Source organism: Streptococcus sp. HMSC067A03 (assembly GCF_001814295.1).
GTDB classification, from domain to species: domain Bacteria; phylum Bacillota; class Bacilli; order Lactobacillales; family Streptococcaceae; genus Streptococcus; species Streptococcus constellatus.
Map to the genome: position 1 here is coordinate 1 of NZ_KV815682.1, position 44,946 is coordinate 44,946.

Genomic DNA, 44,946 nt, shown 5'->3' on the forward strand with positions numbered 1-44,946 from the left:
GTTGTTCTACTTCAGATAGCTCCTCCAGACCTTTACCGTAGGAATCTTGCTTACCAACAGGTGGATGGAAACGGTGGAGCTCTTCGTTCTTATGCCATCTCATCCATGTATAAATCTGACCATCATTCAATCCCAACGTCTTCTTAATGACCTTGTTAGACTTACCTGCCTTCTTCATTTCGATACAGGCTAACTTAGTTTCCACTGAATAGGTTTTTTTGAGCATAATAAAACACTCCTGTTTCTAGTTTCCTAGATTTCAACAGAAGTGGTTTTCTTATGTCTCATTTTATGGAGCTAGTACCATATATCTAAGTTTTTTTTATATGTTTTTTATCAATCATGGTATTCGCCGCGATCCCATTTGGCATTTTCTTCGTCAAAGATATGATTATTTTTTGCAATTTCAGGGTTTACTTCAATGACCTTGTCAATTTTTTCAATTAATTTTTGATTAGTTTTTGTTGGTTCGTATTTGGTTTCTAGAAAGACATCAACAATGTTGTTAATGAGATTTTGTCCCAGAATGCGTCCGCCGAAAGCAATGATATTGGCATTAAGCTCTTTTTTGGCATATCGTGCTGTTAAGACATCTCCAACGAGGGCAACACGTGTACCAGGAACTTTGTCGGCAGAAGCAGAAATTCCGACACCGGTTCCACAAAGAGCAATTCCAAGATCGGCATTTCCGGAAACGACATTTTCTGCGATTAGGCGACCAAAGATGGGATAATGAGTACGGTGAAAGTCATAGGTACCGACATCAATGACTTCATGTCCAAGCTCTTTTAGGTGTTCAGAGATTTTCATTTTTGTATCTGTGACAATGTGATCACAACCAAGTGCAATTTTCATAGCATTTCCCTCCTAGCACAATTTATTTAACATATCAATCCGTACTTGGTGACGACCCGCATCATAATCTGCAGTTAAATACGCATCCACGCAGGCATTGGCTAATTCTTCACCAAGAATTGCAGATCCGAGAGTGATGATACGAGTAGAATTGTGACGAATTGTCATCATGGCCGAATGTTCATCTGAAACAGCAGCACAGATAATACCTCTATGCTTATTTGCGACCATGTAAGAGCCGACAGCAAAACGGTCAAACAAAATACCACGAGTAGTATCATCTTTTCGTAATTCTTCTACAAGGGCAACTGTTGAATCTATAAAATCAACAGCCCCTTCTTGCTCATTAAGGTCTTTTATCTCATAACCGAGCTGAAGCAAATGAGTTTTCACTTTATTTTTTAACTCAAAACCATCAAGGTCTGTCCCTAGTATAACTTTCATGTTTATACCTCCTTTTTTATTTTACAACAATATTATAACGTTCAAAACAAACAATGTCAAATATAAAACAACAAAACAAAACACAATAAACTATTGACAACGCTTTCAAATAATTATATAATGATTTTGTAAACAAAATAGAACAAACAAACAGAAGGAGAAGATAAGATGGGACTTAATCATTTTTTTGATAAAGATTTAGTCTTTTGTCTGCAAGCTGACAATAAAGAGCATCTTTTTAGCCAAGTTGCGGATCTTCTTGAAAAAAGGAAGATTGTGACCTCTTCTTATAAAAAGGCTTTGATTGAGCGAGAAAAGTCATTTCCGACAGGACTTGACATGGAATTTTTGGGAAAAGGTTTACCTAATGTAGCTATTCCACATACGGATATAGCACACAATTTGGCAGAAAAAGTAGTAGTGGTACGATTAGAACAATCAGTCATCTTTCATAATATGATTGCTCCTACAAAAGAAGTGGAGGTTTCGCTCTTATTCTTTATTATCAATAATTCTAATGCGAGCCAGACCAATATTTTAGCGCAGCTAATGGATTTCTTTACAGCAGATGGAAAATTGTATGCGCTATCACAATTAAACAATTCTGAAAAAATATTTCATTATTTATCAGAAACAATCAAGGATTAAACTATTAAAAATAAAAAACGGAGGATTTTAAAATGATTAAAATTTTAGCAGCCTGTGGAGCGGGGGTAAATTCTAGCCATCAAATCAAGAGTGCTCTTGAAGAAGAACTTTCTAATCGTGGTTATGATGTCCAATGTGATGCTGTCATGGTCAAAGATGTCAATGAAGACTTGATAAAAGGTTATGATATTTTCACGCCGATAGCAGCGACAGATTTAGGCTTTGAACCAGGAATTCCTGTTATTGAAGCAGGGCCTATCTTGTTTCGGATTCCAGCTATGAGCGCGCCTGTCTATGACAATATTGAGGCAACTATCAAAGAGCATGGTTTGCACTAAATTCTTTAATAGAGCTTAATAAAATAAAAAATACAATTCAATAAAATATGATCGGGAGGATTTATTTATGAATGTCATTATTGACTTAGCTAATAAATTTTTTAAACCCATACTAGATATGGGTGCACCAATTATTATGCTGATTGTTTTGACTGCTTTGGCTTTGCTTTTTGGAGTAAAATTTTCAAAAGCACTTGAAGGCGGTATTAAATTGGCTATTGCTCTTACTGGTATTGGAGCCATCATCGGAATGTTGAACGGTGCTTTCTCTGCTTCATTGACAAAATTTGTTGAAAATACAGGGATTAAATTGAACATTACAGATGTTGGATGGGCGCCTTTGGCAACGATTACTTGGGGTTCGGCTTGGACACTTTATTTCTTGCTCATCATGCTCATTGTAAATGTAGTTATGTTAGTTACCAAGAAAACAAATACTCTAGATGTTGATATTTTTGACATTTGGCATTTGTCAATTACTGGTCTGTTGATTAAATGGTATGCTGATAATAACGGTGTGAGTCAGGGTGTTTCTCTCTTTGTTGCCACCTTAGCGGTTGTGCTAGTCGGAGTGATGAAAATCATCAATTCAGACTTGATGAAACCAACTTTTGACGACTTGCTCAATGCACCAAGTTCTTCGCCGATGACTTCAACTCACATGAATTATATGATGAATCCAGTTATTATGGTGTTGGATAAAATTTTTGATAAATTTTTTCCATGGCTTGATAAATATGACTTTGACGCTGCAAAGCTCAATAAGAAAATCGGTTTCTGGGGTTCTAAATTTTTCATCGGTTTTATTCTCGGTATTGTTATTGGAGTGATGGGAACACCGCATCCAGTTGCAGGTGTAGAAGAAGCTAAATCATGGGAATTGGTTATCAAAAGTTGGTTATCGCTTGGTTTGACTGCTGGTGTCTGCTTGGAATTGTTCTCATTGATTGGTTCTTGGTTTATCGCAGCCGTAGAACCACTGTCGCAAGGTATTACAAATGTTGCAACGAAACGTTTGCAGGGTCGTAAATTCAACATTGGTCTTGACTGGCCATTTATCGCTGGTCGCGCTGAAATTTGGGCATGTGCTAATGTACTGGCTCCAATCATGCTCGTTGAAGCTATTCTTTTATCAAAAGTTGGAAATGGAATTTTACCGTTGGCAGGAATTATCGCTATGGGAGTCACACCAGCCCTTCTGGTTGTCACACGCGGTAAATTGATTCGGATGATTGTTTTTGGAACCTTACTGCTTCCATTGTTCCTTCTTTCAGGAACCCTTATTGCACCATTTGTTACTGATTTAGCGAAAGGTGTAGATGCGTTCCCTAAAGGTGTAGCAAGCACACAATTAATTACTCACTCTACTCTTGAAGGACCGATTGAAAAACTATTCGGCTGGACAATTGGAAATGCGACAACAGGTGATGTTAAAGCGATTATTGGAGTGCTTCTTTTCTTAGCATTCTATATCGGAATTTTTGCTTGGTATAGAAAGCAAATGATTAAGCGAAATGAAGAATACGCTGCAAATGCAAAATAAAATAACAATAAGCTAGGCTATTCCTTTTGAAATAGTCTGGCTTTTACGTGAAAAAGAAAGGAAAAAAGATGCTTCATTTGGTTTGTCCCAATCCAGCTTTGGATCGGACTGTTTTACTTAGCCATTTTAAAGAAAATGTGGTCAATCGACCAATTCAAGTGCACGAAAATGCTGGCGGAAAAAGTTTTAATGTTGCTTATGTTTTGAATTGCGAGAAAGGCGAAGAGCAAGTGAATTTTTGTATTCACACAATGCTAGGCGGCAAAATGGGGGAATATCTTCAGCAACTAAATAAAGAAAATCAAATTCCATTAGTTGTGACAGAAGTTGATAAGAATACACGTACGTGCACGATTATGGTTGATACAGAATCAGGAAAAAACTACCTTGTGTACGAAGCAGGATTTGAGCTGAGTGAGGAATTGTTAGAACATTTTACGACAAGGCTTCTAAGCCACGTTCAATCTGGTGATAGTGTTGTTTTTTCTGGTTCTTTGATGAAAGGGATGCCGGATGATTATATCGCGCAAATTGGTCGTCTTTTGCCAGAAGATGTGAATTTAGTAGTAGATACTAGTGGTGCAGCTTTGGAAGCAGCTCTTCCAGCTAAGCCTAAAGTTGTAAAAATTAACGATGAAGAATTAGCAGAATTAACAGGGCGATCAGTTGAATCGGCAGAAGAAGCAGTGAATCTTCTCAAAGAATACGCTGAAATTCCATATTTCATTGTAACAATGGGAGAAAAGGGAGTTGTTGCGCGTTTGCAAGATGATATTTTTCAGCTCACTTTTCCAAAAATTCAAGTTAAAAATCCAATTGCTTCAGGTGATTTCTTCTTAGGTAGTCTCTGTTATTCATTAGAAAATAAAGGATTAGTTGATAGAGAAGCCGTTATTCGTGCCTGTGCTTATGCGACAGCTAACTGTTTGCAATGGACTCCCAAAGTAGAGCTAGAAGATGTGAAAAGGATTATTCAGGAAATGAAACTAACAAGTTTGTAAATTTTTAGGGAACTATATAGCACTTTACCCTAATCACAATATATAGTATCTTAAAATAAGATTTTTGTAAATTTGACAACTATACTTTGTAGTTGTGTAAACAGGTATATAATCCCCTTAATTTAAATGGAGCAGGAGAAAAAGGAATGTCTATTTATGCATTAAAAGGTATTTGCGAGTATAAATTTGATGTGGATATTCCAAGAACAGATTGGGATTGGCTAATTTACCCTAAAGGTCTTTATGATATGATTATGCGTATTGTTAAAGATTATCCAATTATAAGAAAATTTACATTACAGAAAATGGTTTAGGCTATAAAGATGAGTTTGTAGATAATATGGTTTATGATGATGCTCGGATTGACTATGTTAAGAAACATTTGGAAGTTTTAGCTGATGCTATTGCGGACGGCGTCAATGTAAAAGGCTACTTCTTATGGTTGCTGATGGATGTATTTTCTCGGTCCAACGGTTATGAAAAACGCTACGATCTTTTCTATGTTGACTTTGAAACTCAAGAGCGTTATCCTAAAAAGAGTGCTTGCTGGTGCAAAAAAATAGTGCAAACACGAGAAATTCGTTAACTAAGTTGTTTTTATATTGAGTGACAGTTCAATAGAGCTGTCACTTTTCTATTGTCCTGCTTTGAAAGTATGATTTATGTAAAGATTTTCTAAAATCTGTATGATATTTTTTAAAAGTATTGACTCATAGAATCTTCTCTTTATATAATGAAGTTAATTTTGTTTTTATAAGGAGGTCGTATGACTTTATCAGGACTCATTGTTTTAGCTGTATTTGTATTTCGATTGGTATTTTTGAAAATATCTATTAAAAATGAGAAAGCGATACTAGCAAATGGCGGTCAAGAATTTGGGGTACAAAATACCAAGTACATCACTATTCTTCATATTTTATTTTATCTTTCTTGCTTTGTTGAAGCCACAATACGTCAGGTTCGTTTTGATGCGCTCAGTAGCGTGGGGCTAGGACTATTAGTATTTTCCATGTTCATGCTTTATGTTGTGACACAGCTCTTAGGTGACATTTGGACTGTAAAATTGATGCTGGTTAAGAATCATAAATTTGTTGATCATTGGCTTTTCCGCTATGTCAAACATCCAAATTATTTCTTGAATATCATTCCAGAGTTGATTGGTTTAGCACTGCTTTGCCATGCGCTTCTTTCATTTTGTGTCTTGTTTCCTTTTTATGCTTTTGTTTTATATAATCGTATCAAGGAAGAAGAGAAACTTCTTCAAGAAGTCATTATTCCAAATGGGATTGCACAGAAGTGAACTTTTTCAAATATGGAATAAAAGAGTTCAAAATTAAACATTATTATCATTTTGTATAATTTTTTAAAAACAAAGTAAGAAATTGAGCTTTACATTGACAAAAGAGACAGAGGTGACATTGGGAGTGACTGTGAAAGCAAATAAAGGTTCTTGGGGGACGATTGACGATTTGCTTTTAACCAAAGAAGATGTGGATAAAACAGATTTGGCAACAGCAATTTCTGCTGCAAAAGAAAAATTGACAAAAGGTACACATTATACAAAAGATTCGCTTACTAAATTGAAAGTTCAAGTAGAAGAGGTGCAGGCTGTTTTACAAAAAAATGATACAACACAAGCAGAAGTTAATGCAGAAAGCGAAGCTTTACAGACTGCCATTCAAGCACTTGTACCACTAGAAAACCAGTCTTCTTCTACTGTTCAGCATGAAGATGGTAAAAAAATAAAGGAAAATTCTGATAACAAAGAACAAAAAGGAGGAAACTCTCATGCTGGATTGACAGATTCTGATTTGTCTAATAAAAACGAAGAGACCTCTCAAATAACTAAAACCAAAGAAACTTTGCCTACTACAAGCTACGAAAAATTAGCTAAATCCAATGAACTATTACCAAGTACCGTTACTAGCATGTCATATCTAGCTGGTATTGGCGTTGTTTTTCTAAGTGTATTTGTTGCTGTTCTCTCTAAGCAAAGTATTAAGTAAATCATTGCAAAAAAGTAGAAAGCAATAAAACTTTCTACTTTTTCTTATCTGCAATATATTCTAATTTTTGTTGTCGTGTTTTTCTTTTAAAGAGGGCCTCGGCTGACATGGCAGAAGGTTTATCAGGAAATTCTTCTTGGTACAAAAGCGTAACGGGTAATCGTGCACGGGTATATTTGGCGCCTTTTCCAGCATTATGTGTGTCTACTCGTTTTTTGACATCGGTCGTATACCCTGTGTAAAGAGAGCCATCGGAACATTCCAGAACGTACATATAGGCTTTAATTTCCATAGTAAATCTCATGAATTTCTGGAGTGTAGCTGCCATCTTCATTATGAATGAAAAGCGGTGGCAGGATTTTTAGTCCGTCGCGAGAGCCGTCTTTGATAGCTTCAATGAGAAGCATATTGGCTTTTCGATTTGCCTTTGGGTAAACAAACTGAATACGTTTCGGAGCTAAATTGTGAGCTGTCATGGTCTCAATAATATCAAGGAAGCGTTCAGGACGATGGACCATTGTTAAACGTCCGTTTGATTTTAAAACCCGTTGAGAAATTTGACAGATTTCTTCCAAATTTGTCGCAATTTCATGACGTGCAAGCAAATAATGTCGGCTTGCATTGAGATTAGAATGTTCATCTACTTTAAAATAAGGCGGATTGCAGAGGATCATGTCTACTTTGCTACCACTGATATATCTGGTGAGATATTTCAAATCATCTTGAATGACCTGCATTTGGCTGGTTAGATTATTTAGCTCAATAGAGCGCTGGGCCATATCTGCGAGACGTTCTTGAATCTCAACAGCAATGATTTGGGCTTGCGTGCGCGTGCTTGCAAAAAGTCCAACAGCACCATTTCCGGCACAGAGATCCACAATAAGACCACGCTTAGGTAAGTTTGGAAAGCGGGAGAGGAGCACGCTATCTACTGAATAGCTAAAGACCTCTCGATTTTGGATAATTTTGACGTCAGTAGAAAAGAGCTGATTGATTCGCTCACCGTCTTTTAAAAGAATTTCTGCCATATACCCTTATTATATCATGATGTAGAGGAAAAGAAGCAATAAAAAAAAGCAGTAAGACAAAAATGTACGGTTTTTCTTACTGCTATAGGTTAAATTTTACAAATTCTGTTCCCGTTCATTCTGTCTGTGTGTCACAACAATAAAAGTAATTGTAAAGAGGAGCATCAGAATGAAATAGATTGGCAAACTGTTGCTGGTTAAGGTAGTGATTTCAATGTACTTTTGCAGGATAATGGCTGTTCCGAAGAAGCCAATGAGCGACCAGAGGATAAGTAGAATCCGCCAGAGATTGAGCGGAAGGCAGGCTCGGACAACAGATAGAAATCCGATAGAGCCTAATAAATAATAAAGCAAAGTTGAGATTTCTAGTTGTGACCAACTATGCAATCCACCGAAAATACTGACAAATAAAACGCTAAAGACGACCATTAGCCCGCTAGGTAGCGCCTTGAAAATTGCTTTTTTAAGGAAATCTTGTTCAACAGGTTTGATATTCCGCTCAAAGGTGAGGACAAAGGGCGGCAAACCTTCAACAAATTGGTCGATCAAGGTGATTTGAATGGGGATAAATGGAAAGACTAAGAGCCATTCTGCTCGACCCAGTAAGATACTGGAAATACAAATGATTGTCAAAATGAACGAATAAGTTGTTTTAATGAGGAAAATTGGTGCAATGCGGGCGATATTATTAACGACGCGGCGTCCTTCAAAGAGAATTTCAGGTACATCGTTAAAATCAGAATTAAGCAACACCAGATTGGCAACTTGTCGTGTTGCAGGATCCCCTTCAGCCATGGCAATGGAGCAGTCTGCTTCCCGTAAGGCTAGAATATCATTGACTCCGTCACCAGTCATTGCTGTGGTATGCCCTGCTTTTTTCAGGGTTTGAATGATAAGTTTCTTTTGATGAGGAGAAACGCGGCCAAAGATAGCTGTCTTTTCTGTCAACTCAATCAATTCTTGATCCGTTACTTTTGAACAGTCAACATAACTTTGGTAATTTGAAAAACCAGCTTTTGCAGCAATGTTTGATACAGTAATTGGATTGTCACCTGAGATGATTTTTAAGCCCACTTCTTGTGAGCGTAAGTATTCCAAAGTATCAGCTGCTCCGTCACGAATCGGATCTGTGATTTCTAAAATGGCAATGGGTTGAATGCTACTTGGTAAGTGAATGTGTTTATGGTCAATGCGTTCAGGACTAATAGCTAAAGCGAGCACACGCGAACCACGCTTTTGAGCTTCCTGTGCTAGCTCAATTTCTTCATGAAAGAGCATTTCAGGCGCACCGAGAAAGACAGTACCTAAGTTCGACATTTCCATGGCCCCCCATTTACGATCACTAGAAAATGGGATAATGTTGCTAGTTTGGTAATTTGACAATTTTGTAAATTGTTTGCGGATAGCTTGTGCAGTAGGATTATTGTCGTCACTTGCCGCAATATAAGCACTAAGAATATCAGCAATTGCTTGTTCTGAAAAATCTTGTGTGAGCGGGGTGACTCTTTCAACATGCATTTTACCTTGGGTAATCGTACCTGTTTTATCGAGACAGAGCATATCAACACGAGCAAGTGTCTCGACTGAGTACATTTCCTGTACAAGGACTTTTCGTAAACCCAGCTTGATGACAGCTGTTAAAAGAGAAGTAATCGTTAAAAGAGCAATTCCTTTTGGTAGCATTCCTAGAAGAGCCGTTGAGGTATTGACAACTGAGTCTTTGACAGGTAAATGTTTTACCAAGAGAGCTTCTAGAAAGAGCGCAATTCCGAAAGGGATAATGATTTTTCCTGTAAAACCTGCAATCTTGTCCATGGATTTCATAATACGAGAATTGATTGGTTTGACAGTCTTAGCCTCTAGCATCAGTTTAGAAGCATAGTTATCAGATCCAACATGGGTGATTTCAGCTACTACATGACCACTGACAAGAAAGCTTCCTGAGAGAAGCTGATCTCCAATTTCCTTTTGTACAAGGTCACTTTCTCCTGTTAACATAGCTTCGTTGACTTCTGCAAAACCATCTAAAACAGTTGCGTCACTTGGAATTTGTTCCCCTGCAGTTAAGCGAATGACATCATTTAGAACCAAATTTTCTGGATCAATAGGGGTGGTTTGCCCATCACGGATAACGTTAATTTTTTCTTTATTTAGGAGATTGAGCTTATCGACCATGTGCTTAGCGCGCAATTCGGTGACAATTCCAGAAAAAGCATTAAAACAGATAACAGCGAAGAAAACTAAGTTGCTCCATGCTTGAACAGAAACGATAGCGACAGCGATTGCAAAATTTAACGCATTAAATAGCGTAAAAACATTACGCTTGATGATTTGCCAAGTGCTGATACTTGTATTGACTGTAAAATCATTAGTGAGTCCTTGTGTAATTTTTTCTTGGACTTGCTGGTGGGTTAATCCCGTAAATTCTTTCGTGTTCATGAGGATAATCATACCATTTTTTTAGTAAAATTTCTAATAGAATCCATTCGGCTGCGACACTTTTATGACGAAAAAAGTTTGCGAGCAAGAATTGGATAAGGTATAATGGAAGAAATAAGAAGGGAGAGCCGATGTTTTATAGATATTTGAGAAGATTGGTGATGTTGATTTTATGGGCTTTAAATGGCAATGTACACTACCACCATTTGGAGAATATTCCAGATCAAGAGGAAAATTATATCTTAGTTGCTCCGCACCGTACATGGTGGGATCCAGTCTATATGGCTTTCGCTACAAGACCCAAGCAATTTATTTTTATGGCAAAAAAAGAATTATTCACGAATCGCGTTTTTGGTTGGTGGATTCGGATGTGTGGTGCTTTTCCGATTGACCGTGAAAATCCTGGAGCATCCGCTATCAAATACCCTGTAAAAATGCTGAAATCAAGCAATCGCTCGTTGATTATGTTTCCAAGTGGAAGTCGGCATTCGACAGATGTTAAGGGCGGTGTAGCCCTGATTGCGAAAATGGCAAAGGTACGGATTCTTCCAGTCGTTTATGTTGGTCCAATGCATTTGAAAGGATTGGCAAAAGGTGAACGTGTAGACATGGATTTTGGACATCCGATTGATATTTCAGACATCAAAAAGATGAATGATGAAGGCGTGGAAGAAGTAGCACGTCGCATTCAGGCAGCATTTGATCGTTTAGATGCAGAAGTAGCAGCTCTTGAAGTCAAAAAAAGTCCGAATATATTATTGCTGTTGCCACGTTTGATTGCCCTCTTACTATCCCTTGTTGTTGGCTTGTTGACATTTGTTTTTAGTTTTATCGCAAGCTTTGTTTGGGATCCTGAAAAGCATAGAAAATAAAATCTCTTATAAAGGATGATAACTATACGCCTATCTGGATAGCAGCAATCATACAGAATGAAATGGAATTTGTATATCTGGCAAAGCAAGTGTAGCAAACATTTGATCTATGTTTCTAAAAGGAGCCTCTATGAAAATAGCAGTTTTACTGTATCCAGCGTGCTCATTGCAGGAAATCACAACTTTGACATCCATTCTTTGTCTTTCTTTTGGGCAGTCTTTGGACTATCTTGCTTCAGAAAAGAAAATTTATACAAGTGAAGAAGGATTACAAGTTATTCCGGATTTTACTTTTAAAGAAGTTCAAGGTGTAGTGTATGATTGTATCATATTGCCAGGTACACAGGAGCCTTTTGTTAGTCTCTATGATTCTAGACTCATCTCTTTTTTGAAAAATGTAGATATCAAGCGAACAATAGTAGCTGCTATTTCTTCGTCACCTATGTTTTTGGGAAAAGCTGGTTTATTGAGAAATCGATATTATACAGGCGGTTTATATATGGAGTTGGTAGACTATTTTTCTTTTTTGGAAAAAGAAAGTATGCTCCATCAGCCAGTTGTAAAAGATAAGAATGTTATCACAGCTATTGGATTTGCCTATACAACATTTTCTCAGACTGTTTTGGATACTTTGGGATTAGAATTACCGAGCGATTTCTTTTTGAGAAAAAATTTCTATAGCCCAGAGGAGTTAATTTATCATTTAGAAGCAAGTGATTACCAAAAAATACTGCAAAAAATCTCACAATATGAACAATGTACCCAGGAATGATTTCCTGGGTATTTATTGTAAATGTTAGGACAAAAAGAATAATTAATACATAAATTATACATGAAAGCGCTTGCTAAAATAGATTTAAAATAGTATACTAAATTTAAGGTATACGGTTTTAAAAAGGTGATAAGAGTGTGTATCGCTCTTATTTATAAAAAGTTGATGTATTCAACATGCAATGATAAAAGGAGAAATATATGAAAAAATTTATTTTTCGTTTAACAATTTTGTTATCTGCTCTCTTTCTCTTTCCTTTCCAAGCAGTTGAAGCTTGTACAGGTTTTATTGTTGGGAAGAACTTGACAGCAGATGGTTCGACTTTGTATGGTCGTACAGAGGATTTGGAGCCTCATCATAATAAAGTTTATAAAGTCCATCCAGCTAAGGACAATAAAGCAGGTGCAAAACTGATTGATGAAGCCAATGGTTTTGAATGGCAGTTACCTGCTCGGAGTTATAAATACACTTCGGTTTCAGACGTTACGCCAAAAGAAGGTATTTTTGACGAAGTAGGCTTCAATGAACATGGAGTATCTATATCAGCCACTGTTTCTGCAAAAGCAAATAAAGCTATTCAAAAAGTTGATCCTTATGTAAAAAAAGGTTTAGCAGAATCTATTATGACTACAGTCGTTTTACCACATGTAAAAACGGCTCGTGAAGGTGTGGAACTCATCGCGGAGATTGTCAAAAAGCAGGGTGCTGCTGAAGGCAATATTGTGACAATTGCGGATAAGACGGGTGTTTGGTACATGGAAATCCTCTCTGGCCACCAATATGTTGCCATTAAGTATCCCGATGATAAATATAGTGTTTTCCCTAATACTTTCTTCTTAGGAAGTGTTGATTTTAATGACAAGAAAAATGTCATTGCTTCAGAAAATGTGGAAAAAGTAGCGCGTGATGCTCATTCTTATAAAGAAATCAATGGCAAATTTCATATCTCCCAATCTTATAATCCACCAATGTCAGAGGCAGATCGTTCGCGTGCTTGGGCAGGTATTAAGGCTTTAAATCCAGATGCACCAATCAATTATGATGATAAATATTTTGATTTGTTGCAATCTAGTAATAAAAAAATTAGCGTTGCAGATGTGATGCGGATGCAGCGGAATCGTTTTGAAGGAACACAATTCAAACCACTAGACCAAATGGAATTAGATGGTAAAGGGATTCCGCAACGTGGAAAAGTAGATCCAGTCTATAAATATCCGCTTGGCAATCCAAACGTAATGGAAGCACACATTTTCCAATTGAAAGATAATATCCCTGCCAGCATGGGTGGTGGTACGATGTGGCTTTCCGTTGGGAGTCCTCGTTTCGCTCCATACCTACCATATTATGGAAATATTACCAATACGTATTCAGCTTACCAAGTTGATACAACGAAGTACGACAAAAATTCGTGGTATTGGGTTGCATCTCACATTTACGATATGGCGGCCAAACACCAAAAATTATTTGGCAATAGTGTACAGGAAAAATGGAAAGCTTTAGAAGCACAATGGATTGAAGAACAAGCTAAGGCTGACGAACAATACGCAGCTGCAGGCGGAGCTTCGTCAGAAGAAGTGACTGCAGCTAGTATGGCACGTGCGGAAAAAGTCTTTAAAGAGATGAAAGCTCTAGAAGCTGAAATGGAAGAAAAGATCAAAAATGAGCAAACACCGCCAAGTTCTAGCACAGAACCATCTTCAAGTACAAGTGAGTCATCTTCAACTTCGTCTACATCTCAATCTTCGTCAAGTACAAACGAAACTTCTACATCTAGTTCATCAGATGTTGAAAAACCAAAACCAAACGAAACTTCTGATACCTTAGTGGATACAGCTACAGGTGTTCGTTTGCAAAATGCAGATTTAGTAAAGGCTAATCTCAAATTAGCAGTTAAAAAGACAATTGAAGAAAATGCAGATAGCTATGATATTACTTTGACCAATCCAAAAGGTGAAGCAGTGTCACAAGTTAGCTCCACATTAGTGACAGTACCAGTGAAACAAGGTGCTACGGTGGAATCTGTTTATGCTATGAAAGATGGTAAACAAGCAGAAAAATTTGACTTTGTTCTCAATAAAGATAAAACGATTAGCTTTAAAACAACTCACTTCTCTACTTACAAAATAAATTATAAAGTTGTAAAAGAAGCGCCAAAGCAAAACAAACGTGGTTTTCTTCCATCAACTGGTGAAAAAGTGACTTTCCTTGGTTTAGTAGGGATCGTTATTTTAGGAATTGTGATCTTTATCTTAGCAAAACGTTCAAAAAAGAATAATGAATAGTTGAAGCAAGAAAGTCAATATCATCTTGAAGAATTCCTTCAAAGTTGGATACAAACTAACTTTGGGGGATTTTTATATGGATTGGATAGCTGTATACTATAAATTGAAAATGATAATATTTATTTTGATAATAATAATTGTCAAAATGACAAATATATGTTGTAATAAAATTGTGAAAGGAGAATATGGTATGAAGTTGAGAAATCGGCTCAAGGAACTTCGAGCAAGAGATAGGCTCAATCAAACAGAACTAGCCAGAAAAGCAGGAATTTCTCGACAAACCGTCAGTTTAATCGAACGGGGAGAGTATGCTCCATCTGTTATTATTGCCTTAAAGATTGCTCATATTTTTGGAGAAAACGTAGAAAATGTATTTTATCTAGAGGAGAATAGTAATGAAAAAATGGATGAAAATTAGTGATTTGATGATAGTCAGTGTTTTGATGGGAATTTTTGTAGCCAATAGCTGACTCGAAACTTTCCATTTTCCAACTTTTTTAAATAGTACACTTTTAGGATGGATTATTCGTTTGCTCAATCTGATTTTATTCTGCACGATGATTTATTTACTATCTTCTAGTCGGAAAATTCAGAAACAATCGGAATCAAGAAAAGAAAATGAGTTAATTGAGCAGCTTTACCAGAAGATGTTTAAAAATCTGGAATACGGCACCATTTCCCTAGATGTGATGACAATTTTGGTAATTTTTGATATACTAACTTCACTTAGTTTAGCTATCACTAAAAATAGTTTTTCACTTAGAATCAGTTTGTTTTCTTATTTAACCTTGTCTTTCGTCATATATAGGCAATATTACCTTTAAAAAACAATTGAGCAGGTTAGGCATTTTAAACTACCAACGTTTGCATTTCCTGAAGACATTTCAATATTTATGAAAACTTATGATGAAGCAGAACGAGAAGCGTATTATAAGCAGAACTTTAAAATCCTTTTTCAGTTAAATCAGTTTATTTTGCCAGTACTTTACGTTTTCATCTTTGTCACCTCGCTTAGCTTACGTGAGATTCAATATCTTCCCATTGCAATTGTAGTATTTATCCACTATACGTCAATGTGATGAACTTTTCTATGGTGAAAAATAATTTTAAATAAGCCGTAAACACTGTAAAATAACTAGTGAGAAAGGGAGAATCTTTAATGAAAAAAATAGCCCATATAGGACTTGGAATTTTAAAATTATTGGGATTAATTGTTTTAGTTATGGTCATCAATGGCATTCCTATGTTATTCTTAGCAAAAGGACAAAATCTACCAATATATACAGAAATTTTACTGGTTTTAGCCTACCTTGTGCTCGTGTTTTTTGCTATCCGCACTTTATGGAGAAGATACCAAACACATATCTCAAAAGACGTCAAAGTTCTGTCGTTTTCCTGGGGAGATTTAGGAAAAGCCTTGTTATTCTTTTTAGTGGCGAGAGTGGTAGCAGTAGTTGGAACTTATCTAAATATTCTGTTAACAGGGCAAAGTACAACCAGCAACGATAACGCTTTACAAAGTCTAGGAAAAATTATGTCAGTTGATCACATCTTTTTTGCTTTGTTATATGTGATGACGGTTGCAGTGATAGCTCCGATAATTGAAGAACTGGTGTTCCGCGGTTTTGCGACGATCTTTTTCTTTGAAAAAGATCAAAAAATAGTGGCAGCGCTCATAACATCTATCATTTTTGCACTTCCTCATATTTCAAAATGGACAGAATTTCCATTATATTTTGCAATGGGATTAGTGCTTTATGCCGCATTTGCACGTCGGGGAAATCTGAAAGATTCAATCGTTGTACATATCTTAAACAATACACCAGCAGCTATAATCATGCTGATTGCGATGTTTCAATAGTGATCTAAAAATAGTGCCATCATTACAATAAAAACACGAATGGAGTTTTGGTTCCAGCTATTTGCTGGTGTTACCTCATTCGTGTTTTTATGTTATCAAATGTTATTTTAATGAGCAGGTGTTTTATAATCCATAATTGTAATCGTCATCTTGCATGGCTTCAACTTCACCAAGAAGATAACCATTTCCAACTTGAGAAAAGAAATCGTGGTTAGAAGTTCCAGTTGAGATACCATTCATGATAATCGGATTGACATCGTCAGCTGTGTCAGGGAAAAGTGGATCTTGTCCGAGATTCATGAGCGCCTTATTAGCATTGTAGCGCAAGAACGTCATAACTTCATCTGTCCATCCTATGGCGTCATAGAGTGTTTTTGTATAGAGTTCTTCATTTTCGTAGAGGGTGTATAGCAGGTCGTACATCCATTCTCGGAATGTTTCTTGTTCTTCTTCTGACAATTCGTTGAAACCAAGTTGAAACTTGTAGCCGATATAAGTACCGTGAACGGATTCGTCACGGATAATCAATTTGATGATTTCAGCGACATTGGCTAATTTGTTATTCCCAAGATAGTAAAGAGGTGTGAAAAAACCAGAGTAGAAAAGAAAGGTTTCAAGGAAAGTTGAAGCGACTTTTTTTTGGAGTGCATTTCCATTGAGGTAAATCTCATTGATGATCTCAGCTTTCTTTTGTAAATAAGGATTGGTATTGGTCCATTCAAAGATTTCGTCAATTTCTGATTTTGTGTTAAGAGTCGAAAAAATAGATGAATAGGACTTAGCATGAACAGACTCCATGAATTGGATATTGTTTAGCACAGCTTCTTCATGAGGCGTGCGAATATCTCCTCGAATAGCTTCCACACCAGATTGAGATTGCATGGTATCAAGAAGTGTCAGCCCGCCAAAGACTTTACCAACAAGGTCTTTTTCTTTAGCTGATAATTTTCTCCAATCATCTAAATCGTTGGAAAGAGGGATTCGTGTGTCGAGCCAGAATTGCTCGGTTAGTTTTTCCCAAGTAGATTTGTCAATGACATCTTCGATGGCATTCCAGTTAATGGCTTTGTAGTAGGTTGACATATTTTTCTCCTGATTAAAATATTATCACTAACATCAATTGTTAGAATGAGGATAAGGCATTTCCCAATTTTTATTGTTAAAACGATTATAAATATAAGATTGTTGAGTAATATCAAACTTGTTTGTTGATATTATATAGTAATTAGCAGTATTTATTGTTGCCTTGTTGACATATTGAATTTTATCGAGCGTCATTTGAACCAATAAATTGTTTGAACTATTAATATCATCATTTTGAAATTCTAAGCAAAAATTGGGACTGATAGGAAATATTATTTGAAATCCATTTGGTTTATTTTGAGGTCCAAAAGTAGAAATAACAGGATTATCACTTGTAATAAATCCATCACCGATAGCAATATGGAAATGCATAGAATTTGGCTTTTTAAAATATTTCAAAAGATCTTCTAAGTTATTTTTTTCTTTAAAGATTTTGTTGAATTTTTGTATTTTCTCTTTATGATTTTCAATCTCATTTAGCTCAATAGGAGATTTTCTAGGTTTTGAAAAATTGTTTTCAAAATTCGTAATAATTCGGACTCTTCCAGAGTTTGTCCTAATTTCTTGTAAAAACAGATATGTCCAAACAATCTTTATTTCTTCATCAGATATAGAAATTTTATCTATCTCTGTGTCTAAAATCTTTGAAACAACTTTGGAAATTTTTCCTTCATAATGGCTCAATTTTTCTTCGAGAATATTATCAGTTTTCCGTTGACCTTTTGTGTCTATTTCTTCATAAGTGTAGTTTTGATAACAAATATTTTCATAATGAACATACTGTTCTTTGTTTGCTTTGTGATTATAGACATATAATTTATTATCATTATTGGCAAAATGTTTTAGTAATGTTCTTGGATAATAATGTTGCTTTTTTGTAACCATAAAAAATTAAATCACACAACTTTCACACTGATTGGCTCCGACTTCACCGCCGTCATCTGTAAAGGTGCGGACATAATAGATAGATTTGATCCCCTTGTTAAAGGCATAGTTGCGCAGAATAGAAAGGTCGCGGGTGGTCTGTTTGCTCTCGGTTTTCCATTCATAGAGACCTTGAGGAATATCGCTGCGTAGAAAGAGAGTCAGAGAAAGCCCTTGGTCCACGTGCTCAGTGGCTGCAGCGTAGACATCAATGACCTTACGCATATCCATGTCATAGGCGCTAGTGTAGTAAGGAATAGTCTCAGTTGACAGACCGGCAGCAGGATAGTAAATTTTTCCGATTTTCTTTTCTTGGCGTTCTTCAATGCGTTGGGTAATCGGGTGAATCGAAGCAGATACATCATTGATATAGCTGATAGATCCGTTTGGCGCAACAGCCAAGCGATTTTGATGATAAAGACCGTCTGTCATGACTTTCTCACGCAGCTCAGTCCAATCTTTGGCAGACGGAATAAAGATATTTTGAAAGAGTTTTTTCACTCGATCAGATTTCGGTACAAATTCGCCAGTCACATATTTGTCAAAGTATGAACCGCTTGCGTAGTCAGACTTTTCAAAGTTATGGAAGGTCATACCACGCTCATGGGCAATATTATTGGATTCAACAAGGGTCCAATAATTCATGAGCATAAAGTAAATACTAGTAAACTCAACAGATTCAGCTGAGCCATATTCTATCAATTGCTGAGCTAGGTAACTGTGCAAGCCCATGGCGCCTAGCCCAAAAGTATGAGCTAAGCTGTTGCCATGATCAATGGTTGGAACAGCTTTGATGTGGGAACTATCTGTAACGAAAGTCAGAGCACGAGTCATGGTTCGGATAGACTTGCCAAAATCTGGTGAAGTCATCATATTAACCACATTGGTAGAACCGAGATTGCAAGAAACATCTGTTCCCAGTTTGATAAATTCTTGCGCATCATTCAACAATGAAGGTTCTTGTACTTGTAAGATTTCAGAGCAGAGGTTGCTCATGATAATCTTACCATTCACTGGATTTGCACGATTAGCGGTGTCAATATTGACGACGTAAGGATAGCCAGATTCCTGCTGCAACTTGGAAATCTCGGTTTCTAAATCACGAGCTTTAATCTTTGTTTTGTTAATCTTAGGATTGGCAACCAATTCGTCATATTTTTCGGTAATATCAATATAGGCGAACGGAACGCCATATTCACGTTCGATAGAATACGGACTGAAAAGGTACATTTCTTCATTCTTGCGAGCCAATTCGTAAAATTTATCTGGAATGACAACACCTAAAGAAAGAGTTTTCACTCGCACTTTTTCATCGGCATTCTCTTTCTTGGTTGAAAGAAAAGAGATAATATCCGGATGGAAGACATTGAGATAAACTACTCCAGCCCCTTGACGCTGACCTAGTTGATTAGAGTATGAGAAACTGTCTTCAAAAAGTTTCATGACTGGCACCACTCCAGATGCGGCCTCTTCATAGCCCTTGATAGGAGCACCAGCTTCACGCAAATTACTGAGGGAAATTCCAACACCGCCGCCAATCCGAGATAGCTGCAGAGCTGAATTGATCGAGCGACCGATAGAGTTCATATCATCCGTTACTTGAATGAGGAAACAGGAGACTAGTTCTCCGCGACGAGACCGGCCGGCATTAAGGAAACTTGGAGTAGCAGGTTGATAACGTTGATGAATGATTTCATTAGCAATATCTTTGGCAATTGCTTCATCACCGTTTGCAAAATAGAGCGCATTAAAAAGAACACGCTCTTCCATACTTTCGAGGTAATACTCGCCGTCATTTGTTTTGAGAGCATATTGATTATAGAATTTATAAGCTGCCATGAAAGACTTGAAATGGAAATCTTGCTCACGAATAAAAGCAGCCAGTTCTTCGATGTATTCAGGTTTATAAAGTTGGATAAATTCTTTTTCTAAATAGTTTTCTTGAATTAAAAAGTGAATTTTTTCAGTAATAGATGAAAATTGCTTGGTATTTGGTTCCACATTTTCTTTAAAAAATGCCTCCAAAGCTTCCTTATCTTTGTGAAGCATAATTTGTCCGTTGATTGGACGGTTGATTTCGTTATTCAGACGGAAATACGTCACGTCTTCGAGTTGTTTAAGTCCCATATTGTTCCTTTTTCTAAATAATTGAATTGTTTTACAAAAGAAAGAGCTTCTATGGTTTATAGAAGCGGCTGGATAGCTCTATGATTACAACAATTTTATGATAATTTTTTTAATTTACCTGGTTGAAAACCGGAAAATGCTTCTGTTGGAGTTTGGACAATCGGTGCAGCATTGAAACCTAAGCTTTTTACATGATCGATGTATTCAGGCTGTTCGTCCAAGTTGATTTCACGATATTCGACATGATTCGTATCTAAGAAGCGTTTTGTCATTTTGCATTGCACGCAATTATTTTTTGAGTAAATAGTTACCATAATGAACTCCTAATTTCTTTAAATTCAGTATGGATTTAGTATATCCAAAACGAGAAATTTTGTCAACTATTATATTCTAAATGTTGTGCTTATTTTTGTTTTTTGAATTCAATGATACTAGATATAGTATTTTAAAAAATGAAAAATCAAAGGAAAATCACATCTTTTGCTTTGTTAAATCAAATTTTTCTCAGTGGATAATCAATTGGAAATATGTTTGTAGATTGGATAATGAAAATATCGTTTTAATAAAATTTCAGTAATTCTCATAAAAAAGGCTTGCTGAATACACATAAAATTCTTGAAAAAATTTTACAAAGATGTTATAATCTAGAATTGTAAGGGTTATCACTTATGACCCCAAAAAGATTACATTAAAGGAGAGTCCAATTATGGCTTCTAAAGATTTCCACATTGTGGCAGAAACAGGTATTCATGCACGTCCAGCAACTTTGTTGGTTCAAACTGCTAGCAAATTTGCTTCAGATATCACTCTTGAATATAAAGGTAAATCAGTAAACCTTAAATCAATCATGGGTGTTATGAGCCTTGGTGTTGGTCAAGGTGCAGATGTAACAATTACTGCTGAAGGTGCAGACGCAGATGATGCAATTGTAGCAATCGCAGAAACAATGACAAAAGAAGGATTGGCATAAAATGACAGAAATGCTTAAAGGAATCGCAGCATCTGATGGTGTTGCTGTTGCTAAGGCATATCTACTTGTTCAACCGGATTTATCATTCGAGACTGCTTCAGTCGAAGATACAAATGCAGAAGAGGCTCGTTTGGATGCAGCTCTTGAAGCTTCACAAAACGAGCTTTCTGTTATCCGTGAAAAAGCAGTAGAAACCCTTGGTGAAGAAGCAGCGCAAGTATTTGATGCTCATTTAATGGTACTCTCTGACCCAGAAATGATTGGTCAGATTAAGGAAACAATCCGTGCAAAGAAAGTTAATGCAGAATCAGGCTTAAAAGAAGTCACGGATATGTTTATCACGCTTTTTGAAAATATGGAAGATAATCCATATATGCAAGAACGTGCAGCTGATATTCGTGACGTTACAAAACGTGTGCTTGCACATTTGCTTGGAGTTCGCCTACCAAATCCTGCTATGATCAATGAAGAAGTAGTAGTGATTGCACATGATTTAACACCTTCTGATACAGCTCAGTTAGATAAGAATTTTGTTAAAGCTTTTGTAACAAACATCGGTGGACGTACAAGTCACTCTGCTATTATGGCTCGTACTCTTGAAATTGCTGCAGTTCTTGGAACGAATAACATTACCGAATTAGTGAAAGACGGTGATGTGATTGCTGCAAATGGTATCACTGGGGAAGTGATTATCAATCCAACCGAAGAACAAATTGCAGATTTTAAAGCAGCTGGTGAAGCTTATGCCAAACAAAAGGCTGAATGGGATTTACTGAAAGATGCTGAAACAGTAACAGCTGACGGAAAACATTTTGAACTGGCTGCAAACATCGGTACACCAAAAGATGTTGAAGGTGTCAACGCTAATGGCGCTGAAGCTGTCGGACTTTACCGTACTGAATTCCTTTACATGGATTCCCAAGATTTCCCAACAGAAGATGAGCAATATGAAGCTTACAAAGCTGTTTTGGAAGGCATGAATGGTAAGCCAGTTGTTGTCCGTACAATGGATATTGGCGGGGACAAAGAGCTTCCTTACTTTGATCTTCCAAAAGAAATGAATCCATTCCTTGGATTCCGTGCGCTTCGTATTTCAATTTCGGAAACAGGAAATGCAATGTTCCGCACACAATTACGTGCACTTTTGCGTGCATCTGTTCATGGGCAATTGCGCATCATGTTCCCAATGGTTGCTTTGTTGACTGAATTCCGTGCCGCAAAAGGTATTTTGGAAGAAGAAAAAGCTAAATTGCTTGCGGAAGGTGTTGCAGTTGCGGACAATATTCAAGTTGGTATTATGATTGAAATTCCAGCAGCAGCTATGTTGGCTGATCAATTTGCAAAAGAAGTTGACTTCTTCTCAATTGGTACTAATGACTTGATTCAATACACAATGGCTGCAGATCGTATGAATGAACAAGTTTCTTACCTTTATCAACCATACAACCCATCTATCTTACGTTTAGTGGATCGAGTGGTCAAAGCAGCTCATGCTGAAGGCAAGTGGGCTGGTATGTGTGGTGAAATGGCGGGTGATCAAACTGCTGTTCCACTTCTAGTTGGTATTGGTCTGGATGAGTTTTCAATGAGTGCCACATCTGTTCTTCGTACACGTAGTTTGATGAAAAAATTGGATACGAAGAAGATGCAAGAACTGGCTCAACGTGCCCTTACAGAATGTGCAACGATGGAAGAAGTTCTTGAACTTGAAAAAGAATATCTTGATTTTGAATAATATCACAACAGAAACTATTGTCAACGAGGACAATTGTAGTGTTGATGATGGAAAGGCAGGGATAGTAGCATCCCTGCCTTTCTTTGTGATAACAAAAAATTTTGATACAATAGCCAATTATTAAAAAGTAGTAGGAAAAATTGCGGAGCAAGTCAACCTTTTGTTCGTTTTGTAAATCTGGAGAAATACTCAATGAAAAAAGATTTATTCTATCTACAACCTAAAGTATACTTCTAATAACCTATTTAAACCTTGTGATAGTGAAGCTATGGGCTTAAAATTTTTAATATTTATTTGCTTGCCCTTTTCTATAGTAATCATTTAGGCTGTCGATGTTCCTTTTTACTTCCTTTTAGCTAATTTTGCTATAATGATAATTATGAACAACTTAATTAAATCAAAATTAGAGTTATTGCCGACTAGCCCAGGCTGTTATATCCACAAGGATAAAAATGGTACGATCATCTATGTAGGAAAAGCTAAGAATCTGCGCAATCGGGTGCGCTCGTATTTTCGCGGAAGTCATGATACTAAAACGGAAGCGTTAGTGTCTGAGGTTGAGGATTTTGAGTTTATTGTCACTGAGTCTAATATTGAAGCTTTGTTGCTTGAAATCAATCTTATCAAGGAAAATCAACCCAAATACAACATCATGCTTAAGGACGATAAGTCCTATCCTTTTATCAAAATTACCAATGAGACATATCCGCGGCTTATAATCACACGTCAGGTTAAGAAAGATGGTGGTTTATATTTTGGCCCGTATCCTGATGTAGGTGCTGCAAATGAAATTAAGCGCCTGCTGGATCGCATTTTTCCTTTCCGCAAGTGTACCAATCCACCTGAGAAAGTTTGCTTCTACTATCATATCGGACAGTGTCGAGCTCATACTATCTGCCATAATGATCCACATTTCTTTCAAGAGATGGCTCAAGAAGTAGCAGATTTCCTCAAAGGTCATGATAATAAGATTATTGATGAATTGAAAGGAAAAATGACTAGTGCTGCTGAAAAGATGGAATTTGAAAAAGCAGCTGAATACCGAGATTTGCTTCAAAGTATTGCGACACTTCGCACCAAGCAACGAGTGATGGCAAGGGATTTACAAAATCGGGATGTCTTTGGCTATTATGTGGACAAAGGATGGATGTGTGTGCAGGTTTTCTTTGTCCGTCAAGGAAAACTCATTGAGCGAGATGTAAATATGTTTCCTTATTACAATGACCCTGACGAGGATTTTCTTACTTATATTGGACAATTTTATCAGAATACATCTCATCTGGTGCCCAATGAAATTTTGATTCCATCTGATATTGACGAGGAATCAGTACGGGCTGTGGTGGATACAAAAATTCTCAAGCCTCAACGAGGAGAAAAGAAACAGCTGGTCAATCTGGCAATTAAGAATGCTCAAGTTAGTTTACAGCAGAAGTTTGACTTATTAGAGAAATCTGTTGAAAAAACGCAAGGAGCAATTGAAAATCTAGGCCGGCTCCTCAATATTCCCACTCCAGTTCGGATTGAGTCGTTTGATAATTCCAATATTATGGGAACAAGTCCTGTTTCAGCTATGGTGGTTTTTATTAATGGCAAACCCAGCAAAAAAGATTATCGCAAGTATAAGATTAAGACAGTTATCGGTCCGGATGACTATGCCAGTATGCGGGAAGTCATCAAGCGTCGCTACAGCCGAGTTATGCGAGATGGTTTAATACCGCCTGATCTGATTGTCATTGATGGTGGTCAGGGCCAAGTCAACGTTGCTAAAGACGTCATTCAACATCAATTAGGTTTAGATATTCCTATCGCTGGTTTGCAAAAGAACGACAAGCATCAGACTCATGAATTACTTTTTGGTGATCCATTGGAAGTGGTCGAATTATCTCGCAATTCACAGGAATTTTTCCTTTTGCAGCGCATCCAAGATGAAGTCCACCGCTTTGCCATTACCTTCCATCGCCAGCTCCGGTCTAAGAATTCCTTCTCATCACAACTAGATGGCATTGAAGGACTGGGGCCCAAACGCAAGCAAAATCTGATGCGACATTTTAAATCTTTGGCCAATATCAAGAAAGCTAGTGTTGAGGAAATTGTCGAAGTAGGCGTACCGCGAAAAGTTGCAGAGGCTGTGCAGAGAAAATTGAGAGAGCCTAGAGTAGAACTAGAACAGTAAGAATAAAAATACTCCTTAACTGATTTTATTTTATTATTTTACAAAAATATGAAAATAATAAGAGTAAAATGCTTGACAATATATATATATATAATAAAAAGAGACTATTTTAAGGAGAATTTTTATGAATCAAAATGATGCTTATGCTGTAGTTATACAGACAATCAATGCGGCAAGTCAACTTCCATTTGTGAAGGTAGATAGAGAAGAATTTCTACGTAAACAATTTAAAGATAGTAGATATCTTGATAGTATTTTAGAACATGGACCTCAAAAAGTTTTCACACCAGAGGCATTGAGAAAACGAGCTGAAAAAATAATCAAAGATAGCACCACTAAAACTTCTTTCACTTCTTTTGTTGCTGGATTACCTTCAAATCCGGTAACAGCTGCCGTTGCTGGGGGAGCAGATGTTGCTCAATATATGGGCTTTGCTCTAAATTTAGCTCAACAAATTGCTTACTTATTTGGAGAAGACGACTTATATGAAGGAAACTATAAGGAACTACCTGAAGAAGTACAAATACGAGTTATCTCTTACCTTGGAATAATGTTCGGTGCGAGTGGAGCGAGTGCATTGATTGCAAATGTTTCTAAGGCAGCAGGAATGAATCTTGGGAAAAAGGTAGCTCAGAAAGCATTAACTAAAACGGCTTGGTATCCTCTTGTGAAAAAAGTCGGGGCAATCATTAGCGTAGACATTACAAAAAAATCAGTTGGTTCTATAATTACAAAAACAGTTCCAATTATAGGAGGATTAGCTTCAGGAGGAATTACTTACATTACATTTAAACCAATGGGAGCAAGACTTGCTGATACATTTGAAAAAATATTAAATGGAGAATTTGAAGTAGAGTTTGATATTGAAGACGAGCTAAAACCAGAATTCAAAGATAGATTAAATGACAGTGAAATAATTGATGCCGAGTTTTCTGAAATCAAAGAATAAATGTTTATCTTGAATTATAATCATTCACAAACTAAGACCGTGCAAACGGTCTTTTGTGATATAACCTGCTTGAATTTCTAACTTTAAAAAATTTTTAACTAAAAGCAGAGAATTATATAGTTGTTTACACAAATACAAAGTGTAGTTGTCAAATTTACAAAAATCTTGTTTTAAAATACTACATATTGTGATTGATTTAAAGTGCTATATAATTTCCAAATATTATATTATCTGATAAGATGATAGTAAAAAAGTTTCCAAATAGAGTTTTAAAAAATTAATAAAGAAAAGTGATTATGACCTCCAAATAAAATATTTTAGTTCTCACAAAACCCCTGCAAGCTCTTCTAATTTATGGTAAAATGGAATGAGTATAATAAGAAAAGGAAAGTCCTTATGAAATTTCTTGAATTAAATAAAAAGCGTCATGCAACTAAGCATTTCAATGATAAAGCAGTTGATCCAAAAGATGTGCGAATGGCGATTGAAATTGCAACTTTAGCGCCAAGTGCTCATAATAGCCAGCCTTGGAAATTTGTAGTTGTGCGTGAGAGAAATGCAGACTTGGCTGAGATTGCCTTTAATGCTAATCAGGAGCAAATCAAAGAAGCGCCTGTGACGATTGCTCTCTTTACAGATACAGACTTGGTGCAGCGCGCTCGTAAGATTGCTCGTACTGCTGGTATAAAAAATATGTCTGAAGAAAAATTGCAATATTACATGCAAAATCTTCCGACTCAGTACAGTCATTACACTGAACAGCAAAAGAGTGATTATTTAGCTCTCAATGCTGGATTGGTAGCTATGAATTTAGTGTTGGCATTGACTGATCAAGGCATTAGTTCCAATATTATCCTTGGATTTGATAAATCAAAAGTCAATCAAGTGCTAGACATTGATGAGCGCTTCCGTCCAGAACTTTTAATTACTGTTGGCTACACAGACGATAAACTGGATCCAAGCTATCGTTTGCCAGTGGATGAGATTATTGAAAAACGTTGATAGAAAGGAATATGATTTTATGACGATTGATTTTAAAGCAGAGGTTGAAAAACGTCGCGATGCTCTATTGGCTGACTTATTTAGCCTTTTGGAAATCAACTCCGAGCGAGATGATACGAAAGCAGATAAAGAACATCCTTTCGGGCCTGGACCTGTTAAGGCTTTGGAAAAATTCTTAGAATTAGCTGCGCGTGATGGTTATTCAACGAAGAATGTGGACAATTATGCAGGGCATTTTGAATATGGCGAAGGAGCTGAAGTTCTTGGAATTTTTGCACACATGGATGTGGTGCCGGCTGGAAGCGGTTGGGATACAGATCCTTATACACCAACAATTAAAGATGGAAAACTCTATGCGCGTGGTGCGAGTGATGACAAAGGGCCAACGATGGCTTGCTATTATGGACTGAAAATCATCAAAGAATTAGGTTTGTCGACGTCTAAGAAAGTTCGTTTTGTAGTTGGTACAGATGAAGAATCTGGTTGGGCTGATATGGACTATTATTTCAAACATGTTGGTCTTTCAGAGCCAGATTTTGGTTTTTCGCCAGATGCAGAATTTCCGATTATCAATGGTGAAAAAGGAAATATTACTGAATATCTTCATTTTGCAGGGGAAAATAGCGGAGCTGCGCGCTTGCATAGCTTTACTGGCGGACTTCGTGAAAATATGGTTCCTGAATCTGCAACAGCAGTAGTATCAGGAAATATGCCAAATCTTGTAGATAAATTAGACGAATTTGCCAAAGAACATGGACTTCGCTTTGAATACCAAGAATTATCAAATGGGCAAATGGCAGTAATGATTATTGGGAAATCTGCCCATGGGGCTTCGCCACAATCTGGTGTCAATGGCGCGACTTATCTGGCTAACTTCTTGACCCAGTTTGATTTTGCAGATTCCGCTAAAGACTATCTTGAAGTGGCAGGAAACATTCTTTTAGAAGACCACGAAGGGAAAGCCTTAAAAGTGGACTATGTAGATGAAAAAATGGGTGCTCTTTCTATGAATGCAGGGGTCTTCCGATTTGATGAAACAAGCGATGACAACACCATTGCTCTTAATTTCCGCTATCCACAAGGAACCAATCCAGCATCAATCAAATCTAAATTGGAAAACTTACCTGTGGAAAATGTGACATTGTCAGAGCACGAGCATGTTCCTCACTATGTTCCAATGGAAGATCCGCTTGTGACAACGCTTTTGAACGTGTATGAAAAACAAACAGGTCTAAAAGGTCATGAACAAATTATTGGTGGAGGAACCTTTGGTCGTCTCTTGAAACGCGGTGTTGCTTATGGTGCTATGTTCCCAGGATATACAGATACTATGCACCAAGCAAATGAATTTATAGATATAGAAGACCTGTTCCGAGCTGCTGCTATTTATGCAGAAGCAATTTATGAATTAATCAAATAAAGCATGTAAACTCAGCTAGAAATAGTTGAGTTTCTTTCAAAGAAAGGGGAATATTATGATTTATACAATTACGAGTGCGACAGGTCAATTGGGGCAAAAGGTCGTTGCCGAAGCACAGAAACAGTTAGACACTAATGAAATTCGGTTATCTGTTCGGAGTCCCCAAAAAGCGAGTCAATATGCAGCAGCAGGGATTGATGTCAGATCAGCTGATTATTTAGATGTAGATTCTATGGTCGCAGCTTGGCGTGGAACGGATATCTTGATTTACATTCCAAGTATTTCTCATCCAAGCATTGTGCGTGTGCCAGAATTTGAAAATTCAGTCGTTGCAGCAGAAAGAGCTGGAGTTAAGCACTTTATCTTTGTTGGATTTTTTGCTGATCAAGTCAATAGTCCATTTCACATGGCAGCTTTCTTTGCTTATGCAAATACTCGTCTAGCATCGGCTGGATTTTCTTACAGCATTATCAAAAATGCTATGTATGCTGATCCATTGGTGCCTTACTTACCTGAGTTAATAGAGCGCAAGGCTGTCATTTATCCAATGGGAAATTCGAAAATGAGCTTTATTTCGCGGGAAGATAGTGCAGTAGCCATTGTCAAACTAGCTATGTCGTCTGCTCTACAAGGAAAAACATACATTTTGACTCAAGGTCGTAACTATACAATGCTAGAATTAGCTGATCTTTTGTCTGAAATATCGGGTCATGAAATTGACTACCAGCCGGTGACAGTTGAGGAATTTGCTGCTCTTTATGATCAGCCCAAAGGATTTGGAGTTGTGCTGGCTTCTCTCTACCAAGCTGGGAGTCAAGGATGCTTGGACATTGTGACAGATGATTTTCGGACAATCACAGGACGGCAGGCAACTGATTTGAAAACTTATATGAAGAAAAATTATCAAAAATAGAGACAAGGAATGGAAACGCTAGAAGACATTAAGAAAGCTATTATGGTTGATCCACAAAATCAAGTATATACAGAGCGAGGAATTGAGCCGCTTTTTGCAGCTCCTAAGTCGGCGCGGATCAATATTGTTGGTCAAGCTCCGGGTATTAAAGCGCAGGAAACACGTTTATATTGGAATGATAAGAGTGGTGATCGCCTGCGTGAATGGATGGGCGTTGACTATGATACATTTTATCATTCTGGCTATTTTGCTGCGATTCCGATGGACTTTTATTTTCCAGGGCATGGAAAATCAGGTGATTTGCCACCTCGCAAGGGTTTTGCTGAAAAATGGCATCAACAGATTTTAGAATTGTTACCAGATCTGGAATTAACTATTCTTATTGGCCAATATGCTCAGAAGTATTATCTTCATCAAAAGGGAACTGTAAAGTTAACCGATACGGTAAAACATTATCAAGATTATTTGCCAGAATATTTCCCGCTTGTTCACCCATCTCCACGAAATCAAATCTGGCTGGCCAAGAATCCTTGGTTTGCAGAGCAAGTGATACCAGATTTGCGGGCGAATGTTCAACAGATTATTTCAAGATGAGCACTTGCTCATCTTTTTTTTGAAACCAAATCTTTGACAAAAAAGGTTCGATATAGTATTATAAATAAACTTCTATATCGTATGTTTTAGAAAGAAGAAAAATGGGTAAAAAAGTAGTCAATAGTGGATTTTACATTGGGAAAATTCATCGTTTATCTAATCGATTAATGAATCATATTTTGTTAGAACGAGGGATTCAAGCTTTTAATGGAGAACAGGGACGTATTTTACACGCGCTTTGGCAAAAAGATTATCAAAGCCAAACCGAACTGTCAGAGCAGACTGGCTTGACGTTGAACACTCTGACCAAAATGATTGACCGAATGATTCGCATGAAGCTTGTGGAACGGTGTTCTCATGAAAAAGATAAGCGGAAAAAGATGATTTGTCTGACAGATTATGCAAAAGGATTAAAAGCAGAATATGATGCAATTTCTGATGAAATCATTGAAATCTTTTACAGTGGTTTTTCTGATCTGGAAATCAGTGAATTTGAGATTTATTTAGAGCGTATTTTAGTAAATTTAAGCCAATCAAGAAAGGATGAAGCATGAACGAGTTAATCAAATTAGTCACCAATCAATGGCAGTTTCTGTTAGGTCTTATCTGGGATCATGTCTGGATATCGGGTTTGTCTATCTTATTTGCTTTGATTTTTGGAGTTGGACTTGGGATTTTTATTAGTTTCAAAAAAAGCTGGGCTGGAGTCGTTATTGGTTTAGTGAATACTCTTTATACAATTCCCTCTATTGCACTTTTAGGGATTCTGATTTCGATTACGGGGATTGGTAATAAGACAGCAATTGTAGCATTAACCTTATATGCCCTGTTACCAATGGTACGGAGTACTTATACAGGCATTTCTGGTGTTGACCCGCTTCTCATTGAAGCAGCAGAAGGAATGGGTTCTACACGCAAGCAGATTTTAACCAAGGTGCAACTGCCCCTTGCCTTTCCGATTATGATGGCAGGTTTCCGTAATATGGTTACAATGACCATAGCTCTTGCGGGGATCGCTTCTTTCGTTGGTGCTGGCGGTCTTGGTGTAGCAATTTACCGTGGGATTACAACTAATAACCAAACCCTAACTTTGGTCGGAAGTGTTTTAGTCGCCCTATTGGCATTGGTCTTTGATTTTCTTCTTTCTTTGGTTGAAAAATCAATCTTACGTCATAAAAAAGTATCTAAAAAATGGTTAGCTGTTTTCAGCTCTATAGTTCTTTTGATGGCAGGAACCATCGCATTTTTCCAAATGAATCCAATGGGCGGAACCGTGAAAATTGCGACCAAACCACAGACAGAAAACTATATCTTAGGTGAAATGCAAAAGCAAGTTATTGAAGAATACACCAATCTTAAGGTCAAAATGACTAAAGGTGTCGGTGGTGGGACTGCCAATATTCACCCGGCTATGTTGAAAGGTGATTTTGATATTTATGCAGAATACACCGGTACAATCTGGGAAGTTATTCTTAAACAATCAGGTTCATATGATGAAAGTCAATTTAAGATACTTGAAAGTCAATATCGTAAAAAATATCAATTAGAATGGGCAAATACATTTGGGTTTAATAACACTTATGGTTTGGCAGTTCGTAAGGATATTGCAGAAAAATACAATATTAAAACTTTTAGTGATCTTGCAAAAGCAGGTTCCAATTTAACCTTTGGTGCAGAGTATGACTTCTTTGGTCGAGAAGACGGTTTTGCCCGATTGCAATCAACCTATGGTATGAAATTCAAGTCGCAAGTGGACATGGATAGCGGACTGAAATATCAGGCAGTTAAATCTGGTAGAGTGGATGCAATTGATATTTTCACTACAGATGGACAGCTTCATGGAGCAAATCTCGTCGTTTTGAAAGATGATAAAAAAATCTATCCTTCTTATCAAGCAGGAACGGTTGTTCGGTCAACAACTCTTAAAAAATACCCTCAATTGAAAAGAGCACTGGCTAAATTAGATGGTATTTTGAACGATAGCAAAATGGCAGAATTGAACCACAAAGTAGAAAATGATAAAGAAGAACCTGCTAAAGTTGCTCATGACTATCTTGTAGAGAAAGGAATTTTGAAGAAATGATTGAATATAAAAATGTCAGCAAATTTTACGGAAACCGCGACATTATCAAACAATTAGACTTAAAAATTGAAGATGGAGCCTTTCTGACGATTGTAGGAACTTCTGGTTCAGGAAAAACGACATTGTTAAAAATGGTAAATGGTTTGGTCAAGCCGAACCAAGGGCAAATCCTTATCAATGGTCAAGATGTTCAAGACACGGATTTGATTGAATTGCGGCGGAAAATTGGTTATTCTATTCAGGGAAATGGCTTGTTTCCGCATTTGACAGTTGCTGAAAATATTGCTTACGTCTTAAATTTGCAAAAGAAAAGTCAAGCAGACATTGACCGGATTGTAGATAAAAAATTAGCTATGCTAGGCTTGGAAAATGATTTGAAAAATCGTTATCCGTCTGCTCTTTCTGGTGGACAGGCTCAACGAGTGGGGATTGCACGTGCATTAGCTGCAACTCCTAATATTTTGCTAATGGATGAGCCTTTTGGAGCAGTGGATGCTATTACGCGCTATCAACTGCAGCATGAGTTGAAATCCTTGCATGAAGAAACAGGAATTACCGTTATTTTTATCACGCATGATATAGCAGAGGCACTAAAATTAGGCACTAAAATCTTGGTGTTAGATATGGGAGAAATTCAGCAATATGGCACGCCAGAAGAAATCAAACAACAGCCAGCTAATGAATTTGTAAGAAAATTGCTCGAATTAGCTAGTTAAAATCTATGTTTGCGAATAGGGAATAGGAGGTTTAACTAATGAGAAATAAAATGAAAGCAATGGTGATTTATGAGCCAGGCGGTCCAGAGAAATTTGTTCTAGAAGAACGAGCTATCCCATCTGTAAAAGAAGGATGGACCTTAGTCAAAATCAAAGGTTTTGGTATCAATCATTCAGAAATTTTTACTCGGAAAGGTTTATCTCCAACTGTTCAATTCCCTCGTATTTTAGGAATTGAGTGTGTAGGACAAGTAGTTGAAACGACAAGGAGAGATTTGCAGGAAGGGCAAAAAATTGTTTCTATTATGGGCGAAATGGGACGTGCGTATGACGGTTCTTATGCTGAATATGTATTACTTCCAAATGAGCAGATTTACCCTGTAGACAGTCAATTATCTTGGGAGGAATTAGCAGCAGTACCAGAGACCTACTATACTGCTTTTGGCTCCTTCAAAAATATGCAGATAAAAGAGGGAGACTCAATCTTAGTCCGAGCTGCAACGAGTGGTGTTGGGTTAGCCTTTTTAAAGTTAGTAAAAGCACAATTCCCACAGAATCGTGTAGTTGGTTCAGTTCGTTCTCTTGCTAAAAAAGACTTGCTTCAACAGCAAGGCTTTGATGAAATTATTTTAGATGAAAGAGGAGTTTTGCAAACTGAGGAAAAGTTTGATAAAATTCTTGAATTAGTCGGTTCGGCTACTCTAAAAAATTCATTTGACCATATTCAAAGTGCAGGAATTATCTGTAACACTGGTCAATTAGGTGGCAAATGGTATGCAGAGGAGTTTGATCCAATCGTAGAAATAAGAAACAATAGTTATTTGACTAGTTTTTATTCAGGAAATGTGCATCAGCAGCTTATTGATGAACTTTTTAGCTATATTGATGCTTATAAAATCAATGTATCTCCTCAACGAATCTTTTCGTTAGAGCAAATCCCAGCAGCCCATTCTTATATCGAAAGTCAAGCGGGATTTGGTAAAGTGGTTGTACTAAATAATTAACTATAAAAAAATTAAAAGTATGCAATTGCATGCTTTTTTGAATTGACAGATAGTATATCTACGCCTATAATGAAAATTAGTAAATTCTATAAATGAGGCGATACAGATGAAAAAAAGGATTGGCATTTTATTGTTAGCGAGTTTGTTTCTTTTGACAGCTTGTGGAGGAAAGAAAACAAATGTGGAAACGAAACAAGAAGGAAAAGCTGTATCTGCAAAAGTTAGATCCTCTGAGCAAACAAAGAAAAAAACAAAAGTTCATTATAATGGTTCTTACTATAGTGTAAAAGGGAAATACGATGAGATTGTTATCGCAAATAAACATTATCCATTATCTTCAGATTATAACCCCGGTGAAAATCCTACTGCTAAAGCAAAATTGCTGGAATTGATTGCTGCCATGCAAGGTGAGGGTTATCCTATCAGTCATCAATATAGCGGTTTTCGTAGCTATCAAATGCAAGTGACACTTTATCAAAATTATGTTAATAAAGATGGAAAAGAAGCAGCGGATCGGTATTCTGCTCGGCCTGGCTATAGTGAACACCAAACAGGCTTAGCTTTTGACTTGATTGGCACCGACGGAAATCTAGTGACAGAAAAAAAGGCTAGTCAATGGCTTTTGAAACATGCAGCCGAATATGGATTTGTTGTGCGTTATCTAAATGGAAAAGAGAATGAAACTGGATATATGCCAGAGCAATGGCATCTTCGTTATGTTGGAAAAGAAGCAAAAGCGATTGCAGATTCAGGACTATCTTTAGAAGAATATTACGGTTTTACTGGGGGAGGTTATAAGGATTAAAACGGTTCAGCATTAGAAGAGTACAATAAGAAATGGTAGATAGGAGAAGAAAGAATAGTTCCTAAACACAAAGCTGATGCTTTGGCGATTGTTGTCTGTCTAGGAGGAAAGATTGATTTTACAGCATCTGGAGAAATAGTCCAACTTGTTCCCAGAAATTTTTTAATCATGGGCTCCAATGAGCCTCATAGTTTATAGGGTTTCAAGGATAGCCATATATTGATTATTCAACAATTAAAATACTGAATGCGAAGAAAGAGTAAAAACTTGGAAATCATAATGTAGTGGATTCCAAGTTTTTTGATTGTACTAAAAAACCTTTCCCAAAATGGAAAAGGCTTTGTATCAACGTTTTTAAGCAATAAATGCGGTTGATTATTTGAGACCGTATTTTTTGTTGAAACGATCCACACGTCCGTCTGCTTGAGTGAATTTTTGGCGTCCAGTATAGAATGGATGTGAATCTGATGAAATTTCCACACGGATTAGTGGATAGGTATTTCCATCTTCCCATTCAACAGTTTCGCTAGAATACTTAGTAGAACCACTAAGGAATTTGTAGCCAGTTGAAGTATCCATAAAGACAACAGGACGGTATTCAGGATGAATATCTTTTCTCATTTTTAAAAATTTCCTTTCTGCCATGGTCTCTCTGCGAGCCATAGATTCGTTACTTTGATAGTTTACCAAATTCTAGCGGATTTGACAAGTCTTTTCTACCAAATTATTTCCTTTTTGCCAATTCTTTCAATTCTTGATAAACTTCTTCGATTTCTTCTTTGGAGTAAGCATTGGCACCACTGGCAAGAGGATGACCGCCTCCGTCGTGTTTTTTAGCTACTTCATTAATCGGGATAAATTTACTCCGCAACCGAACGCGATAATTGCCATTTTCTTGCTCAACAAAAATTCCCCATAATTCAACGCTGTCAATACGCCCCGGAGCTGAAACGATAGCAGAAGTGTCAGCATCTGTTAAATGATTGGCTTTGAGAAGTTCCTGAGTTAAAATGACACGAGCTGCACCATTTTCATCGACTTCTAAATGGTCATAAACATAGCCTTGAAGTTTAGCGATTTGATAGCTGAAAGAGTCCATTTTTCGAGCCAAAGCAGCAAAATCAAAGGGATACTCGCGAAGTTTACTTGCGACAGCCATTGTGCGGGCAGTTGTGGCAGGATATAGGAAGCGTCCTGTATCACCGACAATTCCAGCATAAAGCAATTTAGCAGAATAATCATCTAGTTTCAGTTTGTTTTCCAATGCAAAGAGAGCAATTAACTCACTAGCACTACTAGAGCTAGTATCCACCCAAGAAATGTCTCCGTAAATGTCATCGTTTGGATGATGATCGATTTTGATGAGAAAATCTCCTTTGTTGTACCGTTCGTCATCAATCCGAGCAGTATTTGCTGTATCACAAACAATCACTAAAGCATGTTTGTAATCATCGTCTGAAACATCATCCATTTTGGCCAGCCAAGCAAGAGTAGGTTCAGTCTTTCCCGCTGCTTTAATCTTTTTCTCAGGAAAATTGACTTGAAGTAATTTTTTTAAACCGACTTGACTTCCTAATGCATCGGGATCGGGCCGCATGTGACGATGGATGATGATTGTATCATATTCTTTAATTTTATGTAAAATTTGCTTGAAAATTTCCATATTCTAACCTCCACTCTACCTTCTATTTATTGTATCATAAGGTAGCTATTTTAAAAAGTAAAAGTGAGGAGCAACCAACCTTCAAGAGATTTCAAGTGCAACTATTTGTTCAATATGTTATAATAAATTGATAGAATTTTTTGGAGGAAATTATGGCGTTAGCAAAAATTGTATTTGCGAGTATGACAGGAAATACAGAAGAAATTGCAGATATTGTAGCTGATAAATTAAAAGAACTTGGTTTAGAAGTAGATATTGATGAATGCACAACGGTTGATGCAGAAGAATTTCTAGAAGCAGATATTGCAATCATTGCTTCTTACACATATGGTGACGGCGAGTTGCCTGATGAAATTGTTGATTTTTATGAAGATTTAGCTAGTCTTGACTTGACCGGAAAGATTTATGGTGTTGTCGGATCGGGCGATACATTCTATGATGAGTTTTGTAAGGCCGTAGATGACTTTGATCGTGCTTTTGCGGCAACAGGTGCTGAAAAAGGTGCTGAAAATGTCAAAGTCGATCTATCAGCAGAAGATGAAGATATTGAAAATCTGGAGAAATTCGCTGAAACATTAGCCGAAAAAGTACGGTAATCATGTAAGAAGGCTGGGAAATTTTCCTAGTCTTTTTTAGCTTAATTTATTATATTTTAGGCATATATTCTGACATTTCTAATATAGAATAGTATAATAAGAGAAGATAATTTGTATCAATGGGAGGAATGAGATGACGAAAGTACGAGATTATGCTTTTGGATTTCATGACGATGTGAAGCCTTTGTTCTCGACTGGTAAGGGTCTGACAGAAGAGGTTGTTCGTGAAATTTCTGAAATTAAAAATGAACCGCAATGGATGCTGGATTATCGTTTGCGTTCTTTAGAATTGTTCCATAAGTTGCCCATGCCTGATTTTGGACCAGATTTATCCGGCATACGATTTGATGATATTATCTATTATCAAAAATTAAGTGGAGATCGGGCTAGAAGTTGGGATGAAGTGCCAGATGAAATAAAGAAAACCTTTGAGCGTTTGGGTATTCCTGAAGCAGAGCGCCAATTTTTGTCAGGAGCTGTTGCTCAATATGAATCTGAGGTAGTCTATCATAACATGAAAGAAGAATTTGCCAAGCAAGGCATTATCTTTACCGATACCGACACGGCAGTACAAGAATATCCGGATTTGGTGAAAAAATACTTTGGCACAGTCATTTCTAATGCAGAGCATAAGTTTTCCGCTTTAAACAGTGCAGTTTGGTCGGGTGGGACCTTTATCTATGTGCCAAAAAATGTTCAATGTCAGGTGCCGGTTCAGACATACTTTCGTATCAATGGAGAAAATGCTGGTCAATTTGAACGCTCGCTCATTATCGTAGAAGAGGGTGGCTCTATTCAATACATTGAGGGCTGCACAGCGCCGACTTATACGACCAATAGTCTTCATGCTGCAAATGTAGAAATTATTGTTAAAAAGGATGCTTTCTTCCGCTATACAACGATTCAAAATTGGTCGGACAATGTTTATAATCTGGTGACCGAGCGTGGAACGGTTGAAGAAGGCGGTACTCTGGAATGGATTGACGGAAATCTAGGCAGCAAGGTTAATATGAAATATCCTTGTAGCATTCTTAATGGTCGTAATGCAAGAACTTCGGTCCTTTCTATGTCCTTTGCTAATTATGGTCAGCATTTAGATGCAGGCTGTAAAGTTTATCACAATGCGCCAAAGACTTCTAGCACATTAATTTCTAAATCTGTTGCAAAAGACGGAGGTAAGACAGATTATCGCGGTCAAGTCCGTTTTGGCAAGAATAGTGCTGGTTCAAAGTCTCACATTGAGTGCGACACGATTCTTATGGATGGTGAATCCAGCTCAGATACCATTCCATTTAATGAAATTCACAATTCGAATGTTGCACTGGAACACGAAGCTAAGGTTTCTAAGGTTTCGGAGGATCAGCTTTATTATCTCATGAGCCGTGGCATTAGCGAAGAAGAAGCAACGGCTATGATTATCAATGGTTTCATGGAACCGATCACCAAAGAACTTCCAATGGAATACGCAGTGGAGCTCAACCAACTCATTAACATGAGTATGGAAGGCTCTGTAGGATAAAAATAAAAACAGTCGTAAGGCTGTTTTTTTGTGTTCCTGATTGAAATAAAAAAGCACCGAATCGGTGCGCACTTTTTAAGTTGAGTACGGACAAAGCCTTATTTTAACTTGCTGTGTTGTTTCGAATGATTCCAACATAATTATTATACAATAATTTTCTTTAAATGTAAACGTTTTTTTGTTAAAATAATATTACAATAAAAAAGTTTATTTAAGGAGTTGATTATGAAAAAAACGTATTCAATTGGTCTAGATATAGGTGTGTCATCAGTAGGTTACGCAGTTGTCACTGAAGACCATCGTATCCCTGCCTTTAAATTTAAAGTCTTAGGTAATACAGAAAAAGAAAAAATAAAGAAAAATTTAATTGGGGCTACAACCTTTGTGTCTGCTCAACCAGCTCAAGGAACTCGAATTTTCCGTGTTAATCGCCGTAGAATTGATAGAAGGAATCATAGAATTGCGTATTTACGAGATATTTTTCAAAAAGAGATCGAAAAAGTAGATAAGAATTTTTATCGTAGATTAGATGAAAGCTTTAGAGTTCTTGGTGACAAAAGTGAGGACTTACAGGTAAAACAACCATTTTTTGGTAATAAAGAATTGGAAATCGCCTATCACAAGAAGTATCCTACGATTTACCATTTACGAAAGCACTTAGCAGATGCAGATGTAAATTCTACCGTAGCAGATATTCGTGAAGTTTACATGGCATTATCGCATATTTTAAAGTATAGAGGTCATTTTTTAACGTTAGATAAGATCAATCCTAACCATATCAATATGCAAAGTTCTTGGACTGATTTTATTGAATCTTGTCAAGAAGTTTTCGATTTGGAAATCTCTGATGAATCTAAAACCATAGTAGATATATTTAAGTCCAGTGATAACAGACAAGAAAAAGTTAAAAAAATACTATCCTATTTTCAACAAGAGCTTCTAAAAAAAGACAAGAGTATTTTCAAACAGCTACTACAGCTACTATTTGGATTAAAAACGAAATTTAAAGATTGTTTTGAATTAGAGGATGAACCGGATCTTGATTTCTCTAAAGAAAACTATGATGAAAATCTAGAAAATCTTCTAGGTACATTAGATGAAGACTTTTCCGATGTGTTTGCTAAACTAAAAATTTTACGTAATACTATCCTCCTATCTGGCATGCTTACATACACCGGAGCAACTCATGCTCGCTTTTCTGCTACTATGATTGAGCGATACGAGGAACACCGTAAAGATTTGCAACGTTTCAAAACTTTTGTTAAACAGAATCTATCTGAACAAGATTACTTAGATATTTTTGGTAGAAAAACACCAAATGGGTTTGATGTAGATAAGGAAACAAAGGGATATGTTGGATACATATCCAACAAGATGGTATTGACTAATCCACAGAAACAAAAAACGATACAACAAAATTTTTATGATTATATTAGAGGAAAAATAACTGGTATAGAAGGGGCAGAATATTTTCTTAACAAAATATCAGACGGAACATTTCTTAGAAAACTTCGTACATCTGACAATGGAGCTATTCCTAATCAAATTCACGCTTATGAACTGGAAAAGATTATAGAAAGACAAGGAAAAGATTATCCATTTTTACTTGAAAACAAAGATAAATTACTATCTATTCTGACATTTAGGATTCCTTATTACGTAGGTCCGCTTGCAAAAGGAAATAATAGTCGATTTGCTTGGGTGAAACGAGCTACTACCTCTGATATTTTAGATGATACTGATGAAGATACTAGAAATGGCAGAATACGTCCTTGGAACTATCATAAACTGATAAATATGGATGAAACTAGAGAAGCATTCATCACTAATCTAATAGGAAATGATATTGTTCTCTTGAACGAAAAAGTTTTACCAAAGCGTAGCTTGGTCTATGAAGAAGTCATGCTTCAAAATGAACTAACTCGGGTAAAATATAAAGACAAATATGGGAAAACTCACTTTTTCAACTCAGAGCTGCGACAAGAAATAATCAATAACTTATTAAAAGCTAATAGTAAGCGTGTCAGTTCTGCAATGCTCCTTGATTACTTGGAGAATTATACAAATTTACAAGCGGTTGAAATTGTTTCGGGAATTGAAAAAGGTAAATCCCTTAATTCTACTTTAAAAACATATAATGATTTTAAAACTATTTTTTCAAAGGAACTACTAGATTCTGAAGTCTATCAAAATGAGTTGGAAGAAATTATTAAAGTTATTACCGTTTTTGACGACAAAAAATCTATAAAGGATTATCTTACAAAATATTTTGGGCATCTTAAATTTTTGAATGAAGAGAAAATTAATCAACTCTCGAAATTGCGCTATACAGGCTGGGGACGTTATTCTACTAAGCTATTATTAGGCATTCGTGATGAGGATACAGGTTTTAATTTATTGCAGTTCCTTCGAAATGATGATGAAAATCGTAATTTAACTCAGCTAATATCTGATTGCACCTTATCCTTTGATTCTGCTATCAAGGCCATTCAAACTAAATCAACTGTTGAAGATGATGTATTTGACGAAATTAAAAAGTTGGCTGGTAGTCCAGCTATCAAACGAGGAATTTTGAATAGTATTAAAATCGTTGATGAACTGGTTCAGATTATAGGTTATCCACCCCAAAATATCGTTATTGAGATGGCTCGTGAAAATATGACTACTGAAGAGGGACAAAAAAAGGCTAAAACACGTAAAACTAAATTAGAATCTGCATTAAAAAATATTGAAAATAGTGTACTAGAAAATGGGAAAGTTCCTTACACAGATGAACAATTACAGTCTGAAAAACTATATTTATATTACCTTCAAAATGGGAAAGACATGTATTCTTTAGATAAAACAGGAAGTCCTTCCCCTTTATATAGAGACCAGCTGGATAAGTACGAAGTAGACCATATTATCCCTTATAGTTTTTTACCAATTGATTCAATCGATAATAAAGTATTAACTCATAGGGAAAATAATCAAAGAAAGTTGAATAATATACCGGACAAAGAAACAGTTGCTAATATGAAACCTTTCTGGGAACAACTATATAATAATAAATTAATTTCTCAAACCAAGTATCAAAGATTAACTACTAGCGAACGAACTCCAGATGGTGTTCTGACTGAAAGCATGAAAGCTGGCTTTATTGAACGTCAGTTAGTTGAAACACGACAAATTATAAAGCATGTTGCTCGCATACTAGACGATCGTTTTGCAGAAACCAAAATCGTTACTTTAAAATCCCAACTAGTTACCAATTTTAGAAATATCTTTCATATTGCAAAAATACGTGAGTTGAATGATTATCACCATGCTCACGATGCTTATCTAGCTGTCGTTATAGGACAAACTCTTCTTAAAGCCTATCCCAAATTAGTTCCTGAGCTGATATATGGTCACCATGCTCGCTTTAATCGCCATGAAGAGAATAAAGCAACTATAAGAAAGCATCTCTATTCTAACATCATGAGATTCTTTAATAATCCAGATTCTAAAGTCAGTAAAGATATTTGGGATTGTAATAGGGATTTGCCAGTCATAAAGGATGTTATCTACAATTCTCAAATCAACTTTGTTAAACGAACGATGATTAAAAAAGGAGCATTTTATAAACAGAATATTATACCTAAAGATAGTTCTGTCACTGTTGATAAACGTTTTCCAATAAAAAACAAAAAATATTTAAATCCAAAACTTTATGGTGGTTACTATGAACGTAATTCAGCATTAGCGGTTTTTGTAATTGGGCAAAAATTCAATAAGAATAATAAATTAAAAGTCGTTAAGGAATTCTACGATATTAATATTATTGATTATCCAAAGTTTAATACTGACCCAATGAGTTTTTTTAATGATGATTCCGAAAATGGTTTTCTTACAAAGAATAATTTACACAGTGTTCAAGCATTTTATAAAATACCTAAATATTCACTCATTCAAAAAATTGATGGAACTAGAATGCTTTTTGAAAGTACAACCAATTTTCATAAGGCCACTCAGTTTAAGTTAACCGAGACACAAAATGAGCTGTTCTTTCATATGAAACGCCTTTTGACCAAATCGAATTTTATGGATTTAAAATCAGAAAAATCTATAAAAGAAAGTCAAGATTATATAATGAGTCATGTGTATGAATTTGATAACATAGTCAATAGTCTTTTTGGATACGCTGAAAAACAGTTAGGTAGCAAAACACTATTTACCCAGGCTAAAGAAGTATACAGACTAAGAAAATATTCCGATTTTAATTTAAGTGAAAAAACTATCCGATATTACTATGATAATTTCTTGAGACTCTTTTCTTTGACAAAAAGTGGTACTAGTAGTGGCTATGTAGTAGGTCTATTTGAAGCTCCTAAATTACGAAATGTTGATTATAAAGCATCGAAAAATGAAAGTAACGCAACCCTCATCCACCAATCCATCACCGGTCTTTACGAAACGCGGATTGATCTCAGTAAGTTAGGAGGAGACTAATGGGCTGGCGGACAGTAGTTGTTAATACACATTCAAAACTTTCCTATAAAAACAATCATTTGATTTTTAAAGATGCCTATCGGACAGAACTCATCCATCTGTCCGAGGTGGATATCTTATTGCTTGAGACAACGGATATTGTTTTATCTACCATGCTGATAAAACGCTTGGTAGATGAAAATATTTTAGTCATTTTTTGTGATGATAAACGTCTGCCAGTAGCTATGCTCATGCCTTACTATGCGCGTCACGATTCCAGCCTGCAACTGAATAATCAGATTTCTTGGGCAGAGGAGGTAAAATGTGATGTTTGGACAAGAATCATCGCTCAAAAGATTTTGAATCAGTCATGTTATTTAGGAGAATGTTCTTATTTTGAAAAAGCTCAATCTATTATGGATTTGTATCATGGATTAGAGCCTTTTGATCCGAGTAATCGAGAGGGTCATTCTGCGCGGATTTACTTTAACACTTTATTTGGTAATGACTTTTCGAGGGAACAGGATAATGACATTAATGCAGGGCTGGACTATGGCTATGCTTTAATTTTAAGTATGTTTGCTCGAGAGGTGGTTGTATGTGGCTGTATGACACAATTTGGTCTCAAGCATGCCAATCAATTCAATCATTTTAACTTTGCTAGTGATATTATGGAGCCTTTTCGTCCAATCGTTGACCGTATTGTTTATGAAAATCGAAATAATTCTTTTGTTAAAATAAAACGTGAGCTATTCAGTATGTTTTCAGACACCTATCTCTATAATAATAAGGAAATGTATTTGACAAATATTGTCAGCGATTATACCAAAAAGGTAATCAAGGCGCTGAATAATGATGGGAAAGGAGTTCCTGAGTTTAGGATATGAGTTACCGATATATGCGAATGATTTTAATGTTTGATATGCCAACTGATACTGCTGAGGAACGCAAAGCTTATCGTAAATTTCGAAAATTTTTACTGAGCGAAGGTTTCATCATGCATCAGTTTTCAGTATACAGCAAGCTGCTTTTGAATAACTCTGCCAATACAGCCATGATTGCCCGCTTGAAAGAGAATAATCCAAAGAAAGGCAATATCACCTTGTTGACCGTGACTGAAAAGCAGTTTGCCCGTATGATTTACCTGAATGGTGAGTGTGATACTAGCATTGCTAATTCGGATTCTCGTCTTGTGTTTTTAGGGGAGGGATTTGATGCTGAAGATTAATTTTCCTATTCTGGATGAGCCGCTTGAAATCAAAGGCTCTACCTTTTTAGTTTTAGAAGAGCAAAAGGTTTTTTCAAATATGGTAAGGTATCTTTATCAGTATTCAGAAGATAGCGAATTGAAAATTTTTGACTCTAAACTAAAATCTTTGAAAGAATCTGAATTATTACTGATTACAGACGTTTTGGGATACAATATTAATTCTCCTGCGATGTTAAAACTGATTCATGCAGATTTGGAGGAACAACTAAACGAGAAACCAGAAGTCAAGTCCATGTTGGATAAATTAGCTGCGACTATTACGGAGCTGATTGCCTTTGAGTGCTTAGAAAATGAATTGGATTTGGAATATGATGAGATTACGATATTAGAACTAATTGATGCTTTGGGAGTCAAGATTGAAACGGCTAGTGATACTGTGTTTGATAAAAGTTTAGAAATTATTCAATTTTTTAAATATTTATCGAAAAAGAAGTTGCTGATTTTTGTGAATGTATCGGCTTACTTTTCTAAAGATGAATTGGTCAAATTAATCGAATATATTGAATTAAATAATATCAATGTTTTGTTCATAGAGCCAAGGAAAGTTTATCAATTTCCACAATATGTCTTGGATCAAGACTATTTTTTAAACTGCGAAAATATGGTATAATAAAAGAAATAGAGAATCATTCGAGCTGAAGTCTAGCTGGGATGAATGGCGTGATTACGAAATTTCGAGATAAAAATTGGTCCACGAGGTTTTAGAGCTGTGCTGTTTCGAATGGTTCCAAAACTCCGATTCCTGTTTTAGTCAATTCAGCATCGTTTTAGAGCTGTGCTGTTTCGAATGGTTCCAAAACAAACAAGCTGCTAAAGTACAATTCTTTGTCGTTTTAGAGCTGTGCTGTTTCGAATGGTTCCA

General features: G+C 36.4%; 42 protein-coding genes and 2 pseudogenes. 32 read left to right on the forward strand and 12 right to left on the reverse strand.

Going from position 1 to position 44,946, the window contains the following annotated elements:
* The 3 genes and pseudogenes from HMPREF2963_RS07815 to lacA all read right to left on the reverse strand — a co-directional run.
* Positions 1-226: pseudogene (locus HMPREF2963_RS07815) on the reverse strand (IS3 family transposase); the annotation flags it as partial.
* A gap of 110 nt (positions 227-336) precedes the next feature.
* A complete protein-coding gene (lacB, locus tag HMPREF2963_RS07820; protein WP_006269641.1) occupies positions 337-855 on the reverse strand; it encodes a galactose-6-phosphate isomerase subunit LacB in 519 nt (172 codons plus the stop codon).
* A 12-nt stretch (positions 856-867) separates the two neighbouring features.
* Positions 868-1,299, reverse strand: coding sequence for a galactose-6-phosphate isomerase subunit LacA (gene lacA, locus HMPREF2963_RS07825; RefSeq protein ID WP_037598516.1), 432 nt, complete (start codon positions 1,297-1,299; stop codon positions 868-870).
* Between the two features lie 168 nt (positions 1,300-1,467).
* On the opposite strand from lacA, the gene HMPREF2963_RS07830 reads away from it, so the two are divergent.
* From HMPREF2963_RS07830 to HMPREF2963_RS07865, 7 genes and pseudogenes are all read left to right on the forward strand, one after another.
* Complete coding sequence (locus HMPREF2963_RS07830) at positions 1,468-1,947, forward strand: PTS sugar transporter subunit IIA (RefSeq protein WP_006269673.1); 480 nt, start codon at positions 1,468-1,470, stop codon at positions 1,945-1,947.
* A 32-nt stretch (positions 1,948-1,979) separates the two neighbouring features.
* Positions 1,980-2,285: a PTS sugar transporter subunit IIB gene (locus HMPREF2963_RS07835; RefSeq protein WP_006269633.1), complete on the forward strand. Its 306-nt coding sequence runs from the start codon at positions 1,980-1,982 to the stop codon at positions 2,283-2,285.
* 67 nt (positions 2,286-2,352) lie between these two features.
* The gene (locus HMPREF2963_RS07840; protein WP_003068407.1) at positions 2,353-3,828 is read left to right on the forward strand and encodes a PTS galactitol transporter subunit IIC; all 1,476 of its coding nucleotides are present in this window, start codon (positions 2,353-2,355) and stop codon (positions 3,826-3,828) included.
* A gap of 68 nt (positions 3,829-3,896) precedes the next feature.
* Positions 3,897-4,829 (forward strand): 1-phosphofructokinase family hexose kinase, encoded by a 933-nt coding sequence (locus tag HMPREF2963_RS07845; RefSeq protein WP_070669342.1) that lies wholly within the window; start codon positions 3,897-3,899, stop codon positions 4,827-4,829.
* Between the two features lie 125 nt (positions 4,830-4,954).
* A pseudogene (locus HMPREF2963_RS09130) lies at positions 4,955-5,415 on the forward strand (family 1 glycosylhydrolase); the annotation flags it as partial.
* 180 nt (positions 5,416-5,595) lie between these two features.
* Positions 5,596-6,129 (forward strand): isoprenylcysteine carboxyl methyltransferase family protein, encoded by a 534-nt coding sequence (locus HMPREF2963_RS07860; RefSeq protein WP_037598530.1) that lies wholly within the window; start codon positions 5,596-5,598, stop codon positions 6,127-6,129.
* 130 nt (positions 6,130-6,259) lie between these two features.
* On the forward strand, positions 6,260-6,835 hold the full coding sequence (locus HMPREF2963_RS07865) for a hypothetical protein (protein ID WP_261786515.1): 576 nt from the start codon (positions 6,260-6,262) through the stop codon (positions 6,833-6,835).
* A gap of 34 nt (positions 6,836-6,869) precedes the next feature.
* Here HMPREF2963_RS07865 and HMPREF2963_RS07870 read toward each other — a convergent pair whose 3' ends face one another.
* From HMPREF2963_RS07870 to HMPREF2963_RS07880, 3 genes are all read right to left on the reverse strand, one after another.
* Complete coding sequence (locus HMPREF2963_RS07870) at positions 6,870-7,127, reverse strand: GIY-YIG nuclease family protein (protein WP_003031921.1); 258 nt, start codon at positions 7,125-7,127, stop codon at positions 6,870-6,872.
* Positions 7,117-7,863: a tRNA1(Val) (adenine(37)-N6)-methyltransferase gene (locus HMPREF2963_RS07875; RefSeq protein WP_006269645.1), complete on the reverse strand. Its 747-nt coding sequence runs from the start codon at positions 7,861-7,863 to the stop codon at positions 7,117-7,119. Before HMPREF2963_RS07875 ends, HMPREF2963_RS07870 begins: the two co-directional genes overlap by 11 nt.
* A 96-nt stretch (positions 7,864-7,959) precedes the next feature.
* Complete coding sequence (locus HMPREF2963_RS07880) at positions 7,960-10,314, reverse strand: cation-translocating P-type ATPase (protein ID WP_070669345.1); 2,355 nt, start codon at positions 10,312-10,314, stop codon at positions 7,960-7,962.
* 119 nt (positions 10,315-10,433) lie between these two features.
* On the opposite strand from HMPREF2963_RS07880, the gene HMPREF2963_RS07885 reads away from it, so the two are divergent.
* From HMPREF2963_RS07885 to HMPREF2963_RS07910, 6 genes are all read left to right on the forward strand, one after another.
* Positions 10,434-11,174, forward strand: coding sequence for a lysophospholipid acyltransferase family protein (locus HMPREF2963_RS07885; RefSeq protein ID WP_003073160.1), 741 nt, complete (start codon positions 10,434-10,436; stop codon positions 11,172-11,174).
* A 130-nt stretch (positions 11,175-11,304) separates the two neighbouring features.
* Positions 11,305-11,946 carry a DJ-1/PfpI family protein gene (locus tag HMPREF2963_RS07890; RefSeq protein ID WP_070669346.1) on the forward strand — a complete coding sequence of 214 codons (642 nt, stop codon included), beginning with the start codon at positions 11,305-11,307 and terminating at the stop codon, positions 11,944-11,946.
* A 200-nt stretch (positions 11,947-12,146) separates the two neighbouring features.
* Complete coding sequence (locus HMPREF2963_RS07895; RefSeq protein WP_070669347.1) at positions 12,147-14,228, forward strand: C69 family dipeptidase; 2,082 nt, start codon at positions 12,147-12,149, stop codon at positions 14,226-14,228.
* 190 nt (positions 14,229-14,418) lie between these two features.
* Positions 14,419-14,646: a helix-turn-helix transcriptional regulator gene (locus tag HMPREF2963_RS07900; protein WP_006268209.1), complete on the forward strand. Its 228-nt coding sequence runs from the start codon at positions 14,419-14,421 to the stop codon at positions 14,644-14,646.
* Between the two features lie 475 nt (positions 14,647-15,121).
* Complete coding sequence (locus HMPREF2963_RS09615; protein ID WP_148132074.1) at positions 15,122-15,307, forward strand: DUF3169 family protein; 186 nt, start codon at positions 15,122-15,124, stop codon at positions 15,305-15,307.
* Between the two features lie 80 nt (positions 15,308-15,387).
* Positions 15,388-16,089 (forward strand): CPBP family intramembrane glutamic endopeptidase, encoded by a 702-nt coding sequence (locus HMPREF2963_RS07910; RefSeq protein ID WP_070669348.1) that lies wholly within the window; start codon positions 15,388-15,390, stop codon positions 16,087-16,089.
* 123 nt (positions 16,090-16,212) lie between these two features.
* Here the strand turns inward: HMPREF2963_RS07910 and nrdF are convergent, their stop codons facing one another.
* The 4 genes from nrdF to nrdH all read right to left on the reverse strand — a co-directional run bounded on the left by nrdF (position 16,213) and on the right by nrdH (position 20,537).
* Entirely contained in the window at positions 16,213-17,172 is a 960-nt protein-coding gene (gene nrdF, locus HMPREF2963_RS07915; RefSeq protein WP_020997963.1) for a class 1b ribonucleoside-diphosphate reductase subunit beta, read from the reverse strand.
* 33 nt (positions 17,173-17,205) lie between these two features.
* Positions 17,206-18,057, reverse strand: a complete 852-nt coding sequence (locus tag HMPREF2963_RS07920) for a DUF4238 domain-containing protein (protein ID WP_070669349.1) — start codon at positions 18,055-18,057, stop codon at positions 17,206-17,208.
* A 6-nt stretch (positions 18,058-18,063) separates the two neighbouring features.
* Positions 18,064-20,223, reverse strand: a complete 2,160-nt coding sequence (gene nrdE / locus HMPREF2963_RS07925; protein ID WP_058669728.1) for a class 1b ribonucleoside-diphosphate reductase subunit alpha — start codon at positions 20,221-20,223, stop codon at positions 18,064-18,066.
* Between the two features lie 95 nt (positions 20,224-20,318).
* Positions 20,319-20,537, reverse strand: coding sequence for a glutaredoxin-like protein NrdH (gene nrdH / locus HMPREF2963_RS07930; RefSeq protein WP_006269677.1), 219 nt, complete (start codon positions 20,535-20,537; stop codon positions 20,319-20,321).
* A 392-nt stretch (positions 20,538-20,929) separates the two neighbouring features.
* Between nrdH and HMPREF2963_RS07935 the strand changes: the two genes are divergently transcribed.
* The 13 genes from HMPREF2963_RS07935 to ldcB all read left to right on the forward strand — a co-directional run bounded on the left by HMPREF2963_RS07935 (position 20,930) and on the right by ldcB (position 34,587).
* A complete protein-coding gene (locus tag HMPREF2963_RS07935) occupies positions 20,930-21,193 on the forward strand; it encodes a phosphocarrier protein HPr (RefSeq protein WP_003023815.1) in 264 nt (87 codons plus the stop codon).
* Between the two features lies 1 nt (position 21,194).
* Positions 21,195-22,928 (forward strand): phosphoenolpyruvate--protein phosphotransferase, encoded by a 1,734-nt coding sequence (gene ptsP / locus HMPREF2963_RS07940; RefSeq protein ID WP_003068445.1) that lies wholly within the window; start codon positions 21,195-21,197, stop codon positions 22,926-22,928.
* Positions 22,929-23,307: 379 nt separating this feature from the next.
* Positions 23,308-25,101, forward strand: coding sequence for an excinuclease ABC subunit UvrC (uvrC, locus tag HMPREF2963_RS07945; RefSeq protein ID WP_070669350.1), 1,794 nt, complete (start codon positions 23,308-23,310; stop codon positions 25,099-25,101).
* A 124-nt stretch (positions 25,102-25,225) separates the two neighbouring features.
* Positions 25,226-26,050 (forward strand): ABC transporter ATPase, encoded by an 825-nt coding sequence (locus HMPREF2963_RS07950; RefSeq protein WP_070669351.1) that lies wholly within the window; start codon positions 25,226-25,228, stop codon positions 26,048-26,050.
* Between the two features lie 396 nt (positions 26,051-26,446).
* Positions 26,447-27,052 carry a nitroreductase family protein gene (locus HMPREF2963_RS07955; RefSeq protein ID WP_003068452.1) on the forward strand — a complete coding sequence of 202 codons (606 nt, stop codon included), beginning with the start codon at positions 26,447-26,449 and terminating at the stop codon, positions 27,050-27,052.
* A 19-nt stretch (positions 27,053-27,071) separates the two neighbouring features.
* Positions 27,072-28,472, forward strand: coding sequence for a dipeptidase PepV (pepV, locus tag HMPREF2963_RS07960; RefSeq protein WP_048800887.1), 1,401 nt, complete (start codon positions 27,072-27,074; stop codon positions 28,470-28,472).
* A 55-nt stretch (positions 28,473-28,527) separates the two neighbouring features.
* Positions 28,528-29,385, forward strand: coding sequence for an SDR family oxidoreductase (locus HMPREF2963_RS07965; protein ID WP_006268322.1), 858 nt, complete (start codon positions 28,528-28,530; stop codon positions 29,383-29,385).
* A gap of 9 nt (positions 29,386-29,394) precedes the next feature.
* Entirely contained in the window at positions 29,395-29,979 is a 585-nt protein-coding gene (locus HMPREF2963_RS07970) for a uracil-DNA glycosylase family protein (protein ID WP_048800882.1), read from the forward strand.
* 101 nt (positions 29,980-30,080) lie between these two features.
* Positions 30,081-30,533 (forward strand): MarR family transcriptional regulator, encoded by a 453-nt coding sequence (locus tag HMPREF2963_RS07975; protein ID WP_006268509.1) that lies wholly within the window; start codon positions 30,081-30,083, stop codon positions 30,531-30,533.
* Positions 30,530-32,062, forward strand: a complete 1,533-nt coding sequence (locus tag HMPREF2963_RS07980) for an ABC transporter permease/substrate-binding protein (protein WP_039677282.1) — start codon at positions 30,530-30,532, stop codon at positions 32,060-32,062. Before HMPREF2963_RS07975 ends, HMPREF2963_RS07980 begins: the two co-directional genes overlap by 4 nt.
* The gene (locus HMPREF2963_RS07985) at positions 32,059-32,778 is read left to right on the forward strand and encodes an ATP-binding cassette domain-containing protein (protein WP_003068463.1); all 720 of its coding nucleotides are present in this window, start codon (positions 32,059-32,061) and stop codon (positions 32,776-32,778) included. The genes HMPREF2963_RS07980 and HMPREF2963_RS07985 overlap by 4 nt, the downstream gene beginning before the upstream one ends.
* A gap of 38 nt (positions 32,779-32,816) precedes the next feature.
* A complete protein-coding gene (locus HMPREF2963_RS07990; protein ID WP_148132075.1) occupies positions 32,817-33,782 on the forward strand; it encodes a zinc-binding alcohol dehydrogenase family protein in 966 nt (321 codons plus the stop codon).
* A 106-nt stretch (positions 33,783-33,888) separates the two neighbouring features.
* Positions 33,889-34,587 carry an LD-carboxypeptidase LdcB/DacB gene (gene ldcB, locus HMPREF2963_RS07995; protein ID WP_003068467.1) on the forward strand — a complete coding sequence of 233 codons (699 nt, stop codon included), beginning with the start codon at positions 33,889-33,891 and terminating at the stop codon, positions 34,585-34,587.
* Positions 34,588-34,962: 375 nt separating this feature from the next.
* Here ldcB and HMPREF2963_RS08000 read toward each other — a convergent pair whose 3' ends face one another.
* Positions 34,963-35,208 carry a type B 50S ribosomal protein L31 gene (locus HMPREF2963_RS08000; protein ID WP_003023866.1) on the reverse strand — a complete coding sequence of 82 codons (246 nt, stop codon included), beginning with the start codon at positions 35,206-35,208 and terminating at the stop codon, positions 34,963-34,965.
* Between the two features lie 103 nt (positions 35,209-35,311).
* A complete protein-coding gene (locus HMPREF2963_RS08005; RefSeq protein WP_021001890.1) occupies positions 35,312-36,250 on the reverse strand; it encodes a DHH family phosphoesterase in 939 nt (312 codons plus the stop codon).
* Positions 36,251-36,402: 152 nt separating this feature from the next.
* Here HMPREF2963_RS08005 and HMPREF2963_RS08010 point away from each other — a divergent pair, with 152 nt between their 5' ends.
* The 6 genes from HMPREF2963_RS08010 (at position 36,403) to csn2 (ending at position 44,694) form a co-directional block, all read left to right on the forward strand.
* Complete coding sequence (locus HMPREF2963_RS08010; protein ID WP_070669352.1) at positions 36,403-36,846, forward strand: flavodoxin; 444 nt, start codon at positions 36,403-36,405, stop codon at positions 36,844-36,846.
* 133 nt (positions 36,847-36,979) lie between these two features.
* Positions 36,980-38,365, forward strand: coding sequence for a Fe-S cluster assembly protein SufB (sufB, locus tag HMPREF2963_RS08015; RefSeq protein ID WP_003036119.1), 1,386 nt, complete (start codon positions 36,980-36,982; stop codon positions 38,363-38,365).
* Positions 38,366-38,590: 225 nt separating this feature from the next.
* Positions 38,591-42,835: a type II CRISPR RNA-guided endonuclease Cas9 gene (gene cas9 / locus HMPREF2963_RS08020; RefSeq protein ID WP_070669353.1), complete on the forward strand. Its 4,245-nt coding sequence runs from the start codon at positions 38,591-38,593 to the stop codon at positions 42,833-42,835.
* Positions 42,835-43,701: a type II CRISPR-associated endonuclease Cas1 gene (gene cas1, locus HMPREF2963_RS08025; RefSeq protein WP_070669354.1), complete on the forward strand. Its 867-nt coding sequence runs from the start codon at positions 42,835-42,837 to the stop codon at positions 43,699-43,701. Before cas9 ends, cas1 begins: the two co-directional genes overlap by 1 nt.
* A complete protein-coding gene (cas2, locus tag HMPREF2963_RS08030) occupies positions 43,698-44,042 on the forward strand; it encodes a CRISPR-associated endonuclease Cas2 (RefSeq protein WP_070669355.1) in 345 nt (114 codons plus the stop codon). Before cas1 ends, cas2 begins: the two co-directional genes overlap by 4 nt.
* Positions 44,032-44,694, forward strand: a complete 663-nt coding sequence (csn2, locus tag HMPREF2963_RS08035) for a type II-A CRISPR-associated protein Csn2 (RefSeq protein ID WP_070669436.1) — start codon at positions 44,032-44,034, stop codon at positions 44,692-44,694. Before cas2 ends, csn2 begins: the two co-directional genes overlap by 11 nt.
* Positions 44,695-44,946: the final 252 nt, after the last annotated feature.

Coding starts and splice junctions, on each gene's coding strand:
- lacB (WP_006269641.1), bottom strand. CDS start 855: ATGAAAATTGCACTTGGTTGTGATCACATTGTCACAGATACAAAAATG.
- lacA (WP_037598516.1), bottom strand. CDS start 1,299: ATGAAAGTTATACTAGGGACAGACCTTGATGGTTTTGAGTTAAAAAAT.
- HMPREF2963_RS07830 (WP_006269673.1), top strand. CDS start 1,468: ATGGGACTTAATCATTTTTTTGATAAAGATTTAGTCTTTTGTCTGCAA.
- HMPREF2963_RS07835 (WP_006269633.1), top strand. CDS start 1,980: ATGATTAAAATTTTAGCAGCCTGTGGAGCGGGGGTAAATTCTAGCCAT.
- HMPREF2963_RS07840 (WP_003068407.1), top strand. CDS start 2,353: ATGAATGTCATTATTGACTTAGCTAATAAATTTTTTAAACCCATACTA.
- HMPREF2963_RS07845 (WP_070669342.1), top strand. CDS start 3,897: ATGCTTCATTTGGTTTGTCCCAATCCAGCTTTGGATCGGACTGTTTTA.
- HMPREF2963_RS07860 (WP_037598530.1), top strand. CDS start 5,596: ATGACTTTATCAGGACTCATTGTTTTAGCTGTATTTGTATTTCGATTG.
- HMPREF2963_RS07870 (WP_003031921.1), bottom strand. CDS start 7,127: ATGGAAATTAAAGCCTATATGTACGTTCTGGAATGTTCCGATGGCTCT.
- HMPREF2963_RS07875 (WP_006269645.1), bottom strand. CDS start 7,863: ATGGCAGAAATTCTTTTAAAAGACGGTGAGCGAATCAATCAGCTCTTT.
- HMPREF2963_RS07880 (WP_070669345.1), bottom strand. CDS start 10,314: ATGATTATCCTCATGAACACGAAAGAATTTACGGGATTAACCCACCAG.
- HMPREF2963_RS07885 (WP_003073160.1), top strand. CDS start 10,434: ATGTTTTATAGATATTTGAGAAGATTGGTGATGTTGATTTTATGGGCT.
- HMPREF2963_RS07890 (WP_070669346.1), top strand. CDS start 11,305: ATGAAAATAGCAGTTTTACTGTATCCAGCGTGCTCATTGCAGGAAATC.
- HMPREF2963_RS07895 (WP_070669347.1), top strand. CDS start 12,147: ATGAAAAAATTTATTTTTCGTTTAACAATTTTGTTATCTGCTCTCTTT.
- HMPREF2963_RS07900 (WP_006268209.1), top strand. CDS start 14,419: ATGAAGTTGAGAAATCGGCTCAAGGAACTTCGAGCAAGAGATAGGCTC.
- HMPREF2963_RS09615 (WP_148132074.1), top strand. CDS start 15,122: ATGAAAACTTATGATGAAGCAGAACGAGAAGCGTATTATAAGCAGAAC.
- HMPREF2963_RS07910 (WP_070669348.1), top strand. CDS start 15,388: ATGAAAAAAATAGCCCATATAGGACTTGGAATTTTAAAATTATTGGGA.
- nrdF (WP_020997963.1), bottom strand. CDS start 17,172: ATGTCAACCTACTACAAAGCCATTAACTGGAATGCCATCGAAGATGTC.
- HMPREF2963_RS07920 (WP_070669349.1), bottom strand. CDS start 18,057: ATGGTTACAAAAAAGCAACATTATTATCCAAGAACATTACTAAAACAT.
- nrdE (WP_058669728.1), bottom strand. CDS start 20,223: ATGGGACTTAAACAACTCGAAGACGTGACGTATTTCCGTCTGAATAAC.
- nrdH (WP_006269677.1), bottom strand. CDS start 20,537: ATGGTAACTATTTACTCAAAAAATAATTGCGTGCAATGCAAAATGACA.
- HMPREF2963_RS07935 (WP_003023815.1), top strand. CDS start 20,930: ATGGCTTCTAAAGATTTCCACATTGTGGCAGAAACAGGTATTCATGCA.
- ptsP (WP_003068445.1), top strand. CDS start 21,195: ATGACAGAAATGCTTAAAGGAATCGCAGCATCTGATGGTGTTGCTGTT.
- uvrC (WP_070669350.1), top strand. CDS start 23,308: ATGAACAACTTAATTAAATCAAAATTAGAGTTATTGCCGACTAGCCCA.
- HMPREF2963_RS07950 (WP_070669351.1), top strand. CDS start 25,226: ATGAATCAAAATGATGCTTATGCTGTAGTTATACAGACAATCAATGCG.
- HMPREF2963_RS07955 (WP_003068452.1), top strand. CDS start 26,447: ATGAAATTTCTTGAATTAAATAAAAAGCGTCATGCAACTAAGCATTTC.
- pepV (WP_048800887.1), top strand. CDS start 27,072: ATGACGATTGATTTTAAAGCAGAGGTTGAAAAACGTCGCGATGCTCTA.
- HMPREF2963_RS07965 (WP_006268322.1), top strand. CDS start 28,528: ATGATTTATACAATTACGAGTGCGACAGGTCAATTGGGGCAAAAGGTC.
- HMPREF2963_RS07970 (WP_048800882.1), top strand. CDS start 29,395: ATGGAAACGCTAGAAGACATTAAGAAAGCTATTATGGTTGATCCACAA.
- HMPREF2963_RS07975 (WP_006268509.1), top strand. CDS start 30,081: ATGGGTAAAAAAGTAGTCAATAGTGGATTTTACATTGGGAAAATTCAT.
- HMPREF2963_RS07980 (WP_039677282.1), top strand. CDS start 30,530: ATGAACGAGTTAATCAAATTAGTCACCAATCAATGGCAGTTTCTGTTA.
- HMPREF2963_RS07985 (WP_003068463.1), top strand. CDS start 32,059: ATGATTGAATATAAAAATGTCAGCAAATTTTACGGAAACCGCGACATT.
- HMPREF2963_RS07990 (WP_148132075.1), top strand. CDS start 32,817: ATGAGAAATAAAATGAAAGCAATGGTGATTTATGAGCCAGGCGGTCCA.
- ldcB (WP_003068467.1), top strand. CDS start 33,889: ATGAAAAAAAGGATTGGCATTTTATTGTTAGCGAGTTTGTTTCTTTTG.
- HMPREF2963_RS08000 (WP_003023866.1), bottom strand. CDS start 35,208: ATGAGAAAAGATATTCATCCTGAATACCGTCCTGTTGTCTTTATGGAT.
- HMPREF2963_RS08005 (WP_021001890.1), bottom strand. CDS start 36,250: ATGGAAATTTTCAAGCAAATTTTACATAAAATTAAAGAATATGATACA.
- HMPREF2963_RS08010 (WP_070669352.1), top strand. CDS start 36,403: ATGGCGTTAGCAAAAATTGTATTTGCGAGTATGACAGGAAATACAGAA.
- sufB (WP_003036119.1), top strand. CDS start 36,980: ATGACGAAAGTACGAGATTATGCTTTTGGATTTCATGACGATGTGAAG.
- cas9 (WP_070669353.1), top strand. CDS start 38,591: ATGAAAAAAACGTATTCAATTGGTCTAGATATAGGTGTGTCATCAGTA.
- cas1 (WP_070669354.1), top strand. CDS start 42,835: ATGGGCTGGCGGACAGTAGTTGTTAATACACATTCAAAACTTTCCTAT.
- cas2 (WP_070669355.1), top strand. CDS start 43,698: ATGAGTTACCGATATATGCGAATGATTTTAATGTTTGATATGCCAACT.